Here is a 57,671-nt window from a genome sequence, read left to right as displayed (position 1 = left end):
TCGCCGGCGCGCCGTGAGCAGGGCCCTGGTGCACTGCTCCTGAGCAACCATCTCGGAGCCCGATCGCTCGTGGACATTTTCAGAACTCGGTACTGCCGCCGAAGCTGTCGCCGAATCCACGTCAGCACGTTCGATCGTCCCAGCCCGGCCGCGATTGCGAGGCCGGCGTAGACGGAGAGTGGATAGATCCGAACCCGTCGCATCGGGTCGTCAGGTGCGAATAGGGGGGTGAGCGGGGTCGCGATCACCGCGCAGAAACGAACGTGACGACGACGCGCTCGCCCCTGGACGGAGGTGCCGAACAGTCACCCAGATCACGTCTCACGAGGAGATAGATCGGCGCGGCGACGAGCGTCAGACCGACGCCCACGCTCCAGATTCATGCCCGGTCGTTACCGCGTGCACTCGCGCCCGTGTACGTCCAATACGCGACCGCGAGGAGGGCGGTGAACGGGACGGCGAACCAGACGAGGGATCCGGTCGTGTCGAGAGCTAGAGGTGTTTGCGTCGTTGGACACCCTCGGATATGAGGGGGTTCGTCCGTCGATGGTCAGTACGTCGCGCAAACCGGATACCGAATGCGCAAAGGGGGTTCTTCGGTGTGCATCCCGAACTGGTCCGTATGACTTTGACAGCAACCGAAGAGGATGGGGCCTCAGCAACCACCCAGTGGTTGCACGGATTCTGGGCGTATTACCGGGAATACACCCACACAGCGATGCACGCGGCTTCGGCGGCGGCACTCACCGCGTTCGGGCTGCTCGTCTTCATCGACCGCCTCTTCGTGCTGCTGGCGATCGCCACGTACCTCTTTCCCCCCCTCATCCTCTATCATCGCGACACACCCCTCGGGACGACTTCGGATCCGTCACCAGGGGCCACGCTTCAAGCCGAGTCGGAGTCGAACTCGGACGACGATTCCGATACCGACTCGGATAGCGACGACGGCGACAGTGACTCCGACAGTGATGATGGAGACACTGATTCGGATGGACCCAATAGTGACGCGGATGCTGACGGTGCGGATGCCGACGCCGACGCTAATGGATAACACACGTTCCCGTTACCGCGGCCGACCACCCAGACACCTCGATGGGCACACAGGGTCTTGCACTACCGTGCGGAGGTTGACGAACCGCTAGAGGCTCGGTGGCCGCCCGGTACAGCTGGTCCACCCGTCACCGGGCGGGAATGAGAGGAGTGATCGGTCGGTTCGGCTCAACGGCAATCACCAGGTCAGCCCCTCGTAGATGAGCTCATCAGTCGGCTCGACGATCCGTCGTCCGTCGACGACGACCGGAGAGGTCATCGCGTCGAACTCCGCGTCCAGCGCCCTGAACTCGTCCCAGCCGGTAACGACAGCAGCACCATCGGCGCCCGAGAGTGCCTCCGCCGCTGAGCCGGCGTACTCGATGTCCGGGAAACGCTCGCGCATGTTGTCGGTCGCGACCGGATCGTACGCGACGACGTCGGCTCCCCGGTCCAGGAGTCCCTCGATGACGGGAATGGCGCGTGAGTGCCGAACGTCGTCCGTGCCCGGTTTGAATGCCAATCCGAGGACCGCGATGCGCGCCCCCTCGAGGTCGACGTGGCTCGCGAGGATGTCCAGAAGCCTTTCCGGCTGCCGGTCGTTCACCTCGACCGCCGCAGTGAGCATCGCGGGGTCGTAGCCCGCCTCTTGGGCGGCCGCGATGAGTGCTGCCGTATCCTTGGGAAAACAGCTCCCGCCCCAGCCGAGTCCACTCCTGAGGAAGTGTTCGCTGATCCGGTGGTCGAGGCCGATCGCGTCGGCCACCTCGTACGCGTCGAGGCTGAACTCCTTGCAGACGTTCCCGAGGTCGTTGATGAGGCTGACCTTGGCTGCGAGGAAGGCGTTGTTCGCGTACTTGATCATCATCGCCGTCTCCGGGTCGGTTCGAACGACCGGTGCGTCGTGGCGTTCCAGAAGAGGTTCGAACACGGCCTCCAGGCGCTCGTGCGCCCAGTCGACGTCCGTGCCGACGACGAGCTTGTCCGGGTGGGTGAAGTCCTCGACCGCAGTTCCCTCTCGCAAGAACTCCGGGTTCGTCCCGAACGCGACGAGACCCGTGTCGTCGGTCGCGAGGTCCTCGCCGAGTCCACGTCGGAGCGCTGCGCGGACATCGGCGAGTGCCGGCGGAACGACGGTGCTCTTGGCGACGACGAGATGGTGGTCTCCGCTATTGGCGAGGGCCTCGCCGGTCATCTCAGCGGCGGCTTCCAGGACCCCCGTATCGATGCTGCCGTCCTCGCGGGCGGGCGTCTGGATCGCGAGGAAGGTGACGTCCGCGTCGGCGACGGAGTCGTAGGTCGTGGTCGCGCGGAGGGTCGTCCCTGCGTGTTCGGCGATTAATTCGTCGAGGCCGGGTTCGTGGATGGGTGCCCTGCCGTCGTTGATGGCCGCGACCACGTCCTCATCGATGTCGATCGCCGTCACGAGGTGGCCGAGATCCGCCAGCGACGCCGCCAGCGTCGACCCGACGTAGCCCGAGCCGATGACTTTGATCTCCATTGGCGGGTGACAGTGATGCGGCGCACATGAGGGTTCGCCTTCGAACGAGGATCGTCATGCGTCTCTCAAACTATTTACCCGAGGGATCGATGTGGTGGGGTATGCAGGCTGTCGTACTCGCCGCGGGGGAGGGAACGCGGCTCCGCCCGCTCACCGAGGACAAACCGAAGGGGATGGTCGAGGTGGCCGGCCAGCCGATCCTCACCCACTGTTTCGATCAACTTGTCGACCTCGGGGCGAGCGAGCTCATCGTCGTCGTGGGCTACCTGAAGGAGACGATCATCAGCCACTACGGCGACGAGTACGAGGGCATCCCGATCACGTACGCCCACCAGCGCGAGCAGAAGGGGCTCGCACACGCCCTGTTGACCGTCGAGGAGCACATCGACGACGATTTCATGCTCATCCTCGGCGACAACATCTTCCAGGCGAACCTCGAGGACGTCGTCCAGCGCCAGCAGGAGGACCGCGCCGACGCGGCGTTCCTTGTCGAGGAGGTCCCCTGGGAGGAGGCGGGTCGGTATGGGGTGTGTGATACGAACAAGTACGGCGAGATCGTCGACGTCATCGAGAAACCGGAGGACCCCCCCTCGAATCTCGTGATGACGGGGTTCTACACGTTCACGCCGGCCATCTTCCACGCCTGCCACCTGGTCCAGCCGTCGAACCGGAACGAGTACGAGATCTCCGACGCGGTCGGCCTGCTGATCGCGAGCGGGCGGACGATCGACGCGATCGCGCTCGACGGCTGGCGCATGGACATCGGCTATCCCGAGGACCGCGACGAGGCGGAGCGGCGGCTCACCGGTGAACTCGAGGACGCCGAAGCGAACGCGTAGCGTCCGTATCTTCGCTATTGGCGTGACGATATCGAAGCGCTTACCGACCGACTCATTCGGTATCGGGTATGAAGATTCTCGTGACCGGCGGCGCGGGGTTCATCGGCGGCCACCTGGCCGAGGCGTTCGTGGGAGACGGCCACGACGTCACCGTCCTCGACAACTTCGAACCGTTCTACGACGTCGGCATCAAGCGCCACACGGTCGAGCAGTGCCGCGATGTCGCGTCGGAGAGTGACGGAAGCTATCGACTGGTCGAGGGAGACGTTCGCGACGCCGACCTCGTCGACGAGGTCGTCTCGGGGATGGACGCTGTCGTGCAACAGGCCGCACAGGCCGGCGTCCGCACGAGCGTGGACGAACCGCGGAAGGTGACCGAGATCAACGTCGACGGGACGGTGAACGTCCTGCAGTCGAGCGTCGACGCCGACGTCAATCGGGTGATTATCGCGAGTTCCTCGTCGGTGTACGGCAAGCCGGAGTCCCTTCCGTACGACGAGGATCACCCGACACAGCCGGTGAGTCCGTACGGCGTCACGAAACTCACGTAAGAACACTACGCGCGGGTGTATCACGAACTCCACGACCCCTCGACGGTCTGTCTGCGGTACTTCACGGTCTACGGGCCGCGGATGCGCCCGAACATGGCAATCTCCAACTTCGTCTCGCGGAGTCTCAACGACGAGCCGCCGGTCATCTACGGCTATGGCGAGCAAACGCGGGACTTCACGTTCGTGGGCGACGTGGTCGACGCGAACCGGACGTTGCTGACCTCGGACGCGGTGGACGGCGAGGCAGTCAACATCGGAAGCACGGACACGATCACGATCACGGAGCTCGCGGAGGAGATCCGCGACCAACTCGCACCCGACCTGGACCTCGTCTATGAGGAGGCGCGGGAAGCCGATACCAGGCACACCACCGCCGACGCGAGCAAGGCGCGGGAGCGATTCGGGTACGAACCGTCGACCGACATCCGGAGCGGCGTCGAGCAGTTCATCGACTGGTATCGGGCGAACCGCGACTGGTACGAGCCGCTCGTCCGGTCATCCTGAGCCGTCGTCCGACCGAGAGTGTTCGTCGGTCCCGCGTTCGAAGGGTCCTCGTTTAGGGGCCGAACAAACTTAGTTTGGTTTTCAATTCTTGTTCCGCTTGTTGATAAGTAGTACGCAGGACTTAACCCCGCTCATGCAACACTAATTTGACGATGAATGCGGGCTGGCGGTACCGACTGCTGGGCGTCCTCGGCGTAGCCCTGCTCTCGGCGATCACGGTCTCGCTCGTCAACAACGCGAGCGTCCAGACTGCGGCGGCGGCAGTGCCCGTCCTCTCACGACTCTCGTCCGAGCCAGCGGGGACGGCCGAGTTCACGATCGAGGTGCTGGCCACGGTCGCGGTGTTCGTCGGGGCGTTCCTCCCGCTGTACAAGCCACGGCCGCGGCGCATCCTCGACACGGTCGCGCTCGCCCAGAAGCGCGTGCTCGTGGCGATGTTCGCGCTGGCGACGATCGGCTACTTCGACTGGACCTACCGGCTGCCGCGACTGACCGTGCTGCTGGTGACGCCGATGCTGTTCGTCGCGTTGCCGGCGTGGTTCGCCTGGATCCGACGGCGGCCGACCGAGGGGCACGAGCGGGCGATCGTGGTCGGGGACGACCCGGACCTGATCGGGGAGGTCGCACGCGAGGTGGAGATTCCGCTGCTGGGCTACCTCTGTCCGACGAGCGCGTTCCGGGTCGACGTCGGCGACGACGGGCGGATTCCGGCGATGGCCGACGGTGGGCACACGCATGTTGGCCTGGACCGGCTGGGTGGGCTGTCCCGCATCGAGGACATTCTGGTCGAGTACGACATCAACACGGTCATACTGGCGTTCGAGCACGCAGATAGAGCGGAGTTCTTCGGGGCGCTGGATGCCTGTTACGAGCACGGCGTCGCGGCGAAGGTGCACCGCGACCACGCTGACTCGGTGTTGACCTCGGGGGAGGGCGTGGGGACGCTGCTGGACGTGGAGGTCGAGCCGTGGGACGTGCAGGACTACATCGCGAAACGGGTGTTCGACGTGGTGTTCTCGGTGATTGGGTTGGTCGTGTTAGCTCCCGTTATCGTGGGGATTGCGGTGGCGATCAAGTTGGACGATGGGGGGTCCGTGTTGTACCAGCAGGAACGGACGGCCGTGTTCGGGGAGACGTTCGACGTGTACAAGTTCCGGTCGATGGTCGAGGACGCGGAAGGAGAGACGGGTGCGACGATCAGTGAAGAGGACGCCGGCGGTGTTGATCAACGTGTGACGTCGGTGGGACGAGTGCTGCGGCAGACACATCTGGACGAGATACCGCAACTGTTGTCGGTGCTAAAAGGCGACATGAGCGTCGTTGGGCCGCGTCCTGAGCGGCCGGAGCTAGATACGGACATTCGGACTGGAACTGTGAATTGGCAGAAGCGGTGGTTCGTGAAGCCGGGGTTGACGGGCCTGGCACAGGTGAACCACGTGACTGGGGCAGAGCCCAGTGAGAAGATTCGGTACGATCTTGAGTACGTGCGGCGCCAGTCGTTCTGGTTCGACGTGAAGATGGTCGTCCGGCAGTTGTGGAAGCTGTTCGCGAACGCGACCGACGCCGTGTTTGGTCGGCGTGGATGAGTCTTTCCCAGGATGCGCAGCCACCGGGCCCCCAGAAGCTGTATTCCGAGGTGACGGGTGGGGGGCGTACCACGTCCACGCGATGAGTCGGGACTAGGCGGCGATGGGGCACGACGTGACAGTGCTGACGTTACGGACGGAGGACGACCATCCGCACGTCGAGGAACGTGACGGATACACCGTCGCTCGCTATCAGACGACGGTGAGTGCCCTTGGGAACGAAATGTCGCTGGATGTGGCGTCGTACCTCCGAAGTGCGGACGACTTCGACGCGATCCACGCACACTCGCACCTGTACTCCTCGACGAACCTCGCCGCACTGAAGCAGGTATTCAGTGAGACGTTTGTGATAACAATACACGTGACAAATACAATTGTAATTTAAGGTAATTGCAAATTTACTTCAATTACTGTGACAATGAAACCAGGTGAGAATCGTTGTGTGGATCTTGTGACAGTTCTATTCGACTTGGAGGAAAGACTTTCGAACATGAAACGCTTATGGTCAACTTCGAAAAAGAATCCTATTTACGTTCGGTTGTTTTCGACGATTACGACTGCTTGCACCGTAATCTTTCTTTGGAACTTCGGCAAAAGCACAATATCGAAACTGCTGTGTTTCTCGTTGATGGCGCGAATTTCCTCCAAACTACACTTTCCCGAGCTGATTCTGATTTTCAGACGCGTCGCTACGGAAATTGGAACGCTGTCGAAAAGAGCCTTCAATAGCTAAAGCGCCGAACCTCGTTGTTCCCGAACGGCTTCAACCACACCGAACCGGAAGCCGCCGAAAACTGATTGCGGAGTTTCGCTCGCTGTTATATTGCTTCAAACTAAGTTCACTCGGTGTCGGATGTGTCTCTGTAAGAGAAGACCTCCGGAAAGGTAGAGGAGGATTCGTTAGGTCATACCGGAAATGGGCCGAGTTACACGTTTGGATACTCCGAACAGTAAATTGGAGCCCAGCCCTCGATATTTAATTGAGAACCGAGTCGTAGACTGCCGCCATCGAGTCCAGCATTGTCGCACGACTGAACTGCTCCTCAACCCGCTGCCGTGCGTTTTTCCCGTATTGGCGCCGTCTCTCCGGATTGTCGAGTAGTGTCTGTATGGCAGCAGCCAACGCTTTCGAATCCCTTGGCTGGACTGTCCGTCCCGTCTGTCCATCGACACTGACCCATGGAACACCGGTCGGGAGGTCGGTGTTGACGACCGGGAGTTCGTACGCCATCGCCTCCAGCTGGACGATGCCGAATGCCTCGCTTGCCTCGACGGATGGCAACACAAACATATCGGCGACAGAGTAACAGTAGTGGAGCAGTTCGTCGTCGACGTGCCCGAGAAACGTGACCGAGTCCTCAAGACCCAGTTCCGTCACCTGCCGTTCTAGGGCAGTTCGGCGATCCCCGTCACCGACGATGAGGAGGTTCGCATCTACGTCAGCCATCGCGTTCAGAAGGTGCGTCACTCCCTTGTAGTAGTTCAGACGTCCCACGAACAGGACGGTCTCAGTGTCTTTGTCAATCGGGATATCGTACGCCGATCCATCGTAGGTCCCGTATTCGTCGAGGGGGACAGAGAGAGGGACGACGTCACATTTCTCGGTGTGTGCCGAGAGCAATTCGGAATTGTCGCGAAGTCGCGGCGACGTAACGACGATACGGTCGGCCGCTGCCAGGAACCTCTTTAGAACGGGTTTGTACGCCTTGAGAGCGAGCTTCTGTCGGACGATGTCACTGTGGTATGTCACGACCGTTTGGGCGTCCCCCGTCGAGACGAACAGATCCGAGACCGGTCCCAGTGGATTCGGGAGATGATGGTGAAGAATGTCTGCCGTTCGAGCGGCGTCCCGGAGCTGCTTCGGGAACCCTGGCGCTATCGGGACAGATTTCACGACGCCGAAACTTCCGGTCTTGCGAACCGTGACGCCATTGTGTCGCTCTCGGTTCCCCCAACCACGCGGAACAGAGGCGACCACGTTCACACGATGCCCTCGGTCGGCCATTCCCTCACTAATCGCGCGGACGACGCTCTCGACACCGCCGATTTGCGGATAGTAGAGTTTGTTGACACTGACAATGTTCCAATCTACCGTCGTTTCATTGGTCGACTTGGAGTTGTGGCCCGTCATACTAGCTCTCTCGCCTGTGTCGTCCCCTCACGTAGCCGTACCAGCCCATTTGAGCCGGTTGAAGAGAACCAACAAACCGGACACGTTGCTCTCTCATAGAGCAAGTACGTCGTGATATACCGCCTGTTCCTGTTCCGTAATCGTCGCAGCATCGAACCGTTCGAGCGACTCCTCCCGCCCCCGTTGTCCGAATTCGGTCATCCTCGAGGGATTGTCGAGTAGCCGTGTTACTGAATCGGCGATTACCCGCGGTTCCTCAGGTGGGACGAGGTAGCCCGTTTCTCCGTGCGTGACGATCTCCGGAATCCCACCGTCAGCTGTGCCAACGACCGGCGTCTCCATAAGAAGTGACTCGACCACGACTCGGCCAAACGGCTCTTTTAGCGACGGTAAGACGGAGACATCGAACGCAGCCAAGTAGCGGTGTACATCGTCGACATATCCAGTAAAAGTGATACAGTCTTCGACGCCAAGTTCGCGCATCGTCGCCGCTATCTCGCGTTCGTGTGCAGTTCCGAGTCCTTTGTAGCTCCCACCGACAAACAGAACCTGAACGTCTGGATGTGACTTCTGTATTTCGGGGAGCGCTCGCACAAGGTCTATCTGTCGTTTTCTAGGAGTCAGTCGTCCGACAGTCCCGATAACGGGCTGGTCGTTTCGTAAATCGTGCTCGGCTATGATATCTCTAGGAGTGACCTCTGCCGGGTCGAACACATCGGTATTCACGCCGTTGTAGATTACGGTCGTCTTTTCGCTCCACGGCGAGTACGTGCTCGCGGTGAACTCGGAATTGGCGATAATACGGTCCGCACTCTCACACACATACCTGTCGAGGATACCGTGGTCGGAGTATGCACGGCTCGACCGTGCGTGAAAGAGGAGTGGAGTTCCTGTGATACGCGCCGGGAATGAGACGAGCACAGCGCTCTTGAAACTGTTCGTGTGGACGATATCGATGTTTCTGTCGCGGATTAATTCATACAGCGACCGAGTTGCATCGACAACGGTCGGTATATTCGCGGCAATCTCTGCCGGCCGTGTCAGTATTCCCTTTTCGTTTTTATTTCGGATGTCGCCGCGGTTGTACGGGACAGTAACGACATCCACGTCTCGCCTCGCGAGCTCGTCACGCATGTCGCCATCCGAGGTGGAAACGGCGACGATTGGGTGCCAGGTGGACGTATCGAGTTGGTCGAGGCGCGTTAGGAGACTGACTTGTCCACCGCCAATTTCTGGGAAGTGATCAACATAGAGGATTCGCCGCCGTCGATTAGTTTTATCCCTCACCGGTGGACCGGTCATGGGCAGCGTATATCAGCCCGAAATAAGTAAACAGCGGTCCCAGGACCCGCCAGCGCGCGTAGAATTCCTGGAAGAATCCCCAAACGAGGAAGGCTGTAAAGGCACCTATCATGCCGAGTGCGAGCCCGCTCATCTCGAACGTTGACTCTCTGTACGCTTCGAAAAGACGCCAGTACACTAGTCGAACCCACATGCAAAAGATCATGAATCCGACAATTCCCGTCTCTACGAGGAGTGCAACGTACTGGTTGTCAGGGCTGATATGATTACTGAACAGTTGCGCCATTCGTTCCTGACTCAAAGAGAACCCGATACCGAAGAGAGGATTGTGTACAAACACGGTACTCAATTTGACCCAACCGTTCACCCGTTTCCAGAGTGTCCCGATCGGAATCTTAATGCCAAGTGCAGGGACCTCCCGCCAGAAGAACGTTGAACGCGTGAACCGAATGAGAAGCCATTCGGGTGCTATAATTATTCCAACTGGAACAGTTATCGCAACTACGAACAGCGTTTTCCACCGATATTCAAGCAACACGACGATGAATATACCGATGACGAGTCCAAGAATCGCAGACCGCGCGAGTGTGGCTAATGTGAGGAATCCACACAGCGCAGACAGGGTAAAGAGCGAACCAGTGACTCGCTCACGAGGATGTTTTATGGCGATGCTGAACGACACGATTGATGTCAGAGATGTAAACATTCCAACAGCGAGCTGACTTTGCTGCCAGAATGCGACAAGTGGTCGATGCCCAGCAATGCGAATGGTGGTCTCAGTGGGGCGGATATCCAAAAGGAACAATGCGAACAGATACAGAGCCATTACAGCAGAAACAACTAATAAGAAGGACATCACATTTATTTGTTGCTTCGTATTCTTTCTAAGATACACTGTCATCAAAGCTGGAAATGTGAGGTACAAAGACCACTGGGCCAGATACAGTGCGCCCATCACGACTGTCGGGACATCAAAGTACAGGAGCGCTTTGAGGAGTGAAAGGATACCGGCTATGCTGAACAAGATCACAACGGTTATGTACTTTGGATCAGGTAGCGTCCACGTCCCCGAGAGCGCCATCCGTCCGATGATAGCTAAGCACAACCCGGACAACAAAAATACGTTCAGACTGACGCCAGGACCTACGGGTAACTCCGGAGCGAAAAGCGTCAAGGCGGCCAGAAAATAAATTAAGGCCACCGGACGGTAGAAAGAAATCAAAAGCGAAAGCAACGTAATCGCGAAAACTACAGAAATATGAGCTCGATGGAGCGCGACCAGCAAGATAGCTAAGACAGCAAATAGGGCAGCACTTGCCAACTTTTCCTGAGCTGTATGAATTTGAGGAGGCATTTTAAAACGATCGCGCTGATGCGTATCGACAACCACAATGAGCAGGCTTATTGGTTAGATTTGCCAATTGTCTTATGATTGACTGTCTGACAAACAGCCCGTTCATTCCGTCAGGTAACGCTAGGCATAGTTCTGAATCGCAGAGTTTGTTAAGGCCCGTCGATTCAACGGCATCCTTGCGCCTGTGAGCGTGGGAGTATATGAATCTAATACAGCCAATTGTTAGTCCATATTCGACAGTAGCATCAATAGCAGGCGACGTCTCCCGGTCGTAGCCATACGAACTCAGGTGATCTGGGCGGAGACTGTCAAAGACATAGAAGAGAACGTTCATTCGTGCGTGAGATGCTGTTCTAGACCTGAAGTAAGTATTGAATGGAGTTGCGACCCCACGTCGTCCCACGTGTACGAATCCATAACACGCTCACGGCCAGCCTCGCCGAGTGACCGTCGCAGGTCGTCGTCAGTGAGCAACCGGCCGATAGCGTCGGCGACCGCATCCGGATCGGTCGGGTCAACGAGATATCCCGTCTCGCCGTCTACGATGGCGTCAGTCACGCCGCCGTGTCGTCCCCCGACGACGGGGGTGCCCGTCGCGTTCGCTTCGAGGAAGACGATACCGAACCCCTCAACGCTCGTCCGCTCGCGTCGGTTCGGCATCGCGAACACGTCAGCGGCGTTGTATAGAGAGGGCAGGTCATCGTCCGGGACGTACCCGAGAAACTCAACCGCGTCGTCGACGCCGATGGTCGCTGCGAGCGATTCGAGGTCCGTGCGCTGCTGACCGTCACCGGCGACAACGTACGTCAAGGATGGATAGCTGTCGAGTAGCGACGGGAGTGCCTCCAGTATCGTATCGTGGCCCTTCCGCGGGTCGAGGCGGGCGACGGTGAGGAGGATGGGGCCGTCAGTTCGCACTGCAACCGGATGCGTGTCCGTCGTCTCGAAGCGCTCAGGGTTCACCCCGTTGTTGACGACCCGGACGTGATTCGGGTCGACGCCTATGTCGACGACTCGTGCTTTCGTGTACGAACTGACCGCTATCACGACAGACGCCATCTCCAGGAGAGTGGCCTGGACGTGTCGGAGGCGTGACCCAAGTCGCTTCCGAACGGTCGTCTTCTCGTAGACCACTTCGTGCGCATGAACGGCGATGGCCGTCTTTACACCGAGAACGTAGCTCGACAGCACCGCAATCGCCCCCGTTGGGAACCACATCGGACAGTACACCCAGTCGATACCGTGTTTCCAGACGGCGTAGAGCAGCATCGCAAACAGCAGCAGGTGGCCGACGACTGGATACGACGGAACCCGGTAGACCGGAAACGGCTGCTCCGAATCGAACGCATCGCTGCCGTCCATCGCCGGTGCAACGACGATGACGTCGTCGCCCGACCGGTCGAAGTAGCTCGCTAACTGGTGGGTGTGTTCGGCGATACCACCCGACAAGGGCTTATAGTCGACGGTGTAAAACAGGACGTTCATCGGTGCTGTCCCCGCTTGACGGCGGCCGTCGGTGTCCACGAAGCAGTCATAGATACCCCAAGTCTTTCAGATGCTCCTGCACGTCGCTGTCCTGCTGCCCGGGCCCGACGCCCCCGTTGCTGGCCGGCGACCCAAGCGCGTCGTCCCACGCCGCAAGCGCGTCCTTCAGGCGCTCGTCGGGCGTGTCGCTTCCTCGAACGTCGCGTTGTTCGCCGGGGTCCGCGACGAGGTCGTACAGTTCTTCCCTCCCGCGGGAGCAGTAATGGACGAGTTTCTGTGTCCTGGAGCGTGCCATCCGCAGGTCGACCTCGTACTGGGACCAGTCGAACGATGGCGCGTGCTCACTGAGCGACGCAATCTGCGGTGGTGGCGTGCGGTACTCCGACAGCGCGATCCGGTCGGGGTCGGGCTCGCAGAGCGACTGGGCGCTCATCCCCCCCGTCAGGTCGACAGCCGGGTCCTCGATCAAATCCGAGAGTGTCGGTGGGAGGTCCGTCAACTGGACCGGTGCGTCGACGGTGTCGGCCTTGAACACGCCCGGAAGCCGGGCCATCATCGGGATCCGAACGATGCTGTCGTAAAGCGCGAAGTGGTGGTCGACAATCTGGTGTCCCAGCGGCTCGTGTTCACAGAACTCTTCGCCGTGGTCCCCGACGACGAGTATGAACGTATCTTCGTACAGGCCCTCGGATTGCATCCACTCGAACAGCTCACCGAGTTTGGCGTCAAGATACGACAATTCCCCGTCGTACAGCGCTTCCATCGAGTCGACCTCCTCGGAGGTCAGTTCCCGCTCGCCCGAGAATATCTTCCCGCGGTCCCGGTGGATATTCCGGTTCTTGAAAACTTCCCGGTACGGCGTCAGCGGGCCGCCGTCCAGATATTTCCGGTGGTACGGTCGCCGTGGCGTGTATACCTGATGGGGCTCCATGTAGTTCAGGAAGGCGAAAAACGGCGTTTCGTCGTCGCCCGCCTTGAGCCACGTCTGCAGTTCGCGGTTCGTTGACGCAGCACCGGTGTCAGAGAGCAGGAGGGCCTTCTTCAGCTTGGTCAGCATCTGCCCGACACCCGATTTGTACTTGTGGACGTGCTCGCGGTAGACGTCGACGAAATGGTCGATGCCTCTGTCGAACCCGTAGCTCGCGGATACCCACGGGTTGTTCGAGAATGCGGCCGTCCGGTAGCCCGCCTCCGAGAGTTGTTCGGGAAACATCGTCACACCGTCCCGCTGAGAGTATTCGCCATGGAGGACGCCGTGCTCGCTCGGTAACAGCCCCGAGAAGAGAGACATATGAGCCGGAAGCGTCCACGCAGCCGGCGAGATGGCGTTCTCGAACCGCGTTCCCTCGTCGGCGAACCTGTCGAGGTTTGGCGTCGTCTCCCGACCGTAGCCGTAACAGGAGAGGTGGTCGGCCCTCGTCGTGTCCATGACGACGACGAGGATGTTCGGCTTCCTCATTGGTCGTAGTGGGTTTGTAGGAACCGATTAATCTGTCGGCTTCGCAAACGTATGGCAGGACGGCGCTAAGCGGTTTAGACGACTGTCTCGTAGACGTCCTCCAGCCGCTCGGAAACGACAGCGATATCGAACTCAGAGCGGAGCTGGTCGTGTCCGGCCGTCGCTAGCGTCTCCGCGAATGCTTCGTCGGCAAGCAACCGCTCGATGGCGGTGGCGAGACCAGTGCCGTCGTCGTCCGGGTTGACAAGCAGCCCCGTCCGTTCGTCCGCGACCAGTTCCGGAATCCCACCGGAGCGGGATGCCACGACCGGGACTTTCCAGGCGAGTGCCTCTTGGATAACCTTCGGGAGGTTCTCATCGTGGGAAGGAACGACAACGACGTCAGCCAGTGCGTAGACGTCGACGACTTTCTCCCAGAATCCGGTGAATGTCACCCGGTCGCTGACCCCGAGGCCTTCGACCAGCGACTCAAGCTCGGACCGGGCTGTGTCATCGCCACTGCCCACCACGAGGAAGTTCGCATCCACCTCTGTCGCGGTCCGAATGAACGGCTTGTGGCCCTTGTTCGGGGCGAGGCGACCGATTAGCGCGACGGTCGGTCGACCGTGGCGGACGTAGGTTTCGGCCAGTGCGTCGGGGTCGGCCGAACGGCTCCGGAAGTCGGTGACGTCGATTGGGCTTCGAACGACCACGTGGTCGGCGTCGCCGTCGGCCAGCTCGCGCCGGGTGTACTCCGAGACGTGTATCGTCGTGTCGGCCGCCCGGAACAGACACTGTCGGAGCCACGGATGGTTGCGATGGGACGCCGTGTGGTGGACATGCTGAACAAACGGGCATCCGATCAGTATCGCCACGATGCTGGCGACGACACCGGCTCTGAAATCATTCGCGTGAAGCAGGTCCACGTCGTATCGCTTGCAGAGTCCATAGAGTCGGCGGACACCGCCAGCCCGTGGCAGCGCCGCCGCCAGGTCGCCGGGCGATACCGGGCCGGCTCCGAACCCGACTATCGGCTCGATGGGGGCGGAGAGACGCTCGCGAGCGCGGTCGACACAGGCGGGTGCCGAGTCCAGTAGCGCGACGACGTTGGTGGCGTCAGGGGAAAACGACTCACGCCCCTCGACTCTGGTCACTAAGTCGACGAAGCCACCGCCGGGCTGGGGATGGTGACCGACGTGGAGGACGGTGGGGGGGCCTGGGCTCATCGCCGCGCGTAGACCTGATGGAGTTCGTTCTGGACTTCTTCGGGGTCGTGCTCGAACGACCCACCCAGGGGCGCGCAGTCTATCTCGAACCCGTACGCATCGAAACAGTTGTAGAGTTCCTGCAGGGTCTCGTCAGGGATGATGGATGGATGGACCTCACACAGCACCTGCAGGGTGTGTGATTCGTCCCGAACCCCCGTCAATCCCTTGAGTGCCGTCAGTTCCACACCCTCGACATTGATGACGGCGAAGTCGACTTCGTCACAGTAGTCGTCCACCGACGTGTCCCCGTCTAGGCGCGTCTGGATGATACACACATTACTGAAGCCATTGCGCTGAATGTTTCGCTTTAGGCTCCGGACGTGGGCTGGGTCCGCTTCGAACGCTGTGACCGACCCCGTCGATCGCATCCGACCGCATGCGTACAGCGTGAACCACCCACTGCCAGCGCCCAAAACCGCGACGGTCATCCCCGTCTCGACGTCCTCGATAAACGTCGAGAACGCTGGCTCTTCGTGCCACACACCAGGGAGATGAGTGCACGGACGGGGCCAGTGACCGGATGTCTCCATCAACTGGCCGTTGATTTCAACAATATCTCCAAACGCAGTCTGATAATCAATGATCATAAACTCGACGTTTTGTGCCCAGAATGAACGCCCCGTTTCGGTACGCGGCAACTACACCCCGTAGTAGATTCACCGTGCCTTTATCGATAGGAAGCGTGTAAAAACATTTTACATTGTATAACAAACCGACCTCGAGTCTATTCAAGAGTTCGTTAGCCAGCCTGAATACGATGTAAAAACCCGAACACGGAGAATCCAATCCGAAATTTCCTTTACACCCAAAAGTATACGTGCAGTAGTGGCTACGAATGTCGTCCTCATTGTTGTTGACGCTCTTCGATATGATCGTGTGGGGGTATCATCTGTAAGGACTCCCACTCTGGATCATTTTGCTCGTAAAAATACTACATTCACCGACGCAATCGCGAACAGTAATACAACAGATATTTGTGTTACGACTATTCAAACTGGGCAATATCCAATTGAGCATGGTGTTCTCCATCATGGAACGGACGTCACTGAGCGAGAACGACAATTTGGGCATGGTGCGCCTTCGCTGGCCGAACGGCTGAAAAGTGAAGGATATCAGACTATCGCTGTTGAACCGGTGCTCAAACGCTGGCACCGAGACGGATTCGATCGATTTGTCGATGGTGTAGACAACGATGACGTGAAGAAAACAGGAATGAGCGGTTTGATTCCAGACTGGGCCATTTCAATGGGGGGGAGCATCTTAGACTATTTCCCGACCTATGTCCAGAATAATATCCGAGAGGCCGTACTCAATGTGGTCACCGATACCACCGATGGTAAAGGTGTCACGAAATCAGCACTAGAATTACTTGACGATGTTGACGAGGATCCGTTCTTTTGTTTTCTTCACTACTGGGACGTGCATACACCATATAATCCACCCGAAAACTACGTAGAAGCGGTCAAGGAACGGAACGACTACGACGAGACACCGCTCCAAGATGTCTTCGAAGAGTACGGGCTTGAGGGTACCATCACAGGCGAAGGTCTCCGCAAACGAAAGCTCCACGGGCGGCGTCCAGAGACAATCGGCGAAATACAAGCACACTACGATGCGGCGGTGGAGTACGTAGACGACTGTATTGGCGACCTATTCGAGGGCCTCGAACAGCGTGGTCTGGATGACGACACGCTGCTCGTCGTCACCGCGGACCACGGCGAGAGTATGACAGAGAAAGGTGTGTTTTTTGACCATCATGGGTTGCACGACCCAGTTGTACATGTCCCGCTACTATTCGGTGGTACTGATATCCCCAACTCAACCGTATCAGCTACCGTCCAGCACGTAGACGTCGCCCCAACAATATGCGAACTGATTGGCATCCAAGAACTGCCTGGAGTGGGAGAGTCACTCGTTCCACTGATGCGAGGGAACACTACTGAGCCCCCCCGAAACGGCGTCGCGTTCGCCGAAGAACGACACACACGTTCCGCGAGGATGATTCGGCAGAACTCGTTGAAACTAATAAACACGTTGGAGGGGGATGGCAGCTGTAGGTACTGTCAGCGTAAGCACGAACCATCGAAAGCCCTCTACGATCTCGACAGCGACCCTAGTGAAAAGGCGAATCTACTGAACGGAGACGAATATTGTTCCCAAGTGCGTGCCCTACTTGAACAGTTTGAGGAGTTCGAAATGGGGCTGATAGAACCGACGCCCGATGATAGTATTAGCGAGTATGACGAAGCGGAGTTAGAGAATCGATTAGAACACCTCGGTTACAGGTAGGTCGTGTTTAGTTAGTCTCATTGAGCCAGGTAGCGAGCGCTTGAAGCCTGTTTCAGCGATTTCAGGGAAATGTGACTGAAGCAGTTCGAGAATGACGCTGTTCGGCGTTTCAGCTCGCAGAAGATGCGCTTAACGCTATTCCGATTTTTATGTCGTTCATGATCAAATCGGAGCCCAGCTATCGAAAGTGCAGTTTGGAGGTGCTGAGCGCCATCGACCAGAAACGCAGTAGATTTGACCGAGTGTTTCTCGCACAGTTAGGCGAGGAAAATTTGTGTAGCCGAGGTCGTCGTGGTCGGAAAGAGTCGACCATGAAGCAGGGTGTTTGTTTCGGAGTTGCAGGCAGCGTACAGCCAGTATTGCTGGGAATTGTCCGAATCGCCGTCTCGTTGAGCGCGACGTGATTCGGGGGTCGACCTTCGGCAGGCTGTAAATTAGCCTTCTGAACCCATTCATGGACCGCTTTTCGAGAGCGCTCGACACCCAGATCAGCGAGCAAAGTGACGGAATTCGACAGCGAGAGCCCCGCTAATTGGGATTGAATACTGAGCTTCATCGCTGGCTCGGGTGTCCGCTCTCGTTCCACAAACTCCATGTCGATCCAGTCGCTAAGACCGCCGAGGCGGGCAATTTCTGCCATAGATCAGCAAGAAACCCTCCCGCCTCACTTTTCACGCTTAACTAAATACAACCCGACAGAGGCCAAGTCGCCGTTCGTCTCGTACTACACGGATCGAAGCAGACATATTTTCGCCCGCAAGCACGTCGCCATCCACAGCTGTTGCCGTTCAGACTGTACTACGCGTATTTCGTGCTGTGGCGGGTCGCCAGCCATCTGCGCTACGGCCATCGAAAGATATTCAAAGCGGTACTACTTGGCGTCTACCACGGACTGCGTGGGCAAGCAGGCGTGTACGAGCCGATTGCGGAATGGTAACTCAGCTTCGAATAGGCTCATCCGAACGCGACTGAGAACCGGGTCGACGACTAGTCATACATTCAATTATGAAGCCCACTGGGTCACTTTCCCATGGACCTGTGAGAGGTTAATGTCCGCTTCACGTAGCGTCAACACTCCGAACGAGACGGATAACGGCATAACAGCAGCAAATAAAACCACCGCTGTCCAGACAGTGTCGAGCGAAATCGCCGAGTCCCTGACAGCCACGTAGTCGGAGACGAGCAGCGCGTACCCGAGCGCGAAGAGTGCGGGGACAAGTAACTGGACGGTCACTCGACCGAACAGGCGAACAGAGCCATCGAAAAACGCGATAACGACGCCAAAGAGGAGGAGGAAGAAGACGAAATACGTCCCGGCCGTCGCGATCCCGATACCTATCAACTCACCGCCGAGCTGAATGGCGGCGTAGTTCAACGCAGCGTTGACGGTGATGCCAATCGCAATGACGAGGATGTAGAGTCGCTGTTTCTTGAAGCTATTGAGGACGCTCCCAACGACCGTCGCACCGGCGAAGAAGATGTATCCAAACGCCAGTGCCCTGGCGACCGGCACACTAGCTGGGTACTCGGGTAGCACTATCTGGATGACGAGCGGAACGAAGACATAGATGTTGACGAACACGATTGGGAAAAAGTACGAAATGACTTTTACCGTACCGAGAAGCTCCGATTTGAACTGCTCGGAGGAGAGGTCGGCACCGTACTTCTCGGAGAACGACGTGTACAGGACGTTGGTCACGACACTGGAAACAGTCAAGAGGAGCGTCGCGAAAGTGTCTCCGGTCCCATAAAAGCCCAGGCTCTTCGAAGGGAAATACCAGATAATCATGAGCCTGTCGACTGTCTTGAACACCTGCGACGAGAACGAAACCAGCATTATGAGGAAGCCAATTCGGAGAAGACGTCGGAGTCGCCCGGTGTCGAGTGAGAAGGATGGGATATAGCCGATACGGTAAAATCCGATTCCGAACTGGGCAACCTCCCGTAGAACGCGCCCGAATAGGAAACCGACCAATGAGAACTGTATCGTGAGACCAATCGTCACCACGCTCGACGCCGCTCCAACGAGCTTCAACAGGGCGTTCTCCTCGAAGTTCCCGAGGCCGTTGTTGAACGGATGCACGAATGACTTCGCAGTTTGGCTGGCGATGATGACGATGCCAAAGAGGGCGATGACTCGAATTTCCGAAGAAAACCCCGGCCAAATTGCCATGCCGCCTACAATAGCCACCTGAACGATGATGACGACAACGAGGAATGTCGCGACGACATCTGCGAGTTCACCGATTTGAGACTCGTTTTTGGCACCCCGGTCGACCGATAGCTGTCGTCGGAACGCATTTGGAACTCCAAAGTGGAGACGACCGCCGTACCGGAGTACGATTTGGAAGGTGAACCAAGCGCCTAACACCGCAGGTCCCAGAACTCTCGCAGCGATAACTCCTTCGAGCATCGTCATGGCTGTCGCGAGTAGCGTAGCGCCTCCGAGCTGCGTGATATTTCGGAACTTGTCGGCCCAGTTCATCGGTTGAATTTTCCGGGTCGCCACCAATCTGAGGAACAGACTGAACTGAAACGTTCCACTACGAGCAGGGCACGGGACTGGTATACATTTTGATTCCGATTTCGGGGTCGCGTTAAGTTAGTGGATGAGGCATCGAGTTCGAAGTGTCTATGGCTGAATCCGAACGCCTCGTCTCCACCGTGCTGTCAGGGTCGGGGCTGCGCGCGCAGCGAAGCGAGCACGGAGCGGTGGGTGGGGAGGTGGGGTGGCGTGGTGGTCATGAAAAAACCGGGAAGCTGCCCTGCTCAGGCCGGCCCGACTAGCCCTCCCGTCGCATCCGACAGCTGTGGGCGTCGCCCCACCTCGTCGTACAGCGCCTGCGAGTAGCTCGCGATCTTCGACTGCGACGTAGGGAGGACCGTCTCCACCGCGTCCACGACCTCCGCTTGCTTTACCGTCTTTCCATCCGTCAACCGATCCGCCGAATACACTGCGGCACCGGCCACCGTCATCCGCGTCGTCCCTGGCCCGACTGGCACCGCATCGGCTATTTCCAGCAACCGCACTGCGAGGCGCCGCAGCTCCAGCCCGGTCGCCACGTCCACGCCGACCGTTCCTAACTCGCCGATGATCCGGTCGACCACTCGCTCACGCACCGGTGGTGCCTCCACCTCGGTCTGCATTCGAATCTTCCGCGCGGCCGCACACGCCCGCTCCTCGTCCGTCTTCGCGTATCGCGCTACGTCCGCCGGCTCGCGTTCGATGCCAGCCTGCCGCATCGCCAGCAATACTGCTCCGGCCGCCAGCGACTCCCAGGCCATCCGCCCGCCCGGTAATCGTGCACGCTTCGCCGCCTTGAGCATCCGTGACGCGTCCGTCTGGACGTACCTCGGGAGCGCCAGATTCGCCCCGAGCATCCCGATATCCCGAAAGCCCTCGTTCAGGCGCTTGTCCCGCTTCGACGGCATGGTGAACCGCTTGTGATGACGCCGCAGCCGCTCCATCTTGTCCATCCGTTCGGAATTCAGCTTGTTGCCCTTCCCGTCCGTCTGAAGGAAGAACGTCGTGTGCAGGCCCTTGTCGACCCGCAGGTCCGTCGTGGGTTCGATCGCCCACTCGCCCGTCCGATCAGCCGTATCCGGCCCACGCGCCTTCAGTCCCGGCTCACGCTCCAGATTATCGACCGACACGACCAGACCACACTCGGTGCACACCGCTTCGACTGCCTCCGATACCACACGACCCGCACACTCGGGACACGTCGGCTGCCACCCGACGTTCCGCTCGTCAATCCGTTCGTTCGATTTCGATTCATCCGAAGCTTCTTGGCCGATAATTGCTCTAGAACTCATTGCAGTGCCTGAAGGCGCTCACTCGGCGCCTTTTCCCGACCACCACGACTCTCCAGCCGTGGCTCTCTCACCGACCGACGACTTCAGCGCGCGCCGCTCGCGCCTTCGCGAGCGCCCCCTGGGGCGCGAGCGGCGCGCGCCTCAGGAAGAACAATACAACCAGCATCGCGCGGCGACCCGCCCGGCGCGAGCGACCAGCGGAGTAGGCGTGCTCGCGTTTCGAGCACCGACCGGAGCGCAGAAACCGACACGCGTACCCGCTGGCGTCAAACCAGACGCCCGGAACGGCGAGCGACGCAGGAGCGAGCCGCACGCCCGGACTGGTCGGTGACGAGCGACGCGCCGGGCGGAAGCGGCGAGCGGGGCGGGCCGGAGCAAAGGAGGTAGCTACCCGGCCATCACGTTCGGTGACAGTTCAATCGAACACAACCTTCTAAACCAATATACTGTTCCGTACATTATTATACTGACCAGCCGTAGGTCAGCGTACCATGACCAAGGACACACCACACTCCCGGCGCGGCCGGTCGGACGGCGGCACCGACCGCTACGACGTAAACGACCGCGTGGTCGAGGAGTGGGTCGAGGAGACGACGCCGTTCGAACGTGTGTACGAGATCGTCCGCCAGACGTACGATCCCGAATCCACGGCACAGCTCGCCGAACGGGCCCGCGTGTCGCCGACCACGGCGCGAAAGCACCTGCGGACGCTCGTGGACGCCGGTGACGTCACGACTACCCAAGACGGTCAGACCACACGCTACCGCCGGTCGGAGACGGCCATCGTCACCGAGCACGCACAGTCGCTTCTCGCAGAGCGGACGCCCGAGGAGATCGCATCCCGGATCGCCGAGATGAAAGCAGCACTCCAGGAGTGGCGCGAGGAGTACGGCGTCGAGTCACCCGAGGAGTTCGCCCGTGAGCTGGACGTCGCTGATGCCGATAGCGACCACGGCACGGTCCTCACCGAGTGGCAAACGACCCGCCGCAACGTGGCGCTCGCACAAGCGGCGCTCGCGATCGGCGAAGCGACCCGCTCGGGCCACCTCACCGGGTCGGACACGGACGAGGACGGCACCGACGGGGCGTCCATCGTCGGATGACCGACGAGGAGGAGGGACAGCCCACGCCACAGGACCATGCCGAGGTGTTCGGCCCCATCGACGCCAGGGCGTTGCGCGAGATTCGGGACTTAGTCGTGGAGCTGGAACCACTGGTCGGGACGGCGTCGCTTGACGACCCGGTGAACCCACAGACGCTCTCGATCGACCTCTCCGATGGGGTCGGAGACGCATCGACAGCCCGGGTGGACGTGCGGTGGAGCCTGACTAGCAACTACGCCATCCACTACACGGACGAACGAAACAGGAATTTTCGATTTGACCGTCACCCAAAACCCGACGCACCGGCACGGCACTTCCATCCGCCGCCGGACGCCCCCAGCCGCCCGGTCGAGCCATCGTGCATCACCGTGTCCGAGGTATCGCTCGTCACACGAGCGGTTCTCCACCGATGGCGATATGCCTACACCCACGGAACGTTCGAGGGGATCAACGACGCGGAGAACCCACCATAGGTGAGCCGCCACCGAGCGACGTTGTCCGTGGCCTACGGGAAGTTCTACTGAGTCGTGGATTGATAGCCGTCCCGTGCCGATGGCCGAGATGACCTCCTCGAGTCTCCCGAAACGCCGCAGTCAACGCGACGCCGACTGTGGTCGCGAACTGGGCGATCCATTCGATCTGTGCATCGGGTCGAACACCGCATGAGTGGGCGACACAGGAGATCCGGGTGGGACTGAAAGGGGCCGGCGTCTGCGCGACGCCCGGTCCCGCAAGCACCGCAGCGGAGCGAGGAGCGCAGCGCGGGTCGCGCGAGCGCAGACGCCGGGGGCTTTCGAGACCTGCTCCGGGCTGCGGATGCCACACCACAACATAGTCACCAATTTGGCGAATCTCTTTTCCAGCGAGTAGCGCGACGATCCACGGCGCCCCGCACGAATCCCTGTGTCGATCCGACGTCAATTCGCACACGGGGGCGTTCGCCTGTCCATCGTCTCTGAATACCTGTTCGCCATCGCATTCAACCGGCCGATCGAAACGATTCGTACGAGGCGCTCCTCCTTCTGCCCTTCCGGAGCAACAACGGCTACGCTGGATGAGCGTCTCCAGATCTCCTCGTTCCCGCGTCCAGTGGTAACAATGACTTCGTGAGAAACGACGGAAACGTGGGGGTGTGGGTTGCCGACTCGTCTCGATCCACTGTTAATCCGAATTACTCACGAGAGGACCTCGGCACACTCGACGAGGTCGTCCTCGGTCGCCCACCGACAGAGACGGCCAGCATCGTCGAGCATCTCGAAGATTGCCGTCTGCATTCCGCTATACGGGTTGTCGATATCGATGGCCGTGTCGATCGCGTCCGCATCCACCGTGTCGTATTCGCGTTTGAACACGTGGGTCTTCGCGAAATACGTCTCGAGGGCGGTGAAGTAGCCTTGCTCGACGAGGAAGCCGCCCTGACCGTGTTCGGCAACACCCACGATGACGTCCGTGTAGTCGGCGAGCAGCCGGAACTTGAGGTAGGTGTTCGTCCACTCGCTCCGAATGTCGACCATCAGAAACGCGTACGCGTCGGGCTGCCGGTTGAGGCGGTCTTTTACGAGTTGGAGACGGCGGATTTCGGGTCGCCCGTAGCTGCCGAGGACGAAGTACGAACGCTCAGCCGAGAAAATCGGCGCGAGCTCCGCGACACTCTGTTTGAGCGCTTCGTACTCCGCTGGCGTGAGTGAGGCCTCGTGGAGATACTCGTGCGCTCTCTCCGCGAGTTCGTCGACGGTGACCGACTCCTCACTCATTCGGCCGGAATTCTCCCGTCCCCTGCTTCAATGTGGCGACCACATCGTCGACCGTATCGCCCTACACCGATTCGTATTTGAGCGAAACGCTTTTGCACACACTACCCGAATAGAGCGATAATGAGTACGTCCGATCACCCGCCAAGCGACCTGGAGTCCGTTCGCGAGCGGCTCAACGTCGTCACCCAGGAGACGCGGTTCTCGCTCCTCCAGGACATCCTCGGGCACCCGTCGGAACTACCGACGTTGAAGGAACTCGACTACGTCAACCCGAGCAAGAGCCAGACGACGATTCGCCAGCACCTCCAGCGGCTCGTCGACGCCGGCATCGTCGAGGAAGTGCTCCTCCCCGAAGACCGGCGGCAGAACGATCTGCCGTACAAGTTCTACGGGATCAGTGCGAGTGGTCGGCAGTTCCTCGGGGAGCACAAGCTCCTCCGGGCACGAGACACGCTCCGACAGATCTACGACCGAGTGGAGAAGACGGGGGACATCAACCGATACGAGACTGCCCCGCGACCCGAGCGCTGACAGCCACATTCGTTCACTTGGCAGACGGGTGTCACCCAGCCCACCGGCAACACGACTAGGGAGCTAGTACGTCTACTCGTCGGGGTTGACGGGACCGGTAGATTGAGGATCGGATGTTGTCGGCGCTCTGCACCGACCCGCCACGGCCCGTGCAGGTCGCCTCGCTCCCCTTCCCACCGGGCCATCCGGACGGGTCGGAGCCATTTCCGACCGCACAGCGTGCCACCCTGGCGGCCGCCCAGACGCGCGTCGGCGAGCGCTCGATTTCCGCGTGTCGCATTGCCAGCAACACCGCCCCGGCCGCCACCGACTCTCAGGCGATCGTCCACCAGGTACCCACGCGGTGTTCGTACTAGTACATGCGGAAACCCATCAGGCCAGTGACCCGCGAGAAGGTGCGATGCCATGGGAGGGTTTCCGGTATCCATTGGAATCTGGATGAACTCACCCAATCGAGGAACTCAACACGAGAAGATCCAAACTCGGATTAGTACTACGAGAATGGTGTAGAACAGCTCTCAGCAACACAGCGCCGCTAATGGGGTGTCCATAATCGGTCGAACGCCCCGCAAGTAGCAACGTTCCCAGGGATGAGGACCGAGCTAGGAACAGTAGCCGAGTGTAATTACACCAGCAACCCCCACGGAGAGCACACAACACCCGACTGGGCGACGAAAATCACAAGACTGTTCGCCAGACGATGCAAGCGACACGTCCGATCGAGATGTCCGTTCCGTGTGACCAAAATCGCATGCAGGCAACCGTGTTTGGAAAACTAACGAGGTAACTGGACCGACCTGCGCTGAGCACATATCAGCCAAACAGGTCGGAGAACGCTTGTCGGATCAAGATTACCGGGATAGTCAACAGGCCACTGGTAGGCACTGTTGAGCGAAACCCTCCTAGTTCGTCCCCTCACGACGGGAGGGGTGTTCCCTTGCGGAGGATTTGGCCGATTATGGATAGCAAGTGATGGATTGAGAACGCTGGAGATCGCTTTTTGCCGGATCTCCAGCCTCAAATGCGAGTATGGATCCAGTCGTGGCCAGGAATTCACACGCGCCGAGATTAGAGAGAGCCCACGAGCACAAAGAGCCCCCATTTGACAACAGTCTGTGCTGGCGAGTGAGTAACGGACCAGACCCATTCACAAGTCGCAACCCCTTTGTCATGCCCCGAGGTCGTTCCGAAAGATGACCGAACCGGGTGGAACACCATGCCCCTCATAGACGACGAGGGCAACCTCTTCGGCCTCGTCAACGTCGTCGACGCCCTCGCCGTCCTCCTCGTCCTCGCCGTCGTCACGGCGGGCGCCGCCTTCGTCCTCCAACCGGACGCCGAACCGACCGAACCGGACTTCGCCACCACCCACGCGACGCTCGATCTGGGCACCCAGCCGGACTACCTCGTCGCCCAGCTGAACGAGGGCGACACCTACTCGCCCGATGGAACCGCCGAACTCACCGTCACCGACGTCCACATCCAACCACAACAGGGAGCCAACGGCACCAACGCCCTCCTCAGAGTCGAACTCCGGGGGGAGACCGCGGACACCGATGACACCCAGTCTAACGCCATCTCCTACGACGGCGCACCCCCACGTCTCGGCCGCACGCTCGAACTAGTCACCGACACGTACGAGGTGAGCGGCACCATCACGGCCCTGGGCGACGGGCAGGCCATCCCGACCGCGGAACGCCAGGTGCTGCTCTCGACCACCGTCGACGCCGAGACCGCCTCGAGCATCCAGGCGGGCGACGCCTTCACCCTCCGCGAGCGCACCCTCGGAACGGTCGAGTCGGTCCACGTCTACGGGACCGCCAACCCCGACCGGAAGCGCGTCCTCCTCGGGCTCACCCTCCAGGCCCGCGAGACCGGCGACGGTGCGACGTTCGCGGGCACGATCCTCCGACCCAACGCCTCCATTCCCTTCCGGACGAGCGACTACGCGCTCACTGGCGAGCTCGAACGCGTCGGCGCGACGGAACCCCGCGGCGAGGAGGCCACCCGGACTGTCACCCTCCGGCTCACCGACGTCCCGCAGGAACTCGCCACCTCCATCCAGTCGGGCATGACCGAGACGGCGAGCGGGGAGACGCTCGCCCGCCTCACGAACGTCGAGCGCGAGAGCGCGACGGTCGTGCTCACCAGCGACGACGGGAACATCTACGAGCGCGAGCACCCGACGAAGCAGGACCTCACGGTCACGGCCGACCTCTCGGTCCGCGAGACGTCGACCGGGCTCACGTTCAAGGGCCGGACCATCCAGCAGGGGAACACCGTAGTCCTCGACCTCGGGAGCATCACCGTCGAGGCGACCGTCGTCTCTACGTGATCAAACCATGACCGACACCTCGTCGACGCACGACCACGGCGACGGCATCCTCACACGGGTACTCGAGGGCTCACGAGTCGTTCGGACGCTCCGTGCCCCCTTGCGGGACGACTCGCGGACGAGCAGGGCGACGCGGTGGCTCTCGACGGTCGTCAGGAACTCCTCCGGCTATCGGTGGCTGACGAAGGAACCCGAACCGGAGGTCGTCGTCATCGACCTCCGGGAGACGTGGACGGTCGGCCCGATCGTCCGACTGCTCGATCGGCTCGTCGACCGGGTGACGCCGTACTGGCGTGAATCGGCACTCAAGCGCGGACTCGACGGTTCTGTCACGCTCGGTGAACGAGCCGCTGGCACGAGGTTCGGTCGACTCCTCGTGAAGCTCCTCGAACCGCCCGAACTGCCTGCCGATGCGACCGACTCGGATGAGCAAGCTGACTCCCGGTCAGCCGGGGGTCGTGACGAGAAGGAGGAGTAGCGACCCGCGAGAATTGGTCGTGACGATCGACGAAACCATTATCCCGAATTCCCACCAAGGTGGGAATATGAGCACCGACCGCCGGATCGACGAGAAGGGGCGAATCACGCTCCCCAAGGAACTCCGTGACCGTCTCGGACTCGAACCCGGGGAAGAGGTGATCGTCGAACTCGAGGACGGGAGCATTCGCGTTCGTCCGCACGTCGTCCGAGAGGAAGCTCGAAATCGCCTCCGCGGCTGCGTCAACGCGGACACGCGCAAGCGACCAGTAGAGCGGATCGACCCCGCGGATCTCAAGCGTGTCTGGACGAGCGACCTCCCCGGGTGATGTTCTGTCTCGATGCAAACGTCTGGGTGTACTACCTCGACGCTGACCTCCCGGAACACGAAGACGTGGCGCCACAGGTCGACGCGCTCCTCGCGACGGAACCACTGTTCACGACGACCGTGCTCCAGATGGAGGTCGTCCACTACCTGGCGAACACGCTTGCTGAGAGCGGGAGCACGGTAGGCGAGTTCCTCTCGCTGCGCGATACGACGGTCGCCGATCTGACCACGGCGGACGTCGAGATGGGAGCGGATCTCCTCCACGAGTACCCGAACGCCGGCATCGGCGGCCGGGACGCGACCGTACTCGCCGCGATGGAACGCTACGGAATCGAACGGTTGTGGACACACGACGGGGCGTTCGCCGAGGTCGCGAAGGAGGAAGGGTACATCGTGCATGACCCAACCAAGGGCTCGGTACCAGACGACCTCGACACCCTCGACGATGGTGATTCCCCCAATGATGGATGATCCGAAAGCCGCGATCTGCTTGCCGAATTCGTACAACTGAATAAAACTAGATATTTAGCTTTCGAGTTAACCTATGGAGGGACCGACGCGCCTGTCCACAAGGAATACATAGCAAAAGCATGGAGACGATCTCAGTTTGGATTCCCGACGATCTCGAGGCAGAACTCAAGGCGTACCTTAAAGGCGAGAAGCTCGACCGGAGCACGGGTGTCCGGAAGAGTGATGATCCAAATGACGAAAGTAAACGATATCAGGCGATTTCTCGCGTCCGAAGTCGCATTCGGGAGGAATTGCCGGAGGACATCGCCGTGCTTTCAGAACATCATCCAGAGTTGTTTAACGAATTTCGGAAGACGGCATGTGACAACGAATAGACGGTATTGGTGAGAAGTGAACTTATTCGTCGCCTAGCAATCCTCCGCAGTCACTTTATCCACCCGTTCGACGTACTCACTGACCACGTCCTTGACCCACGGTGGGTCGAATGGCGTCGCGACCTGCTTGACGCGACCATCCTGACCACGGGACTCGATCCAAGTATCTACGAGTCCCATCATCTCCAGATCAGCGAGCGTTCCAGCGGAACTACGAGTGTCTATGTGCCAGCGATCGGTCGGTGGACATCAACCTTCGGCTGAACTTGCCGGGTCTGGTCCGAGATACCACTAGCGATTGCGAGAAGTCGAGAAGGTGGAGATCTGTCGAGATGAACCCTGTGAGCGCTGAACGTGCTACGAGATGGTTACAAACGTCCTCCAAGAACCGTCACGGCTAATTGGACTGAGATGATTTAATATCGGGCTCACGACGGATCGAGCAGCTTCGACTCCGCCTTCCGCAGGTGTTCGAGCACCGTCGCCTTCGAGACGCCGAGCTCCGCTGCGAGGTCTGCAGCCGAAACCCCCCTCGGTCGCTCGTAGTAGCCCCGCTCGCGGGCGACCTCGAACACCTCCCGCTGGCGATCCGAGAGGGAGTCCTCGGGGAACAGCGGCGTCGCCCCCGCCTCGGGCGACGTTATGCGGACCACGTCCACCTCGGCGTCGGCCTCCGCCCGCACCTCGTCGAGCAGGGCGCGGACCGCGTCGCGACGCTCGTCCGTCAGCACCGCCCACCGCTCGCAGCCGTCGCGGATGCGCACCGGGGCGTCGGGGATGAGCCCGCGGGAGACTAGCGACGTCGTGATGCTGTTGGCCTCCTCGTAGGCGACCAGCAGGCCGCGTGTGGCGTTTCCGGGGGCGACGTCGGCGCCGGTTCCGCCCGACGAGGAGCGGTGTCCGCTCGGGACCGTCCGGACGGAGGTCGTGAGCGGCGAGGCGTCGACGGCGTCGATCAACTCTGCGACCGCGGCGGTCGTGTCGCCGAACGCGGTGAACCGCCCGGTCGCGAGCCCGTCGACCTCGTACACGCCGTGGCCGAGCAGTCCCGCGTCCGTCCGCTCGGTGACCTCGAGCGTCCAGCAGTCGGGGTGCCAGATGTCTAGGACCAGCCGGAGACACGTCGCCTCCCTCGCGATGTCGGTCGACGGCTGAGCCATGACGTGCTAATACGTCTCACCCAGATAAAACAGTTCGTCCGGAAATTCCGTCCGAGAACCACGTTTAACGAGGAACGCGGAGCCGAAAACGGAGGTGCTCGCCCCTACGCGCGACTCCAGAACTCGCGCTTCCAGTCCGGGTCGAACAGGCGGACGAGGCCGACCGTGAGCGTCGGCACCGCGAACAGCGCGATGAAGAAGTACGCCATGATGGTGTACCCCTCCGCGACGAGCGCGATGATGCCGAACTGGGAGAGCAGCGTCGCCGTGACGAGGATGCCGACGCCGATCGCCCCGCTCTGGAGCGGCGTGAGGCCGTCGACCTTCTCGAACCGCCCGGCGTCGATCTCCTCGAGGTCGCTGTCGACGCGGTGGATGATGGCGTGGATGGCCCCGACGGCCGTCTCGACGAGCGTCCAGCCGATGACGACGCCGTAGAAGCCGATCAGCAGGGGGCCGCCGACGCTCCCCAGCATCGGGAGCCACGGCACCTCCGCGCCCATCACCGACTCGTTCGGGTAGAAGCCCATCAGGCAGAGGTAGGTGAGCAGGAACGGGAGCGTCATCATGGTGCCGGCGAGCAAACCGGAGACGATCGTCTCCTTGCGCGTCTCCTGGCGGTGGAGGACGAAGAACACCGCCGGGAAGATCGCCAGGTTGTAGCCGACGTAGAGGGCACCCGACTGGAGCACCGCGCCGGTGCTCGCGTCGTCGACGTAGGACGTGTTCCCGGCCGCCAGCACGTTCGTCACGTCACCCCAGACGGTCGAGAGGACGACGACGCCGAAGATCACATAGGCGAGATAGAGAAAGCCCGTCCCGACGGTCTTGAACCGCTCGATGAGGCTCGCGCCGAAGTAGGTGAGCACGCCGACGACAGCGATGATGGCGACGATGCCGGCCATGTAGGGGATGCCGAGCGTCTGTTCCATGATCGACCCCGCGGCGGAGGCCATCACCGCGATGACGACGGTCGCCATCACGATGAACAGCACGTCGAACAGGGGCCAGCCCTTCCAGATGATCGCCTGCATGTAGCTCTTGTAGTCGTACGTGCGGAACGTCCGGGCCAGGTCGAACACGACGATCGACATGACGGTGAACCCGAGGAAGATGGCCAGGACGGCGAGCAGGCCGGCCGAGCCGAACTTGGCGCCGTAGGCGACGACCTCGCGACCGCTGGCGTAGCCGCCCCCGATCAGCAGCGACTGCAGGATGATCGCCGGGAGGACGATCGACCCGAACCGCCCCCGCAACAGGCGGGCGAAGATGCTGATCGTGCGCTGGTCGCGGTCGTCGGCCGAGTCGGTCGTGCGTGCCATGTGATACCATCACCCCGTGATACCGTGAATAGGTACCACCTCTCATGAGAGGGAGTGGGACTTTGCCCCGCTCCCCGGATTGTGAGGCCATGGACCTGCGAAGCGCGTTCGACACGCCGACGCCGGCCGTCGTCCTCGCGGAGGGGGCGTTCGGGGGGATGGCCGGCAAGACCGCCAACGGCGTCGTGATGCACAGCGAACTATTTGAGGTCGGCGCCGTCGTCGACTCCGATCAAGCCGGCCGGTCGGCCGCGGACGTGCTCGACCGGCCCGAGGTCGGCGACGTGCCGGTCGTCGAGTCGATGACGGCCGCGCTGGAGGCGACCCCCGACGCGGAGGCGCTCGTCATCGGCGTCGCACCCGCCGGAGGTGCGCTCCCCGAGGAGTGGGTCGACGACATCCGCGAGGCGATGCGCGCCGGGTGCGACGTCGTCTCCGGCCTCCACGTCTTCCTGAGCGAGCGGGACGACTGGGTCGACCTCGCCGACGAGTGCGGCGTCCGCCTGTTCGACGTCCGCAAACCGCCCGCGGACGACGACCTCCGGGTCGCGGACGGACGGGTCGACGACATCGACGCCGACGTCGTCCTCACGGTCGGCACCGACTGCGCGGTCGGGAAGCGCACGACGACGTTCGAACTGTACCGGGCGGCCCAGCGGGCCGGCATCGACGCCGGCTGGGTCGCGACCGGCCAGACGGGCATCATGGTCGGCGCCCACCGGGGGACCGTCGTCGACCGCGTGCCCGCGGACTTCACGGCCGGCGTCGTCGAGGACAACGTCGCCGCGGTCGGGGCGGACCACGACCTCGTCTTCGTCGAGGGGCAGGGGGCGCTCACCCACCGCGCCTACTCGGGCGTGACCCTCGCGCTGCTCCACGGCGCCTGGCCCGACGCCGTGGTGCTCGTCGACGACCCCGACCGGGAGGGCCGCACCCACTTCGACCGGTTCCCCATCCGCGGCGTCGACGTCGAGCGCGACCTCGTCGAAGGGCTCTCGGAGGCACAGGTGGCCGCCCTCTCGACGTGGGGCGACCCGGCGACCGAAGGGGAGCAGCACGGCCTGCCGACGGCGAACGTCTACCACGACGACGGCCCCGAGGCGCTGCTGGACGCCGTCATGGAGGCGCTGTGACGGACGAGCGGATCGTCGCCGTCGACGTCGAGTCGCTGGACCTCCCACTGGCCGAGCCGTTCGAGATCGCGCTCGGCACGCAGGAGCACGCCGAGAACGTCCTCATCCGGGTGGAGACCGAGTCCGGGGCCGTCGGCTGGGGCGAGGGATCGCCCATCCCCCACGTGACCGGCGAGACCCAGGCCGCGGCGATCGAATCCGCGCGGGCGGCCGTGACCCTACTGGAGGACGAACCGGTGACGGCGTACCGTCGGCTCGTCGGGGCGGTCCGGGCCGCGATCCCCGGCATGGTGTCGGCGTCGTTCGCGGTCGAGACCGCCCTGCTCGACGCGTATTGCCGGACGCGGGGTATCCCGATGAGCGAACTGTTCGGCGGCCCCCCGACGACAGTCGAGACCGACCTCACGATCCCGATCGTCCCGCCGCGGGACGCCGGCGACGCCGCCGCGGCCGCCGCGGACGACGGGTTCGAGCACCTGAAGGTGAAGACCGGCGGCGACGTGGCGGACGACGTCGCGCGCGTCGTCGCGGTGGCAGAATCGGCGCCCGACGCCGCGGTGAAGGTCGACGCCAACCAGGGGTGGACGGTCCCGAAGTCGGTCCGGTTCGCCCGTGAGGTTCGCGACCGGGGCGTCGACCTCGCGCTCCTCGAACAGCCGGTGCGCGCGGACGACGTGACGGGGCTGGCTCGCGTCCGCGACGCCGTCACGGTCCCGGTCGCCGCCGACGAGGCGGTGTTCACGCCGGCGGACGCGCTGGCGGTCGTCCGGGCGGACGCAGCGGACGTGCTCAACGTCAAGCTCGGCAAGTCGGGCCCGCTCGACGCCGCGGGGATCGCCGCCATCGCCGAGGCAGCGAACCTGGAGCTGATGGTCGGCTGCATGCTGGAGTCGGCGATCGGCATCCACGCGAGCGCGCACCTCGTCGCCGGGTCGGGCGCGTTCTCGTACGTCGACCTCGACGGGAACCTCCTGCTCGCCGAGGACGTCGCCGACGTCGAGTACGGGCCGGAGATCACGATCGAGGGGCCGGGCCACGGGGTCACGCCGCGAACGTAGTCACCGAACGGGGAGCGGGTGTGGCGGATTGACGGCATAGTATTGAAGGAGCATTCCGCTCGTCGGGCGGAACGGCTCGCTCGAACCACCCTCTACGGCGTAGCGCGATCCGTCCCGTGCCAGCCCGCGACGTCGATGACATCGGACGCCACCGAGTGCTCACCGACCAAGTCCTCATACTGCAGCGTCACCTACGGTATCGAATGTACGATCGGATCCTCGTCGGGACGGACGGCAGTCGCGACGCCGAGGCGGCCGTGACCCACGCGATCGACCTCGCTCGACAGGTGGGGGCGACACTCCACGCGGTGTACGTCGTCGACACCAGGACGGAGTACGATAACGACATCGTGGACCCGGAGACCGTCCGGCGGACCCTGACCGAGGAGGGCAAGGCCGCGCTGGCCGCGATCGAACGCCAGAGCGGTCCCGAGACGCCCGTCGTGACCGAGATCCGGGAAGGCGCTCCATCCGAGGAACTGCTCGAGTACGTCGACACGAACGGGATCGACCTCGTGGTACTCGGGGCGCAAGGCCGTTCGGCGTTCAAGACGATCCTGCTCGGGAGTACGACCGAAGCCCTCCTCCGAGCGGACGAAGTTCCCGTCCTGGTCGTCGGGGACCGCGACGAGTGAAAACGACTGCATCACGCGGTACGACGCGCCAACGGATACGACGTCGCCGTCCGCCGGAAGTGAACGCGCATCCGGGAAGGTCTCGGTGGGAGTGGTCGGCCCTCACGATCGATCGGGCGGCCCCCCTGCGCGTTACTCGCCTGCGTCCCGCGCGTGCTCCCGGATGCCGTCGGTGATGACGTCGAGGCCGTTGTCGGCCTGTTCCTCGGTCATCACGAGCGGCGGCAGCAGCCTGAGCACGTTCTTCTCGCGGCCGGCGTTCCACACGAGCACGCCCCGGCCGTAGCAGTACTGCTGGATCCACTCGACGGCGTCGGAGTCGGGCGCGCCGTCGTCGTCGACGAACTCGGCGCCGATGAACAGCCCCCGACCGCGCACCTCGGCGACGAACGGGGAGTCCTCGGCGGCCTCGCGGAGCCGACCTCGGATGTGCTCGCCGAGGTCGGTCGCGTGCGAGAGCAGGTCGTGGGCCTGGATGTACTCGATGGCCCGGATGCCGCCGCGCATGGCGGGGACGTTGCCGCGGAACGTCCCGATGTGACCGCCGGGCCCCCACGTGTCGAGCTCCTCGCGGTACATGAGCGCCCCCAGCGGGAGGCCGATGCCGCCGATCCCCTTCGCCATCGGCATCGCGTCGGGGGTCACGCCGGACCACTCGGAGGCGAACCACTTCCCGGTCCGACCGAACCCGGACTGGATCTCGTCGACGATGAGCGGGATGTCGTTCGCCTCGGCGAGCTCCTTCAGCCCAGGGAGGAACTGTTCTGGCGGTTCGACGACGCCGCCCTCGCCCTGGATCGGTTCGACCCAGATGCCGGCCGGGTTCGTCAGCCCGCCGTACGGGTCCTCGAGGGTCTCGCGCACGCCCGAGAGAATGTCCTTCGTCGCCTCGTCGGGGTCGTCGCTCCGGAGCGGGTACGGGTACGGGACGTGGACGACGTCCGAGAGCAGCGGCGTGTAGTCCTTCTTGTACTTCCGGCCGCTGGTCAGCGAGAGCGCCCCCGACGTCGAGCCGTGGTAGGCGCCCTTGAACGAGATGAGGCCGTGGCCGCCGGTGTTGTACTTCGCGAGCTTGATCGACCCCTCGATCGCGTCGCTCCCGCTCGGCCCGCCGAAGATCACCCGGTTGTTGTCCGCCAGGTCGCCCGGCGCGATCTCGTTCAGCTTCTCGATGAACTCGATCCGGGTCTCAGTCGGGAAGTCGATCGTGTGGACGAGCCGCTCGGTCTGCTCGTTGACCCCCTCGACGACGTACGGGTTCGAGTGGCCGACGTTGAGCACGCCGATCCCCGCGAAGAAGTCCAGGTAGACGTTCCCGTCGACGTCCCGCACCGTCGCGCCCCGGGCCTCGTCGAGCGCGATGGGGACCGACCGGGGATACGCGACGGCGCTGGAGTCGATCTCGCGCTGCCGTTCGAGGAGCGACCGCGACTCCGGCCCCGGGACGTCGGTCGTCATCCGGGGCTCCTGGGCGAGGTGTACGTCCTGGATCGGTGGACCTGTCATCGGTTCCCGAATGGACCACGGAACCAAATAGCTTGCCCAAAATCCCACTCAGTTCTCTGAGATTAGACGCTGTCCGAGTTTCAAGATTGTATATGTACAGTGTACGGAGAGGGTGGCCGAGCGGCTTCATTGTGCTTCTGCAGGAGCCGCTCGCCGAGCTTCCCTTCCAGTCCGACAGCGACCAGGAAAACGAAGGGCTACGGCGCGTTTCGCTTCACCGACGCGAACCGACGCTACGTCTTCGGGGAGAGATCGAGTTCGAGGAGCGTCTCGATATCGTAGTTGCGCAGCGGGTTCGGCTCCTGCTTGATCGTCGAGATGACGAACTTCGAGCTCGTGCGTTCGACGCCGTCGACCGCCTCGTACGACTCGACGAGGTCCTGGACGAACGAGCTGTTTGGGAGGTGAGCGGTGACGATGAAGTCCGTGTCGCCCATGGTGAAGAAGACGTTCGAGACGCCGTCGATCGCGCTCAGCTGTTCGCCGACGGTCTCGTGGTACCCCTCCTTGTACTCGGCCATGACCTCGGTGATGACGGTGACGGAGAGCCCGATGGCCTCGGGCTCGATCTCGAACAGGTCGTTCTTGATGACCCCGTCGTCGCGCAGGTTCTGGAGGCGGTAGTGTACGGTGGACTTCGGCGTGCCCGTCTCGTCGGCGATCCGCTTCGGGCTGGCCTCACCGATCTCGGCGATGGTCTTCAGGATCTCGAGGTCCTGCTCGTCCAGGCTCATTGCCAGCCCCCGTCGGCGCGTTCGGTCATGTATCTGCTGGCTTCCGGCGGGACGGCGATTCCGGCTGGGCGACCGAAGCACTCCGCCGTCGGCCGTCGGATCCGCTGGGTCACGGGTTCCCCCCGTCCGCACCGTCGGCCGACGCGAGCCGGCGGGTCGTCCGGGCGAACACCTCGGCGCCCGCGACGACGTCGTTCCACTCGGTGAACTCCCGCTCGTTGTGGGTCTGCCCGTCGACGCTCGGAACGAAGATCATCGCGGCGTCGGTCAGCTCCGCGAGGTAGGACGCGTCGTGACCGGCGCCGCTGATCATCCGCATCGAGGGGTGGTCGCTCCCGTCGGCCGCGGCCTCGATCGCGTCGGCGACCGACGGCGCGAACTCCGTGTGGGGGATGCGCCACAGTTCGGTGAGGTCGTACTCCGTTCCCTCCCGGTCGCAGGCCGCCCGGAGTTCGTCGTCGACCCTGTCGACGGCGTCTAGGACCACCTCGTCGTCGTACGAGCGCACGTCCACCGTGAACGTCGTCTCGGCGGGGATGACGTTCACGGAGTCGGGTTCGACCGACAGTTCGCCCACGGTCGTGACGACGTCGTCGTCCAGTCGGCCGGCCATGCGGCGGACGGCGGTGACGACGTCCGCGGCGGCCACCAGCGCGTCCGACCGCGTGTGCATGGGGGAGGGACCGGCGTGGTCCGCGTTCCCGCGGATCGTCGCTTCCAGCCACGCCATCCCCAGCACCCCCTCGACGACGCCGATCGTGTGTCCCGCCTCCTCGAGGCGGGGGCCCTGTTCGATATGCAGTTCGAGCGCAGCGTTCGGGACCTCGTCCGGACCGACCGGGTCCGTTCCCCGGTAGCCGATCTCCTCGAGCGCCTCGGCGACCGTGGTCCCCTCGTCGTCCGTCTCCGCGAGGACGGTGTCGAGGTCGTGGGTCCCCACGTAGGTGCCGCTCCCGGTCAGCGCCGGCTTGAAGCGGGCGCCCTCCTCGTTCGTCCAGTTGACGATCTCGATCGGCCGCGCGGTCTCGATCCCCTCGTCCTCCAGGATCCGGAGCGTCTCCAGCGCCGAGAGCACGCCGAGCTGGCCGTCGTAGCGACCGCCCTTCGGCTGGGAGTCGAGGTGCGAGCCGATCAGCACCGGCGCGAGGTCCTCTGTCCCCGGCCGGCGCCCGAAGACGTTCCCGAGTTCGTCGATCCGAACCGAGAGCCCCAGCTCCTGCAGGTCGTCGACGAACCGGTCGCGCACGCGGCCGTCCGCCTCCGAGAGCGCCAGCCGATGCAGCCCGTCACGGTCGGTCGCGCCGATGGAGGAGTACTCCTCGAACGAGACGCGGAGCCTATCGGGGTCGATGAGTCCCATGGGGATGGATACGGAGCAGCCTAAATATACCTTGTTCAAGATTCAGTGGTGGAACCCAAATACTGTCCCCAACATTAATTCTGAATGGGACGCCAGCTAGTTTTCCCGTTAACTATATCCGTCCGCTATCGATTGACATTGGCATGGTAGATAGAAACAGGCCAGACGTACCGAACCAGAGGTCCGATCCGGCTTCGCTGGGGGAGAACACGACGGCAGACGGGATGGGGATCCCGTCCCCGAGCCGTCGGGGGTTCATCCGCGCGACCGGCGCGGGAGTCGGACTCGCCTCGATGGCCGGCTGTCTCGGCGGTGGCGGCGGCGCCAGCGGCGGGCTCACCATCGGGTTCTACGGCCCGTTCTCCGGGCCGACCTCGAACATCGGCCAGCAGAAGCGGATGGCCGCCGAGCTCTCCCGCGACCTGATCAACGAGGACGGGGGCGTCCACGGCGAGGATATCGAACTCGTCTTCGGGGACTCCGAGTCGGAACCCTCGGCGGGCCGAAACGAGGTCAACCGGCTCATCTCCCAGGAGAACGTGGACGTCGTCGGCGGCGGCTTCCACAGCGACGTCGCGCTGGCGACCATCGAGGTGACGTCCCAGAACGACACCCCGCAGATCCTCGACGAACCGGTCTCGAGCGAGATCGTCTCCAAGATCAACGAGCAGGAGCTGTGGAACGTCTTCAAGACGACGCCCCCCTCGGAGGCGTACGCGGTCGGCTGGCGGAAACTGATCACCCAGTTCCAGGAGAACGAGATCGGCTACTTCCCCTACCAGGACAAGACAGTCGCGATGATCGGCGAGGACACCTCCTACGGCCTCTCGATCATGGACCTCATGAAGGGAGAACTCGACAAGATCGGCTGGGAGATCATCTCCGAGGACGAGGTGAGCCTCGACGAGACCGACTTCACCTCGCTGCTGGCCCGGATCCAGGAGAACGACCCCGACATCGTCTGGGCGGTTCAGACCTCCTCGTCCGGCGCCGGCAACCTGGCGCGACAGTTCGCCGAGACCGGGTTCGAACAGACGCACCTGTTCCACAACTACGGCCTCACCATCTCGGACGCCCGCGAGACGGCCGGGGACGCGGCGGACGGCGCGATGACGCTGCTGAACGCCGGCCGGGTCGACCCGCTGCTCGAGGAGCAGGGTGTCCTCAGCGCGTGGGACGACGCGTACGACGCCGACATGACGGGGAGCGCCGCCCTCTCGTACCAGAACGTCAAGGTCATCGCCGAGTACGTCCGGGCGTTCGACGGCATGGACGCGTTCCGGTCGGCCAGCGTCGACGAGTGGGCGGAGACCGTCATCTCCCACGATCCGATCCCCGGCGGCACCGGCTACATCGACTTCAAGGACAACCACGAGGCCGCGTGGGGCAGCACCGACAACCAGCCGGCGCTCGGCTACCAGGTCCTCGGCGGCGAACTCAACCTCGTCTGGCCGAGCGAGGTCGCGACGTCGGAGATCGACGGGAGCGTGTACTGACGTGCGCGTCGACACACAGCCACGCCGCACCCCGTCGCGGGCGGCAACCCACACGAACGACACATGAACGTCAGGGAAGTCGAGACGGACGCCGAGCGCGCCGAAGTGTTCCCGGTGCTGACGGAGCTCCGCTCCCACCTCGACCGGGAGGAGTTCGAGGCGCTCTACGAGGAGATGGCCGCGGAGGGCTACCGGCTCTTCGCCGGCTACGACGACGACGACCCCGTCGCGGTCGCCGGCGTCACCGTCTCGACGAATTTCTACCTCGGCAAGCACGCCTACGTGTACGACCTCGTGACGACGGCCGACCGTCGGTCTGAGGGCCACGGGAGGCGGCTCCTGGAGTTCGTCCACGAGTGGGCGGCCGACAGAGGATGCCAGGCCGTCGAACTCGAGTCGGGGCTGTGGCGCGAGGACGCCCACCGGTTCTACGAGGAGCTGGGATACGAGAAGTACTGCTACTCGTTCAAGTATGACCTCCAGTAAGACGGAACGACGTCGGAGTACAGCGCGCTCGGGGCGGTCGGTCGGTCGCCGCGTACCGGCCGCACGCCGCCGGCCCACGAGTCGAGACGACGGGGAACGTCGACGCCCCGGGGGACGATGACGACGGAAGTCCCGTACGAGTCGGCGCGGTCCATCGCCGACGGGGTTCGCTCCGGGGAGCTCTCGCCCGTCGACGTTGTGGAGACGTACCTCGACCGCATCGAGCGGTTCAACCCCGACCTGAACGCGCTCGTCACCGTCACCGCCGAGTCGGCGCGCGAGGCCGCGGCGGAGGCGGAGCGCGCCGTCGAACGCGGCGACGACCTCGGCCCGCTCCACGGCGTGCCGGTCGCCATCAAGGACCTCAACCGCACCCGCGGCGTCCGGACGACGTACGGCTCGGCCGCGTTCGCCGACAACGTCCCCGACGTCGACGACACCGCCGTCGCCCGACTCCGCGAGGCGGGGGCGATCGTCGTCGGGAAGACGAACACGCCGGAGTTCGGCCGCAAGACCGTCACCGACAACCCCCTGTTCGGCGCGTCGGCAAACCCGTGGGACCTCGACCGGACCACGGGCGGGTCCTCGGGCGGGAGCGCAGCGGCGGTCGCGGCAGGGCTCGTCCCCATCGCACTCGGGTCGGACGCCGCGGGCTCAATCCGGATCCCGTCCAGCGCCTGCGGCGTGTTCGGGCTCCTCCCCGACTTCGGCCGCGTCCCCGACGGCCCGGACCGGCCGGACGCCTTCGAGAACGTCCTCCCGTACACGTTCCTGGGACCCATCGCGCGGACGGTCGGCGACGCGGCGCTCATGCTCGACGCGATGGCCGGCCCGGACGTGGGAGAACCGTACAGCCTCCCGGCGCCGGAGGGGTCGTACCTCGACGCGCTGGACGCGTCGGTCTCGAGCCTGACGATCGGCTACTCGCCCACGTTCGGCGGGTTCCGGGTTGACCCCGTGGTCCGCGAGGCGGTCGAGTCCGCGCTCGACACCCTCTCGGCCGCCGGCGCGACCATCAGACAACTCGACCTCTCCTTCGGGGACTCGTGGGACGAGCGCCACGACGCGCTGGAGTGGATCCTCCAGGAGCGGTACGTGGGGCTGTACGAAAACCTCAAACGGACGGCGGGCGTCGACCTCCTCGAGACGGACCGGGAGATCACGCCAGAGGTCGTCTCGCGCATCCGTGCGGGGCTCGAACTCGACGCCAGCACGATGGCCGCGGCGAGACGGCGCCGGACCGCCGTCTACGACGAGATCCAGCGCGGGCTCGACGGCGTCGACGTCCTCGCGACGCCGACGCTCTCCCGGACGGCGCCCGAACTGGAAACGACCGACCCGACCGTCGACGGGGAGCCGGTCCACCCGATGCACGGCTGGACGCTCACCTGGCCGCTCAACCTGAGCGGCAACCCGGCGGGGTCAGTCCCCGTCGGCTTTGACGACGGGCTCCCCGTCGGGATGCAGCTCGTCGGGCATCGGCTCGACGACCGGGGGGTCGTCGCCGCCTGCGCGGCCGTCGAACGTGAGCTCCCGTGGGTCGGGTCGTACCCGCCGACGGGGCTCGGGGGGACGGCGTGACCGACGACGTGCTCGTCACCGAGGGGCTGACGAAGTCCTTCGGCGGCATCGTGGCCGTCGACGAGCTCGACATGCGCGTCGAGCCGGGCGAACTCGTCGGGCTCATTGGCCCGAACGGGGCCGGCAAGACGACGACGCTCAACCTCGTCACGGGCTTTCTCAAGCCGACGAGCGGGCGGATCACCTTCGACGGCGAGGACGTGACGGGCGAGGACCCGAACCAGCTCTCGCGGCGCGGCATCGGCCGCACCTTCCAGATCGCGAAGCCGTTCGGGCGGCTGTCCGTCTACGAGAACATGCTCGTCCCCAACGTCCCGTACGGGCCGGACGAGCGGGACGAGCGCATCCGGACGCTGCTCGAGGAGCTCCACCTCGATCACGTCGCGGAGAACCGCGCGGACGAGATCAGCGGCGGCCAGAAGAAGCTGCTGGAGCTGGCGCGCGTGCTCATGCTCGACCCGGAGCTCGTGCTGCTCGACGAACCCGCCGCGGGGGTCAACCCGGCACTCATGGACGAGATCATCGAGGACATCAAACGGATCAACGCGGGCGGAACCGCCATCCTCGTCATCGAACACGACATGTCGGTGATACGCGAACTGTGCGAGCGCGTCGTCGTGATGAACGCCGGCCGGAACATCATGACGGGCACGTTCGAGGAGGTTCAGAGCGACGAGCGCGTCCGGGACGCGTACCTCGGGGGGACCTGAGATGAGCCTGATCGAACTGCACGAGGTCGACACCGGCTACGAGGAGAACCAGGTCCTGTACGACCTGTCGATGCGGATCGAACCCGACCGGGTGAACTGCATCATCGGGCCGAACGGCTCCGGGAAGTCGACCACCCTCAAGGCGATCTACGGGCTGATCGACGTCTGGGACGGGACGATCAGCATCCGCGACGAGGACGTCACGAACTGCCACCCGCGCGACGTGCTCGAACGGGGGGTCGTGATGTTGCCACAGGACGGCAACGTGTTCCCGGAGATGACCGTGAAGGAGAACCTCCGGATCGGCGGCTACCTCATCGACGACGACGAGGTGCTCGAGCGACGGTACGAGCAGGTGTACGACATGTTCCCTGTGCTCGAGGAGAAGCGGGGCCAGCGGGCGGACCAGTTGAGCGGCGGCCAGCAGATGATGGTCGCGTTCGGGCGGGCGATGATGCCCGACCCGGACATCCTCCTGCTGGACGAGCCGAGCGCCGGCCTCGCGCCGGACCTGGTCGCGGACGTGTTCGAACAGGTGGAGCTGTTGAAGGACCAAGGTGAAGACATGATCATCGTCGAACAGAACGTCCGCGCCATGCTCGAGATCGCGGACTACGTGTACGTCCTCGACCAGGGCCGGCTCGAGTTCGAGGGCGAGACCGAACAGCTCCGGGACGAGAGCGACATCATGGAGATGTACATCGGGGAGCGGCACGGATGACCCGGACCGTTCGCCCGCGGGTCGACGCAGGCCGGTCCCGGCACGAAGCAGGGGGGTCCGGAACCGATTCGACCACACGGCGCACGCGCGCCGAAGGGGTCGTGACGCGTCACCCGGTCGTCGGCCGGGAGGAGGGTCCGGATGGTTAGCGGCGGGCTGCTCGTCCAGCAGGTGGTCAACGGGCTGTTCTTCGGCGGCCAGCTCGCGCTCATCGCGGTCGGCCTCACGCTCATCTGGGGGGTCGCGCGCGTCCTCAACTTCGCGCACGGCGCGATGTTCATGGTCGGCGGCTTCGTCGGCTTCTACACGCTCGGCGCGACCGGGAGCATCCTCCTCGCGTCGGTGCTGGCCGTGATCGTCGTGTTCGTGCTCGGCTACGTCGTCGAGCACTCGTTGCTGGAGCCGATGCGCGACCGCGAGGAGTTCGACATCGCGTCGATGGTCGTGACGCTCGGGCTCGCGATCTTCCTGGAGAACGCCATCCTCGTCGGCGTCGGCTCCCAGCGGAAGTCGTTCCCGACGTTCACCGACGTCATCTGGAACGTCGCGGGGGTGACGATCAGCGTCCAGCGGCTCGTCATCTTCCTGATCTCCCTCGTCGCGCTGGCCGCGCTCTTCCTGATCATCACCCGGACCAAGCTCGGGCTCGCCATCCGGGCGGTCTCACAGGACAGCGACACCGCGCTCCTCATGGGCGTGCGACCCAAGCGCATCTACTCGATCACGTTCGGCGCCAGCGCCGCGCTCGCGGGACTCGCGGGCGTGCTGCTGGCGCCCATGTTCTCCGTCTACCCCTCCGTGGGGTGGTACCCGTTCCTGCTCGCGTTCATCGTCGTGATGGTCGGCGGGCTGGGGAGCGTCAGGGGGACGCTCGTGGCCGCGCTGGGACTGGCGATCGTCAGGAGTATCAGCATGATCTGGATCGCAAGCGAGACGGCGATGATAGTACTGTTCGCGATCATGGTGGCGGTCCTGATCGTCAATCCCGACGGCATCGGGGGGTGGCTCGACGGATGACCGCCTCGACGTTCCGGACGGCGCTCGGGCGGGCCCGCCAGCGCCTCGCCGAGGACGCGCGGAGCAGGAACGGCCGCGCCATCGCGGTCGGAACCGCCCTCGCGTTGCTCGCGCCGCTCGCGCTGACGGCGTACACCCTCGACATCGTGATGCAGCTGTTCATCGCCATCCTCGCCGTCAGCAGCTGGATCTTCATCGCCGGCTACTTCGGGATGTTCACGTTCGCCCACGCCGCGCTGTACGGCATCGGCGCATACGCCGCGGTGCTGCTCGTCGGCGAGGCGGGCGTCCACCCCGTGGCGTCGATCCTGCTCGGCGGGATCGTCGCGGGGCTGTTCAGCCTCCCGATCGCCTACCCGGTGTTGCGGCTCACCGGCGCGTACGTCGGCATGGTCACGCTCGCGTACGCGGAGATCATCTACCGGGGGACCATCCTCCTGCGCGACGTCACCGGCGGGCCGACGGGGTACACCGGATTCCCCTACCTGTTCGGCGGGGACAGCGTCGTGATGTACTACTTCGTGCTCTCCCTCGTAGGGGTGCTGCTGCTGGTGATGTACGTGCTCCTCGTGAACCGGTTCGGGCTCGTCGCCAGGGCCATCCGCGAGTCGCCCGACGCCGCGCGGATGCTCGGGAACAACGTCCCGCGCCACAAGCTCATGGGGTTCCTGATCGGCTCGTCGATCGCCGGCGTCGCGGGGGCGCTCCAGGCGTACAGCATCCTCATCATCTCGCCGCCGATGCTCGAGATCGAGCGGATGATCGAGTTCATGGCGATGGGCATCATCGGCGGGCTCCGCACCCTGAGCGGCGGCATCTTCGGCGCCGTCATCGTCTTCGGGCTCTCGGAGGTCCTGCGCGACTACGGCGAGATCAGGCTCGTCGTCTGGGGGGGAATGCTCGTCATCGTGACGCTGTTCTTCCCCAACGGCATCGCCGACAGCGACTTCGGCCTCCGGGAACGCTTCGGCGGCGACGTCCCCATCGGCGATCGGATCAGGGAGGTGATCGGGCGGTGACCCGCTCCGTCGACGCGACGGCCCGCTCGCCGCGGGGTCGTCGACCCCGGACCACCTCGAACCGACCTCGGTCGCCCTCCGACCGCACCGTACCGACCACGATAGACGCACACACTACAGCAATCAATGGACGCAACTGAGACCGTCGAGAACGCGATCGAATCGAAGCAGGACGAACTCGTCGACCTCGTCACCGACCTCGTCGAGGCCCGGACGGTGACCGGGACCGAGGAGCCGGGACAGGCGGTGGTGATCGACAAGCTCGACTCGCTCGGGCTCGATCCGGACGTCTGGGAGCCCTCGGCGGAGTCACTGGCCGACCACGAGGGCTACTTCGAGACGTCGTCGTACACGGAGTACGGCTACGAGAACCGCCCGAATGTCGTCGCGCGCCGCGAGGGCGGCGACGGGCCGACGCTCACCGTCGGCGGCCACATCGACGTGGTCGACGTCACCGACGCCGAGTGGGAGCGGGAGCCGTGGACGGTGACCCGCGAGGACGACACCCTGTACGGGCGCGGCGTCGCCGACATGAAGGGCGGCCTCGCCGCGGTCCTGATCGCCATGGAGGCGCTGGACGAGGCGGGGATCGACCTCGGGGGCGACCTCATCTTCCAGAGCACCATCGAGGAGGAGGACGGCGGCGTCGGCGGGGCGCTATCGGTCCTCGAACGCGGCTACGTCCCCGACGCGGCGGTCATCGCCGAGCCGTTCGAACTCCCGAACGTCGGCGTCGCCAGCGCCGGCGTGATGTACTTCCGGATCCGCGTCCCGGGCAAGAGCGTCCACGCGGCGTGGGGCCACCAGGGCGTCAACGCCATCGGCAACGCGGCGACCGTGTACCAGGCGCTCGAACGGCTCGACGAGGAGCGGAAGGCCCGCATCGACTACCCGCCCGCCTACCGTGGGGAACCCGACCTGGAGGGGAACGTGACGAACCTCAACATCGGCACCATCGAGGCGGGCGACTGGCCCTCGACGCTGCCGAGCGAGGCGTTCATGGAGGGACGCATCGGCTGGCCGCCCGGCGAGAGCCGCGCGGAGGTGCGGGCACAGATCGAGGAGGCCGTGGCCGACGCGGCGGCCGAGGACGAGTGGCTGGCCGACCACCCGCCCGAGGTAGATTGGTTCGGCTGGCAGGCCGAGCCCCACGAGGTCGACCCCGACTCCGAGATCGCGACGGTCGCCTCGCGCGTCTCCGAGGAGGTCACCGGGCGGACGGGGTCGTTCGTCGGCGGGAACGCCGGGCTCGACGAGCGGTTCTTCGAGCTCTACTACGACGTCCCCGCCGTGTCGGTCGGCCCGACCGGGACGGGCCTGCACGGCGCCGACGAGCACACCACGCTCACGTCGCTGCTGGAGACGTCGAAGGCCATCGCCGGCATCGCCATCGAGTACTGCGGCATCGACGACTGAACGGCGTCCCCCACCGGGGCGAACTCCCCAGGGGCGAACCTTGACACGAGAGGGGGACCACTGGACTCACGGATACGACGAATACGACGACGCGGAACTGGACTCACGGATACGACGACGCGGAGCGACACGACCCATGATCGACGACACCATCACCGTCTTCTGGCACGACCGGATGCTCGACCACGAACCGCCCGCGGGGACGTACAAGTACCCCTCATCGCCGATGATCGCCGACGACGAGCGACATCCCGACCGGCGGGAGCGCGTCAAGAACATCAAAGCGATGCTCGACCACGCGCTCCCGGAGGCCACCGAGTACGAGTCGCCCGAGCGCGCCACGCGCGACGAGATCGAACGGGTCCACGACTCGGAGTACGTCGACTGGCTGGAGTCGTTCTGCGCCGACGGCGGCGGGCGCATCGAGGACACGACGACGGGGGCGAACGAAGCCACGTTCGACGCCGCCCGAATGGCCGCGGGGGCCGCGATGGCCGCCGCCCGGACGGCGCTCGACGACGATGGATCAGTCCCGTACGCGCTGTGTCGCCCCAGCGGCCACCACGCCCAGCCGACCTGCGCCGACGGGTTCTGCTTCCTCAACAACGTCGCCATCGCCGCCGAGGAGGCGCTCGCGCAGGGGGCCGACAGCGTCGCCATCGTCGACTGGGACGTCCACCACGGCAACGGCACGCAGGAGGCGTTCTACGACCGCGACGACGTGCTCTTCGTGAGCGCCCACGCGGACCACGGCTCCTGGCACCCCGAGTACCACCCACAGGAGGGATCGCTCGAGGAGGTCGGAACGGGCGCCGGCGAGGGCTACACCGTGAACGTCCCGCTCCCGCCCGGCACGGGCGACCGCGGCTACGACGTGCTCTTCGAGCGCGTCGTGAACCCCATCGTCCGCGAGTACGACCCCGACCTCGTCCTCGTGAGCGCCGGGCAGGACGCCGGCGCCGCGGACCCGAACGCGCGCAACCTCGCCACCCGCGATGGCTTCCTACGCCTCGGCGAGCACGTGCGCCACCTCGCCGACGAGACCGCGGACGGCCGCCTCGCGCTCGTCCAGGAGGGCGGCTACCAGCAGTCCCACCTGTCGTTCGCGACGCTCGGCGTGTTCGAGGGACTCCTCGACCGCCGCGTCGAGCTGGAGCAGTACGGGACCGACGACCCGTTCGCCTGGCTAGAGGAGCCGACGGAGCTTGTGGATTCGTGGCTGGACAAGGCGGTGGAGCATCACCAGGAGTACTGGGATCTGGAGTAACCTGAACGGGCAAGGAGGATAGTGGTGACTCGATTACTGAAACGCCCCGTTCTGGAGCCCATTACTGGCCACCTGATTAACTAGCCATTTTATCGGAAATGTCAATAGTGAGTCCATAGTCCAACTACCATTTTGTGCTGAAAAAGGAATTCCGCCAGCGACTGAGCGATTAGCTCGGAGTCTTGCCCTCAGCGAGGCTCTGAGAGTTGCCGCCGTCGTGAGCGGTCCAGATTACACGGACCGTGGTACTAGCTGGAACGGAATTGTCGGTTCCCCCCAGGTTATTGAGAGATGCAGTCGTGCCCGAACTCACGGTTGAAGGGAATTCAACAGATTGTCCACTCTCTGCGACCAGTTCAAGCGAGTCAGCGTTGTCCTCGTCAATGGTCGCGCCACCTTCATGGGTCGCGTCCACCCTGTAGGGGTTCGTTGGAGAGTTCCCTGCCGACGAGTAGTCGAAGTCGAAGTTCGCATTGGGTGCGGTCTGCTGTAGGTTGTTCCCGAGACCGAGCACGAACGTCCCGATGACGGCCGCGAGGATCACAGTGATTGCCACCATCAGAATAACCCCGATGACCGGACTGACAGCACGTTCGTCTTTGAACAGTTGCTTGAATTGCATGGGTATAGTTCTCTGTGACCCGGAGCCCCGGCCTGGAAACCGCGTTCCCGTGGCGGGGCGTTGAGTCGTGAATTCCTAGACCTGAATCTGGGAAATAAAGGTACGTCCCAAATTATCAGTCGTGAATCGCTCACGGGAATCGGACGCGGGACGGAGTCCGTCCGAGAGGGTGCCCGACCGAGACCACACCTCGCATCCGGAGACGGAGCCTTTATCGGCCGACTCTGACAGACACGGCGTATGGTTACCGCCCGGGCCGTCCGCGACCTCCTCGACGAGCGGCCGGACCTCGAACCGGCCGTGGAGACCGTCCTCGAACCCGAGGACCCCTGGGCGTTCGAGGACGTCGACGTCGACTCGGGAGCGTTCGGCGAACTCGTCTCGCACGGCGTCGTCGAACGCGACGGCGAGGAGTACCGCGTCGCCGACCGGGCGGCCGTACGAACTGCGCTCGACGGTGAAGCGCCGGCACCGGCCGCCGACGAGCGATCCACGTCGGACCTCGACGTCTCGCTCCCGCAGATCGACCGTTTCGAACTCGCCCTCCTCCTCGGCGCGTTGCTGCTCGTCGTCGCGTTCCGCATGTTCCCGTTCCCGACGGTGTACCGCGGCGAGCACGTCGTCCTCTCCGCGAACGACCCGTACTTCTACCGCTACTGGGTGGAGACGATGCTCGCGGACCCCGGGACGACGCTCTCGACGATCCCCGGCGGCATCGCGAAGGGGGAACCGCTCCTCGTCGCCGCACTCTGGCTCGTCACGGTCGTGCTCGGCGGCACCACGGAGGTCGCCGGCCACGTCCTCGCCTGGTACCCCGTCGTCTCGGCTGTCATCACAGCGGTCCTCGTGTACGTCCTCACGAAGACGGTCACTGACGACCGCCGGATAGCGCTCGCCGCCGTCGCCATGCTCGCAGTCATCCCGGCGCACGCATATCGGACGAGCCTAGGTTTCGCCGACCACCACGCATTCGATTACCCGTGGCTGGCGCTGACGGTCCTCGGCATCGCTGTCATTGCCGCAGAAGCACGCCGAACCGCCCCCGGCAGGACGATCACCCGCCGACCCATTCCCACGCTCACGTGGAAGACGATCGCCGCGACGCTCGCCATCGGTATCGGCACCGGCGCGCAGACGCTCGCATGGGACGCGAGCCCACTGCTGCTCGTACCACTCGGCCTCTATCTCGCGACCGACGCCCTCCGGGCGGTTCACGCCGGCGACTCGCCGCTCCCGACAAGCGGGCCGGTCCTGCTTGGGACGGGGATCGGCGCCACTATCGCGTGGGCTGGCCACTCCGTGTTCGGATGGCATTCGACGCTCGTCGCCACTGCGCCCGCGCTCGTACTCATCGGCGGTGTCGGCGTCCTCCTCGTCGGCGAACTGGCGCATCGGTTCGACCAGCCCGCCACGGTACTCGCCGGTGTCGAAGGAGGAGGGCTCGTCGTCGGCGCCGTCCTGCTCGCCACGGTCCGGCCGGAGTACTGGACACGACTCACCACGAGCCTGTCCGATCGTTTGTTCGCCGATCGTGCGATCGCCGAAATGCAGGGCCTGTTCGGACAGTCGTTCGGCTGGTTACTGCTGATCGGGTTGATCCTTGTTCTCGCGCTCCCGTACATGGCGTGGGGCGTTCGACTAGCACTCGACGATGAACGCTGGCTGGTTCCGACGGTGTACGCCTGGTACTTCCTCGTGCTCGCCGCCATCCAGGTCCGATTCGTCGGTGAGCTCTCACCGACGGTCGTCGTCTTCGCTGCGACCGGGTTCGTTCATCTCACGGAGAAGTTCGACTGTGCTCGCTCACCAGCACCCTTCAGTGACGACCCCGTTCCGGACGTGCGGATTCCAGATCGGGAGCCGCTCATGGCGGTCGTTATCCTCTTTCTGTTCGTGACGAGCGTGAGTATCTTCCAGGTGCCGGTGAAGACGAGCCAACTGACCGTCCCCGACGGTCAGTACGAAACGGCGACCTGGATGGCCGAGCACAGCGACGACCGCGAGATGGAGTACCCGGAGAACTACGTGTTCAGCTTCTGGCCGGAGAACAGAATGTACAACTACTTCGTGAACGGCGAGTCGCGCTCGTACGGCTATGCGCAAAGTAATTACGTCCAGTTCATCAGCTCGCAAGATGCGCAGGCGTGGTACGACCGACTGAGTGGCCGTGCTGGATTCGTCGTCACAACGCCGATCGTCGTTGGCGGAAACGAATCGAACCTCGGCACCAGACTCCACCGGCACAACGGCAACCGGACCGCCGACTCGCCCGCGCTCGCCCACTACCGGCTCGTCCACGCGACGGCCGACGGCGAGTACAAGACCTTCGCGCTCGTCCCCGGCGCGGTCGTCGAGGGGCAGGCGGAGCCGAACGCGACCGTCACACTGGGGACGGAGGTCGACGTCGAGGGCGCTTCGTTCACCTACGTCCGGGAGACGACCGCCGGCGCGGACGGCGCGTACAGCGTCCGCGTCGCCCACCCGGGGGAGTACCAGGTCGCGGGGAGTAACGGGAGCGACGGGACCACGATCACCGTCCCCGAATCCGCGGTCCGGAACGGGGCGAACGTGACCGCTACGGGGTCGGCGTGAGGATGGACCGGGTCAGGTTCCCCCTCCTCCCCCGGTCACTTCGCTGGCTCGGCGTCTTGGGAGTCGCCGGCGTCATCTGCTACTTCTCGCTCGTCACCGTCCCCCCGGAGCCGCCGTCACCGACGCCGTTCTGGGACAAGCGCCTCCACTTCGCGGCCTACGCGGGGTTCGCGCTCGTGCTGGCCTATGCGACGGCGAACCTGCGGGAGCACCCGTCTCGACGCGTCGCCCTCGTCATCGGCGGTGCTCTCGCGTTCGGTGCGGGTATCGAACTCCTCCAGGGAGCAACGCCCCACCGCTACTTTGGCTGGGGCGACCTGCTCGCGAACGCGCTCGGGGCGGCGCTGGGGAGCCTCTGGTTCCCCGTCGAGCGCCGGATTCGCTACGTGGGCGCCCGGACGCTGGCCGCCGAACTTGCCGCCAGGTAGGACGACGTGGGACGGCCACCCCCCGGGAGTCCGGGTCGGCGGCCGACGGTCGCCCGTCCCCGTCGACTACTCCTCGTCCGCGTCGACCAGTTCGAACAGCGGGTCGAAGTCCTCGGGGAGCTGGCCCCGGACCTGTTCCAGTTCGCCCGCCGGCGCGACCTCGCTCACGAGGTCGACGACGACCTTCGCGTGGTAGGCTGCGTCGGACCGGTCGACGCGCCCCCGCTCGGCGACGCGGTCGACAAACTCGTCGAAGGGGAAGCGCTGACCCGAGTCGGCCTCGAGCAGGAACCGGTCGATCTCCATCGGAAGTGGACTGGCCAGGTCCTCCGCCTCGCCCTCGACGATCCGTTCGCCCAGCGTGGTGAGCGTGGCGCGGGCCGCGCGGACCGCGTGTCCCTCGTCGGGGAGTTCCAGCCGGTGCTGGAGCTGTCCCACGAACTCGCTGAAGTCCATGGAATCAGGACGAGTCGTGGACGGGGAACGCGATCTCGACGGTCGCCTTGTACTCCGTGATGGCGTCGTCGGTGACGTTCGCCGTCCAGTCCTCGATCTCGATGCCGCTGATGTCGTCAACCGACTTGCTCGCCTCCATCACGGCCTGTTCGGCGGCGTCCTCCCACGATTCCTCGGAGGTGCCGAGCACCTTGATGATCTTGACTGCCGTCATGGGAGAGTGCAGGGTCGTCGGCGTATTTGGTATACGCCCCGTACTCGGCAGGGTGGTTCGGTAGGTGACCCCACGGCGATTCGGGCCCCGTAAGGTCGGCCTACAAGTGCTCCCCTCTCCGATGATATCGGGCCCACGACGAAGCGAACCGGGAGACGCGAGGGTCACCAGACCGACGGCCGGGGTTCGGAGGCGCCAGTTCCCCGATTTTCAGAACGTGTCAATCGAACCTATTAATTCATATAGGATAGCTAACTAATACGTTCTATCAATGAGTCGCGTCCGTGACGGAGCACGCCCGGACGACGCGGACGCGGTCCTCCATGTAGATGCGGGCGAGCGAGCGCCTGACCCCGCCACCGCGGCGCTCTCGGCGCGTCCTGGCGTGGCCATCGAGTCCCTGCGGTCGGCGAACGCTGCGGTCGACCGGCTCGCGGCCGGCGACGTCGATTGTCTCGTCTGCGACCCGGACGACCTCGGCGGGACCGCGTTCCTGTGCAGGGTCCGGGGCCGGCACCCCGGTCTTCCGGTCGTCGTGTACACCCGCGACACCGCCGACGCGGTGCTCGACTGGGTCGCGGAGAACGGCCCCGCGGCGTACCTCCGGAAAGGGGACGGCCGGGGCGAGGAACGAAGCGAGGCGCTGTGGAACCGCGTCGAACGGGTCCTCCCGGGCGCGTCGCTCGAACGGGACGAGGCGCTCGTCGAGACCATCCACGACCCGGTGTACGTCCTCGGCGCGACGGGCGAGTTCACCTTCGTCAACGACGCGTTCTGTGCCGCCACGGGCTACGACCGCGAGACGCTCGTCGGGCGCGATGGCGGGGTCGTCGAGCGGACCGAACTCGACGGCGACGACGGGCGGGCCTTCCAGCGACGCCTGTTCGAGCGCGGTGCGCGGGCGGGTCAGGTCGAGGTGATGCTCGGAACCGCCGACGGCGGGACGCTGTACTGCGAGGACCACGTCAGTCTGTTGCCGGCACCGGACGCCGAGTTCGCGGGGTCTGTCGGCGTCCTTCGCGACATCTCCGCGCGCAAGCGGCGCGAGCGCGAACTGGAACGCTACGAGGACGTCATCGAGCTCGCGGCCGACGGAATGTACATGCTCGACAGATCCGGCGCGTTCGACGAGGTGAACAGCCGGATGGAGACGCTGACCGGCTACGACGAGTCCGAACTCCTCGAGTTCGGCCCGGCCACCTGTCTCACGGAGGAGACGTACGACCGGTTCGAGTCCGAGATCGGGGCCCTCCTGTCCGCGGCGAGACCGTGGGGGTCGGTCGAGGGCGACCTCGAGACCGCGGACGGCGACCTGGTCCCGATCGAGGCGCGGATCACCCTCGTCTACCGGGACGGGGAGTTCGACGGCACCGTCGGAATCGTCCGCGACATCACCGAGCGACGCGAGCGCAAGCGCGAACTCGAACGGCAGAACGACCGGCTCGAGGAGTTCGCCGGCATCGTCAGCCACGACCTGCGGAACCCGCTGAACGTCGCGGAGGGGCGTCTCGAACTCCTCGACGACGAGGTCGACAGCGTTCATCTCGCGCCGGCCCGGCGGGCGCTCTCCCGGATGGACGACATCATCGAGGACGTCCTCACGCTCACGCGGCACGGAACCACCGACGTCAGCCCGCACGCGCTCGAGTTCGAGCCGCTGGTCTGGGAGACCTGGCGGACCGTCGACGGCCCGGAGGCCACGTTGACGGTCGCGGGCGCCCTCGGAACCATCCCGGCCGACGAGTCGCGACTCAGGCGAATCCTCGAGAACCTCTTCAGGAACGCGGTCGAGCACGCCGGCCCCGACGTCACGGTTCGCGTGGGACGCCTCGACGGGGAGTCCGGGTTCTACGTCGAGGACGACGGCCCGGGTGTGCCCCCTGGCGACCGCGAGACGGTGTTCCGGACCGGATACACGTCGAGCGCGGACGGCACCGGCTACGGGCTCGAGATCGTCAGGGAGCTCGTCGCCGCCCACGGCTGGGCGGTCGAGGTTCGGACCGGGAACGAGGGCGGGGCGCGGTTCGTGGTCACCGGCGTCTCCGAGGCGTGAGACGGCGCCTCAGGGGGTGTCGGTCTCTTGGCGCAGAATGTGCTGTGCCCGATCCACCCCTACCGCGCGAGCATCCGGTGGAACACGGTACTCCCGAGCGTCCAGGTGTGATAGGCGGCCGACGCCGCGAGGAGCACGAAGAAGAGTCCGGCGAGGACGCCGGGGGGGATCGCCGACAGCCCGGGCACGCCCGTCGCGTTCGCGAGGAGGACGAACAGGCCGAGCATCCCGAGGCCGAGGTAGTACTCGCTCCAGGCGATTTCGCACCCCGAGACGACCTCGAGGTACACCGTCACGTCGCCCGCGCGGTCGCTGAGCCGGACGGTGTGGTCGTCCTCGGCGTACTCGATGATGCCGAGTCGGACGAGCTTCGGGACGTGGGTCTGCTGGAGCGAGACGTACACGCTCTGCCGGACGTCCCGGGGGGCAGGCGTCGTCCCCGACTCGCGTTCCGCGATCCGCTCCGAGAGCTCTCGAAGCGTGTAGTCCTCCCCCTCGTCCGCGAGCAACGAGAGCAGCGACCGCCGACGCTCGTTGCTCAACACGTCGTGGATCGTCGTCTCCTCGAGCCTTGAGGAAGGGGCGGCAGTCGCTGGGGGAAGTCGGGTTGCCACAGTCGATACCACCTACGTACACCTTACTAATCAAACTATTCTATAATGTCATGAGAGCCGAGATGGAATTTGCGACGGCCGGGGGCGGAACCATCCGGCGATTAAGCCCGCGGTTTAGACGTGCAGGCTCGTGTTAAACCGGGCATTAAGCGGTACATAATCGGTCCAATACTATGCCGTCTCCGTTCTGTGAGTTCGTTGATAGCAACCAGCCGGTCCAGCAGTTGCAGACCGGGGCTCGCGTGAGTTCTCGGGGTGGGTGCGCTCCGCCGGCGTCGGACGTCGGTGGAGGGCGCTGGGTGCTGCCGGGCTATCTAACGAAATCATGACACGGAATACGACACGCACGATACGCGCGATCATCCTCGCGACGCTGATGATTACATCAGTCGTTGCGATGAACGTCTCGTTAGTCGGGACGGTACTGGCGGATCAAGGAACAGCGGTCGGCAATGCCGAGGAACTGACGGGCTTCGACGCGACCGCAAACGGTGAGCCCGTCAGCGCCTGACGACGCCCGGCTTCTCGGTGTTCGCGGTCGGCTCCGCGGACGGGAGCGGGGCGGCCACGCCGACCGACGAACCGGCCGACCAGTCCACCGACGAACCCGCGGACGAGGGCACCGACGAGCCGACCAATGACCCGGTGGAGGAACTCGGCGGCTTCAACGTCGGGCTCCTGCTCGGCGTCCTGCTGCTGGTCGCCATCGTTGGCGCCATCGCTTACGTCAGGATCGGACAGGAGTAAGTCGTCCCGTCGGCGGGTCGACTCCGGACGCGGGGCTGACGCCCCGTCGAATCGGTTTTTCGCTTCGTTGAAACCTCGATCAAAGATGTGTTTCAATGGGTGTCCTGCAGAGATAGCGCGTATCAGGCACGAGTGCTGGCCGATGTGGCTTTCTATTGTATCGCTAAGTACAGGTGAGCCACCTATCGTCCAGTCGAGTACGGACTCTAACAGGGCGACACAGTGGTGCCGTTGATACGTTGCGCATCGTCGGGGGTGACGAGGTAACAGGCATCCGACTCCACGTCCGCCTCATCCTGTTCCGTTGAGCAACTGTACTGGTGTTTGACTGCAACGTGATATTCAGCAGGCGACGTTTGGCAGATTCCGGAGGAATCGGTAGTTGCTCCGGTAACCGCTTCACCCGCACGTAGCGTCACATAAATCCGCTGTACTGGGGTCACTTCCGAGGAGAACTAATTCCCGGCAGATCTTCCACGGGAATCCGGCAGGTCACTCACAGAGACCACGCGCTCGTCCTGATAGATTCAACTGGCTGTGACCGAATCAACTGCGAAGGAGGATTGCTAACTGATCACTCGATTTCTAACTGGCCCCTCCCGCCGTCCCCTTCACTGCCGTTCTCGTCCCATTCGAGTTCGAACTCGATACTCAGCTCACCTGGCCCGTCCGTTGGTCCCTCGCGTTCGGCTTTGACCTCGAACGTCGGACGAGCTGGCGGCTCCATTGTCACGGACTCGGACCCGGATTTTAGCGTGACCGCACCGCCTTGATCGAGCTTGTCAGCGACACTGCGAAGATACGATGCGATTTCTTCGCGGGTCTGAACGCTCTCCGAGCTGAACAGGACTTCCTCAGGCATATAGTGACAATACACCCCCTGCACCGATAAGTGCATGCTCTGTATCTAGAGAGATCACCCCATCAATCGGTGTGAGGAACGTACTGTATTCGCGCTCTGTATTCAGTGAGCAATTTTCACGGCTGAGTTGGCGCTTCTGTAAGGATTGTGTGGGCGATACCACCAACTATGACAGAAAAAATGGAGGTGTAGAGAATCCCAAGGCCCCACGAGGTTAGAATACAAGAGTAGGGTCCGCACCCAAAGAAAAAAGTCGTTCGTCGTCCCAATCCAGTGAACGGCCAAAGATCTGGATTACCCATTCCGAAGAATGCAATGTACATCCCCCCCGTTGATACAATGGATGTGAATACGACTTCACGGTTGAGGAGGAGTTGTCTCACTCTTTGGTAATTCATAATATTTCTCCCACATTGGGTCTACAAGTACTTTGTCTCGCCAGTAGGGGGAATCGACTAATGTCCTAAATTTGCTCCTGTCGAGTCCCAATCTATTGACCGACTAGCGCTGTGTATGCAGCAGAGATCGAGGACCCTGCCTTATTCCTGTCAAAAGCGGCGTGCTGACTACGGAGGATGTATTCAGTAGACGGTCATCGTTCGTTTCAGGCCATCAGCGACGAAACAGCCGCTAAGAATAACCTACTTTGTGGGTATGGACTCCATTGTCACTCAGTTCGTCACACAACCACCCTCAGTGAAAATCAAGGGAGTACATCGGTGTTCGCCCCGGTAGGTTCGGTTGAGTCCATGAAACGAGGATTCGAATCACCGAAACGCAACAAGCCGGACGCAGCCGAAGAACATGAGCCAACGACAGGTGGAGATCCCGATGGGCTTGGGATGTGCGTGGACTGTGGGGAGATATACCCGGTTCAGAAGACAGATCATGGAGGAATTCGCCCGATTGGGGTAGGCGATAGGTGCAAGTGTGGAAATACAGAGTTTCTCCCATGCACCGATATGTAGAATCCTACAGCAAGCCAATCTTGACAAGATGTGAGGGGGATAGGTGCATCCCCGATAGGTGTCTTACCTGTTCTTAGCGATTCCGTCGACCGTCACGTTGTCTCGTTCTCGTGCCCGAGACGCGCCCTGTAGTTAGCACATTCTCGACAATCTACTCAATTCCTGTCAACAGGAGCGTGCTGACTACAGAGGATGTCTTCAGCAACGGAACTGCCCTCTCTATAACGTCCCGAGTGAACCGTCTGTTAGACGCCTACTGTGTGTGTATTAACCATGCCAGATGTCAGTGTCGAACTGATTCTTCGCCGATAGGGGACTCCCACAGGAGGATGGTCGCCGCCCCGACGACGAGTGCAACGCCACCGACGCCCAGTGCGAACAGCGGAGAGACAGCATCGGAGATGACGCCACTCCCGAGTTGGAACGGGACGACGGCGAGACCGCTGACCATCGCCATCGCACTCAGCACGGTGGCTCGACCAAGCGTCTCCACGCGATCGTTGATGTACTGTCCGGCGAACGAGCGTGTGACATCCGAGACCCCCCGTATCAGGAGGAACGTCGGAAGCGCCAGCAGCGGCAGGAAGTACATCCCGATCAACGCGCCACCAACGGCGAACGGGAGGACGAGAAACCACGTTCGCAGTCCGATGGTCTCCCGGATCGTCCCCGTGTAGTAGTTGAGTATCGCGCCGACGAGACTGTACGCTGCGTAGAACCATCCAAGTAGGGCCTCGACCTGCGACTGGGCCACGCCGAGGTCGAGAGCCACCGTCTCGAAAATCGGCTGGAGGAAGACGAACACGAGGTACGTGACCGCGGCGTACAGAACGTAGTAGTAGAGCAAGAACGCCCGGAGACGACGGCGAGCGAGGACCTCCCTGACGATACCAACCGTTCGGCGGAGACTCAGTTCATCGGTCGCTGTGTCCTTGTACGTCTCCGGTTCGTCGAGCGTGAGCAGTACCACAACCCCGAGACTCGTCACGCCCGCGGCGACGAACCACGGATACGAGAGGTCGATGCTT

General features: G+C 63.4%; 53 protein-coding genes and 3 pseudogenes (2 of these 56 cut by a window edge). 33 read left to right on the top strand and 23 right to left on the bottom strand.

The window, feature by feature from the left end; translation table 11 throughout:
- Together HUG10_RS14585 and HUG10_RS14580 are read left to right on the top strand one after the other, a co-directional pair.
- A protein-coding gene (locus HUG10_RS14585; RefSeq protein ID WP_179170266.1) for a cupin domain-containing protein crosses the window boundary here: on the top strand, window positions 1-17 show its end. The gene continues 301 nt to the left of window position 1, outside the view; 17 of the gene's 318 nt are visible here — the last part of the coding sequence; the start codon falls outside the window, past its left edge; it ends in the stop codon at window positions 15-17.
- A gap of 605 nt (window positions 18-622) precedes the next feature.
- Window positions 623-1,051 (top strand): hypothetical protein, encoded by a 429-nt coding sequence (locus tag HUG10_RS14580; protein ID WP_179170265.1) that lies wholly within the window; start codon window positions 623-625, stop codon window positions 1,049-1,051.
- 177 nt (window positions 1,052-1,228) lie between these two features.
- Here HUG10_RS14580 and aglM read toward each other — a convergent pair whose 3' ends face one another.
- Window positions 1,229-2,530, bottom strand: a complete 1,302-nt coding sequence (aglM, locus tag HUG10_RS14575; RefSeq protein WP_179170264.1) for a UDP-glucose 6-dehydrogenase AglM — start codon at window positions 2,528-2,530, stop codon at window positions 1,229-1,231.
- Between the two features lie 101 nt (window positions 2,531-2,631).
- Between aglM and aglF the strand changes: the two genes are divergently transcribed.
- The 5 genes and pseudogenes from aglF to HUG10_RS21825 form a co-directional block, all read left to right on the top strand.
- The gene (gene aglF / locus HUG10_RS14570) at window positions 2,632-3,369 is read left to right on the top strand and encodes a UTP--glucose-1-phosphate uridylyltransferase AglF (RefSeq protein WP_179170263.1); all 738 of its coding nucleotides are present in this window, start codon (window positions 2,632-2,634) and stop codon (window positions 3,367-3,369) included.
- A gap of 68 nt (window positions 3,370-3,437) precedes the next feature.
- Window positions 3,438-4,424 (top strand): annotated as a pseudogene (locus HUG10_RS14565) (GDP-mannose 4,6-dehydratase).
- A gap of 152 nt (window positions 4,425-4,576) precedes the next feature.
- Window positions 4,577-6,010, top strand: coding sequence for a sugar transferase (locus tag HUG10_RS14560; protein WP_179170262.1), 1,434 nt, complete (start codon window positions 4,577-4,579; stop codon window positions 6,008-6,010).
- 103 nt (window positions 6,011-6,113) lie between these two features.
- On the top strand, window positions 6,114-6,395 hold the full coding sequence (locus HUG10_RS14555; RefSeq protein WP_246310153.1) for a glycosyltransferase: 282 nt from the start codon (window positions 6,114-6,116) through the stop codon (window positions 6,393-6,395).
- 144 nt (window positions 6,396-6,539) lie between these two features.
- Window positions 6,540-6,808 (top strand): annotated as a pseudogene (locus tag HUG10_RS21825) (IS6 family transposase); the annotation flags it as partial.
- A gap of 178 nt (window positions 6,809-6,986) precedes the next feature.
- Here the strand turns inward: HUG10_RS21825 and HUG10_RS14550 are convergent.
- From HUG10_RS14550 to HUG10_RS14520, 7 genes are all read right to left on the bottom strand, one after another.
- The gene (locus tag HUG10_RS14550) at window positions 6,987-8,141 is read right to left on the bottom strand and encodes a glycosyltransferase (RefSeq protein ID WP_179170261.1); all 1,155 of its coding nucleotides are present in this window, start codon (window positions 8,139-8,141) and stop codon (window positions 6,987-6,989) included.
- A gap of 93 nt (window positions 8,142-8,234) precedes the next feature.
- Complete coding sequence (locus HUG10_RS14545) at window positions 8,235-9,275, bottom strand: glycosyltransferase family 4 protein (RefSeq protein WP_179170260.1); 1,041 nt, start codon at window positions 9,273-9,275, stop codon at window positions 8,235-8,237.
- A gap of 142 nt (window positions 9,276-9,417) precedes the next feature.
- On the bottom strand, window positions 9,418-10,833 hold the full coding sequence (locus HUG10_RS14540; RefSeq protein WP_179170259.1) for an O-antigen ligase family protein: 1,416 nt from the start codon (window positions 10,831-10,833) through the stop codon (window positions 9,418-9,420).
- A gap of 294 nt (window positions 10,834-11,127) precedes the next feature.
- Entirely contained in the window at window positions 11,128-12,321 is a 1,194-nt protein-coding gene (locus tag HUG10_RS14535) for a glycosyltransferase family 4 protein (protein WP_179170258.1), read from the bottom strand.
- Between the two features lie 7 nt (window positions 12,322-12,328).
- Complete coding sequence (locus HUG10_RS14530) at window positions 12,329-13,741, bottom strand: sulfatase (protein ID WP_179170257.1); 1,413 nt, start codon at window positions 13,739-13,741, stop codon at window positions 12,329-12,331.
- 74 nt (window positions 13,742-13,815) lie between these two features.
- Window positions 13,816-14,946 carry a glycosyltransferase family 4 protein gene (locus tag HUG10_RS14525; RefSeq protein ID WP_179170256.1) on the bottom strand — a complete coding sequence of 377 codons (1,131 nt, stop codon included), beginning with the start codon at window positions 14,944-14,946 and terminating at the stop codon, window positions 13,816-13,818.
- Complete coding sequence (locus HUG10_RS14520) at window positions 14,943-15,470, bottom strand: class I SAM-dependent methyltransferase (protein WP_179170255.1); 528 nt, start codon at window positions 15,468-15,470, stop codon at window positions 14,943-14,945. The genes HUG10_RS14525 and HUG10_RS14520 overlap by 4 nt, the downstream gene beginning before the upstream one ends.
- Before the next feature lie 343 nt (window positions 15,471-15,813).
- On the opposite strand from HUG10_RS14520, the gene HUG10_RS14515 reads away from it, so the two are divergent.
- Window positions 15,814-17,277: a sulfatase family protein gene (locus HUG10_RS14515; protein WP_179170254.1), complete on the top strand. Its 1,464-nt coding sequence runs from the start codon at window positions 15,814-15,816 to the stop codon at window positions 17,275-17,277.
- Between the two features lie 7 nt (window positions 17,278-17,284).
- Here the strand turns inward: HUG10_RS14515 and HUG10_RS14510 are convergent.
- The 3 genes and pseudogenes from HUG10_RS14510 to HUG10_RS14500 form a co-directional block, all read right to left on the bottom strand.
- Window positions 17,285-17,917: pseudogene (locus HUG10_RS14510) on the bottom strand (IS6 family transposase).
- A gap of 363 nt (window positions 17,918-18,280) precedes the next feature.
- Window positions 18,281-19,762 carry an oligosaccharide flippase family protein gene (locus tag HUG10_RS14505; RefSeq protein WP_179170253.1) on the bottom strand — a complete coding sequence of 494 codons (1,482 nt, stop codon included), beginning with the start codon at window positions 19,760-19,762 and terminating at the stop codon, window positions 18,281-18,283.
- A gap of 284 nt (window positions 19,763-20,046) precedes the next feature.
- Window positions 20,047-20,979 carry a transcription initiation factor IIB gene (locus tag HUG10_RS14500; RefSeq protein ID WP_179170252.1) on the bottom strand — a complete coding sequence of 311 codons (933 nt, stop codon included), beginning with the start codon at window positions 20,977-20,979 and terminating at the stop codon, window positions 20,047-20,049.
- 605 nt (window positions 20,980-21,584) lie between these two features.
- Here HUG10_RS14500 and HUG10_RS14495 point away from each other — a divergent pair.
- Window positions 21,585-22,196 (top strand): winged helix-turn-helix domain-containing protein, encoded by a 612-nt coding sequence (locus HUG10_RS14495; protein WP_246310152.1) that lies wholly within the window; start codon window positions 21,585-21,587, stop codon window positions 22,194-22,196.
- Complete coding sequence (locus HUG10_RS14490) at window positions 22,193-22,669, top strand: hypothetical protein (protein WP_179170251.1); 477 nt, start codon at window positions 22,193-22,195, stop codon at window positions 22,667-22,669. The genes HUG10_RS14495 and HUG10_RS14490 overlap by 4 nt, the downstream gene beginning before the upstream one ends.
- A gap of 702 nt (window positions 22,670-23,371) precedes the next feature.
- On the opposite strand, the gene HUG10_RS14485 is transcribed toward HUG10_RS14490, so the two are convergent.
- Complete coding sequence (locus HUG10_RS14485; protein ID WP_179170250.1) at window positions 23,372-23,950, bottom strand: hypothetical protein; 579 nt, start codon at window positions 23,948-23,950, stop codon at window positions 23,372-23,374.
- 120 nt (window positions 23,951-24,070) lie between these two features.
- Here HUG10_RS14485 and HUG10_RS14480 point away from each other — a divergent pair, with 120 nt between their 5' ends.
- From HUG10_RS14480 to HUG10_RS14455, 6 genes are all read left to right on the top strand, one after another.
- The gene (locus HUG10_RS14480; RefSeq protein WP_179170249.1) at window positions 24,071-24,481 is read left to right on the top strand and encodes a helix-turn-helix transcriptional regulator; all 411 of its coding nucleotides are present in this window, start codon (window positions 24,071-24,073) and stop codon (window positions 24,479-24,481) included.
- 1,216 nt (window positions 24,482-25,697) lie between these two features.
- Window positions 25,698-26,816 (top strand): DUF4330 family protein, encoded by a 1,119-nt coding sequence (locus tag HUG10_RS14475; RefSeq protein WP_179170248.1) that lies wholly within the window; start codon window positions 25,698-25,700, stop codon window positions 26,814-26,816.
- 7 nt (window positions 26,817-26,823) lie between these two features.
- Window positions 26,824-27,294 (top strand): hypothetical protein, encoded by a 471-nt coding sequence (locus tag HUG10_RS14470; protein WP_218780600.1) that lies wholly within the window; start codon window positions 26,824-26,826, stop codon window positions 27,292-27,294.
- Between the two features lie 67 nt (window positions 27,295-27,361).
- Window positions 27,362-27,622 carry an AbrB/MazE/SpoVT family DNA-binding domain-containing protein gene (locus HUG10_RS14465; protein ID WP_179170247.1) on the top strand — a complete coding sequence of 87 codons (261 nt, stop codon included), beginning with the start codon at window positions 27,362-27,364 and terminating at the stop codon, window positions 27,620-27,622.
- A complete protein-coding gene (locus HUG10_RS14460; RefSeq protein WP_179170246.1) occupies window positions 27,622-28,092 on the top strand; it encodes a type II toxin-antitoxin system VapC family toxin in 471 nt (156 codons plus the stop codon). Before HUG10_RS14465 ends, HUG10_RS14460 begins: the two co-directional genes overlap by 1 nt.
- A 119-nt stretch (window positions 28,093-28,211) precedes the next feature.
- Window positions 28,212-28,466: a hypothetical protein gene (locus HUG10_RS14455; protein WP_218780599.1), complete on the top strand. Its 255-nt coding sequence runs from the start codon at window positions 28,212-28,214 to the stop codon at window positions 28,464-28,466.
- 428 nt (window positions 28,467-28,894) lie between these two features.
- Here the strand turns inward: HUG10_RS14455 and HUG10_RS14450 are convergent, their stop codons facing one another.
- Window positions 28,895-29,626: a helix-turn-helix domain-containing protein gene (locus tag HUG10_RS14450; RefSeq protein ID WP_179170245.1), complete on the bottom strand. Its 732-nt coding sequence runs from the start codon at window positions 29,624-29,626 to the stop codon at window positions 28,895-28,897.
- A 104-nt stretch (window positions 29,627-29,730) separates the two neighbouring features.
- A complete protein-coding gene (locus tag HUG10_RS14445; protein ID WP_179170244.1) occupies window positions 29,731-30,948 on the bottom strand; it encodes a YkvI family membrane protein in 1,218 nt (405 codons plus the stop codon).
- An 89-nt stretch (window positions 30,949-31,037) separates the two neighbouring features.
- On the opposite strand from HUG10_RS14445, the gene HUG10_RS14440 reads away from it, so the two are divergent.
- From HUG10_RS14440 to HUG10_RS14430, 3 genes are all read left to right on the top strand, one after another.
- On the top strand, window positions 31,038-32,081 hold the full coding sequence (locus HUG10_RS14440; RefSeq protein WP_179170243.1) for a DUF1611 domain-containing protein: 1,044 nt from the start codon (window positions 31,038-31,040) through the stop codon (window positions 32,079-32,081).
- Window positions 32,078-33,139 (top strand): dipeptide epimerase, encoded by a 1,062-nt coding sequence (locus tag HUG10_RS14435; RefSeq protein ID WP_179170242.1) that lies wholly within the window; start codon window positions 32,078-32,080, stop codon window positions 33,137-33,139. The genes HUG10_RS14440 and HUG10_RS14435 overlap by 4 nt, the downstream gene beginning before the upstream one ends.
- Before the next feature lie 203 nt (window positions 33,140-33,342).
- Complete coding sequence (locus tag HUG10_RS14430; protein WP_179170241.1) at window positions 33,343-33,774, top strand: universal stress protein; 432 nt, start codon at window positions 33,343-33,345, stop codon at window positions 33,772-33,774.
- A 132-nt stretch (window positions 33,775-33,906) separates the two neighbouring features.
- On the opposite strand, the gene HUG10_RS14425 is transcribed toward HUG10_RS14430, so the two are convergent.
- From HUG10_RS14425 to HUG10_RS14415, 3 genes are all read right to left on the bottom strand, one after another.
- Window positions 33,907-35,280 (bottom strand): aspartate aminotransferase family protein, encoded by a 1,374-nt coding sequence (locus tag HUG10_RS14425; RefSeq protein WP_179170240.1) that lies wholly within the window; start codon window positions 35,278-35,280, stop codon window positions 33,907-33,909.
- Window positions 35,281-35,513: 233 nt separating this feature from the next.
- Window positions 35,514-36,008 carry an Lrp/AsnC family transcriptional regulator gene (locus HUG10_RS14420; RefSeq protein ID WP_179171096.1) on the bottom strand — a complete coding sequence of 165 codons (495 nt, stop codon included), beginning with the start codon at window positions 36,006-36,008 and terminating at the stop codon, window positions 35,514-35,516.
- 115 nt (window positions 36,009-36,123) lie between these two features.
- The gene (locus HUG10_RS14415) at window positions 36,124-37,374 is read right to left on the bottom strand and encodes a Zn-dependent hydrolase (RefSeq protein ID WP_179170239.1); all 1,251 of its coding nucleotides are present in this window, start codon (window positions 37,372-37,374) and stop codon (window positions 36,124-36,126) included.
- Window positions 37,375-37,598: 224 nt separating this feature from the next.
- Here HUG10_RS14415 and HUG10_RS14410 point away from each other — a divergent pair, with 224 nt between their 5' ends.
- From HUG10_RS14410 to HUG10_RS14370, 9 genes are all read left to right on the top strand, one after another.
- Complete coding sequence (locus tag HUG10_RS14410; protein WP_179170238.1) at window positions 37,599-38,870, top strand: ABC transporter substrate-binding protein; 1,272 nt, start codon at window positions 37,599-37,601, stop codon at window positions 38,868-38,870.
- A 63-nt stretch (window positions 38,871-38,933) separates the two neighbouring features.
- Window positions 38,934-39,356, top strand: coding sequence for a GNAT family N-acetyltransferase (locus tag HUG10_RS14405; protein ID WP_179170237.1), 423 nt, complete (start codon window positions 38,934-38,936; stop codon window positions 39,354-39,356).
- A 117-nt stretch (window positions 39,357-39,473) separates the two neighbouring features.
- Window positions 39,474-40,937, top strand: a complete 1,464-nt coding sequence (locus HUG10_RS14400) for an amidase (RefSeq protein WP_179170236.1) — start codon at window positions 39,474-39,476, stop codon at window positions 40,935-40,937.
- On the top strand, window positions 40,934-41,647 hold the full coding sequence (locus HUG10_RS14395; RefSeq protein WP_246310151.1) for an ABC transporter ATP-binding protein: 714 nt from the start codon (window positions 40,934-40,936) through the stop codon (window positions 41,645-41,647). Before HUG10_RS14400 ends, HUG10_RS14395 begins: the two co-directional genes overlap by 4 nt.
- A 1-nt stretch (window position 41,648) precedes the next feature.
- Window positions 41,649-42,368, top strand: a complete 720-nt coding sequence (locus tag HUG10_RS14390) for an ABC transporter ATP-binding protein (RefSeq protein ID WP_179170235.1) — start codon at window positions 41,649-41,651, stop codon at window positions 42,366-42,368.
- Between the two features lie 141 nt (window positions 42,369-42,509).
- Window positions 42,510-43,385 carry a branched-chain amino acid ABC transporter permease gene (locus HUG10_RS14385; protein ID WP_179170234.1) on the top strand — a complete coding sequence of 292 codons (876 nt, stop codon included), beginning with the start codon at window positions 42,510-42,512 and terminating at the stop codon, window positions 43,383-43,385.
- Window positions 43,382-44,404, top strand: a complete 1,023-nt coding sequence (locus HUG10_RS14380) for a branched-chain amino acid ABC transporter permease (RefSeq protein WP_179170233.1) — start codon at window positions 43,382-43,384, stop codon at window positions 44,402-44,404. Before HUG10_RS14385 ends, HUG10_RS14380 begins: the two co-directional genes overlap by 4 nt.
- Window positions 44,405-44,530: 126 nt before the next feature.
- Window positions 44,531-45,820 (top strand): ArgE/DapE family deacylase, encoded by a 1,290-nt coding sequence (locus tag HUG10_RS14375; protein WP_179170232.1) that lies wholly within the window; start codon window positions 44,531-44,533, stop codon window positions 45,818-45,820.
- Between the two features lie 139 nt (window positions 45,821-45,959).
- Window positions 45,960-47,087: an arginase family protein gene (locus tag HUG10_RS14370; RefSeq protein WP_218780705.1), complete on the top strand. Its 1,128-nt coding sequence runs from the start codon at window positions 45,960-45,962 to the stop codon at window positions 47,085-47,087.
- 169 nt (window positions 47,088-47,256) lie between these two features.
- Here the strand turns inward: HUG10_RS14370 and HUG10_RS14365 are convergent, their stop codons facing one another.
- Entirely contained in the window at window positions 47,257-47,709 is a 453-nt protein-coding gene (locus HUG10_RS14365; RefSeq protein WP_179170230.1) for a type IV pilin, read from the bottom strand.
- Between the two features lie 240 nt (window positions 47,710-47,949).
- On the opposite strand from HUG10_RS14365, the gene HUG10_RS14360 reads away from it, so the two are divergent.
- Both HUG10_RS14360 and HUG10_RS14355 read left to right on the top strand, forming a co-directional pair.
- The gene (locus HUG10_RS14360; protein ID WP_179170229.1) at window positions 47,950-50,301 is read left to right on the top strand and encodes an STT3 domain-containing protein; all 2,352 of its coding nucleotides are present in this window, start codon (window positions 47,950-47,952) and stop codon (window positions 50,299-50,301) included.
- Window positions 50,302-50,303: 2 nt separating this feature from the next.
- The gene (locus HUG10_RS14355; RefSeq protein ID WP_179170228.1) at window positions 50,304-50,729 is read left to right on the top strand and encodes a VanZ family protein; all 426 of its coding nucleotides are present in this window, start codon (window positions 50,304-50,306) and stop codon (window positions 50,727-50,729) included.
- A gap of 66 nt (window positions 50,730-50,795) precedes the next feature.
- Here the strand turns inward: HUG10_RS14355 and HUG10_RS14350 are convergent, their stop codons facing one another.
- The gene (locus HUG10_RS14350; RefSeq protein ID WP_179170227.1) at window positions 50,796-51,185 is read right to left on the bottom strand and encodes a DUF2267 domain-containing protein; all 390 of its coding nucleotides are present in this window, start codon (window positions 51,183-51,185) and stop codon (window positions 50,796-50,798) included.
- A gap of 4 nt (window positions 51,186-51,189) precedes the next feature.
- Complete coding sequence (locus tag HUG10_RS14345; RefSeq protein ID WP_179170226.1) at window positions 51,190-51,399, bottom strand: dodecin family protein; 210 nt, start codon at window positions 51,397-51,399, stop codon at window positions 51,190-51,192.
- A gap of 271 nt (window positions 51,400-51,670) precedes the next feature.
- Between HUG10_RS14345 and HUG10_RS14340 the strand changes: the two genes are divergently transcribed.
- The gene (locus HUG10_RS14340) at window positions 51,671-53,452 is read left to right on the top strand and encodes a PAS domain S-box protein (RefSeq protein ID WP_179170225.1); all 1,782 of its coding nucleotides are present in this window, start codon (window positions 51,671-51,673) and stop codon (window positions 53,450-53,452) included.
- Between the two features lie 59 nt (window positions 53,453-53,511).
- Here HUG10_RS14340 and HUG10_RS14335 read toward each other — a convergent pair whose 3' ends face one another.
- Window positions 53,512-54,066, bottom strand: coding sequence for a DUF7344 domain-containing protein (locus HUG10_RS14335; RefSeq protein ID WP_179170224.1), 555 nt, complete (start codon window positions 54,064-54,066; stop codon window positions 53,512-53,514).
- A 325-nt stretch (window positions 54,067-54,391) separates the two neighbouring features.
- Here HUG10_RS14335 and HUG10_RS14330 point away from each other — a divergent pair, with 325 nt between their 5' ends.
- A complete protein-coding gene (locus HUG10_RS14330; RefSeq protein ID WP_179170223.1) occupies window positions 54,392-54,577 on the top strand; it encodes a surface glycoprotein in 186 nt (61 codons plus the stop codon).
- 17 nt (window positions 54,578-54,594) lie between these two features.
- Complete coding sequence (locus tag HUG10_RS14325; RefSeq protein ID WP_179170222.1) at window positions 54,595-54,813, top strand: hypothetical protein; 219 nt, start codon at window positions 54,595-54,597, stop codon at window positions 54,811-54,813.
- A 574-nt stretch (window positions 54,814-55,387) separates the two neighbouring features.
- Here the strand turns inward: HUG10_RS14325 and HUG10_RS14320 are convergent.
- Both HUG10_RS14320 and HUG10_RS14315 read right to left on the bottom strand, forming a co-directional pair.
- A complete protein-coding gene (locus HUG10_RS14320; RefSeq protein ID WP_179170221.1) occupies window positions 55,388-55,675 on the bottom strand; it encodes an amphi-Trp domain-containing protein in 288 nt (95 codons plus the stop codon).
- Window positions 55,676-56,926: 1,251 nt separating this feature from the next.
- A protein-coding gene (locus tag HUG10_RS14315; RefSeq protein WP_179170220.1) for an MFS transporter crosses the window boundary here: on the bottom strand, window positions 56,927-57,671 show its 3' portion. Its footprint extends 494 nt past the window's final position; 745 of the gene's 1,239 nt are visible here — the last part of the coding sequence; its start codon lies beyond the right edge, outside the window; its stop codon occupies window positions 56,927-56,929.

The sequence above is a fragment of the Halorarum halophilum genome (assembly GCF_013401515.1).
GTDB lineage: Archaea > Halobacteriota > Halobacteria > Halobacteriales > Haloferacaceae > Halorarum > Halorarum halophilum.
This window is presented reverse-complemented; position numbering and strand designations above follow the sequence as displayed.

Bases quoted from the DNA above. Each gene is read 5' to 3' on its own strand.
- HUG10_RS14580 (WP_179170265.1), top strand. From the start codon at position 623: ATGACTTTGACAGCAACCGAAGAGGATGGGGCCTCAGCAACCACCCAG.
- aglM (WP_179170264.1), bottom strand. From the start codon at position 2,530: ATGGAGATCAAAGTCATCGGCTCGGGCTACGTCGGGTCGACGCTGGCG.
- aglF (WP_179170263.1), top strand. From the start codon at position 2,632: ATGCAGGCTGTCGTACTCGCCGCGGGGGAGGGAACGCGGCTCCGCCCG.
- HUG10_RS14560 (WP_179170262.1), top strand. From the start codon at position 4,577: ATGAATGCGGGCTGGCGGTACCGACTGCTGGGCGTCCTCGGCGTAGCC.
- HUG10_RS14555 (WP_246310153.1), top strand. From the start codon at position 6,114: ATGGGGCACGACGTGACAGTGCTGACGTTACGGACGGAGGACGACCAT.
- HUG10_RS14550 (WP_179170261.1), bottom strand. From the start codon at position 8,141: ATGACGGGCCACAACTCCAAGTCGACCAATGAAACGACGGTAGATTGG.
- HUG10_RS14545 (WP_179170260.1), bottom strand. From the start codon at position 9,275: ATGCGTGACGAGCTCGCGAGGCGAGACGTGGATGTCGTTACTGTCCCG.
- HUG10_RS14530 (WP_179170257.1), bottom strand. From the start codon at position 13,741: ATGAGGAAGCCGAACATCCTCGTCGTCGTCATGGACACGACGAGGGCC.
- HUG10_RS14525 (WP_179170256.1), bottom strand. From the start codon at position 14,946: ATGAGCCCAGGCCCCCCCACCGTCCTCCACGTCGGTCACCATCCCCAG.
- HUG10_RS14505 (WP_179170253.1), bottom strand. From the start codon at position 19,762: ATGAACTGGGCCGACAAGTTCCGAAATATCACGCAGCTCGGAGGCGCT.
- HUG10_RS14495 (WP_246310152.1), top strand. From the start codon at position 21,585: ATGACCAAGGACACACCACACTCCCGGCGCGGCCGGTCGGACGGCGGC.
- HUG10_RS14490 (WP_179170251.1), top strand. From the start codon at position 22,193: ATGACCGACGAGGAGGAGGGACAGCCCACGCCACAGGACCATGCCGAG.
- HUG10_RS14485 (WP_179170250.1), bottom strand. From the start codon at position 23,950: ATGAGTGAGGAGTCGGTCACCGTCGACGAACTCGCGGAGAGAGCGCAC.
- HUG10_RS14480 (WP_179170249.1), top strand. From the start codon at position 24,071: ATGAGTACGTCCGATCACCCGCCAAGCGACCTGGAGTCCGTTCGCGAG.
- HUG10_RS14475 (WP_179170248.1), top strand. From the start codon at position 25,698: ATGCCCCTCATAGACGACGAGGGCAACCTCTTCGGCCTCGTCAACGTC.
- HUG10_RS14470 (WP_218780600.1), top strand. From the start codon at position 26,824: ATGACCGACACCTCGTCGACGCACGACCACGGCGACGGCATCCTCACA.
- HUG10_RS14465 (WP_179170247.1), top strand. From the start codon at position 27,362: ATGAGCACCGACCGCCGGATCGACGAGAAGGGGCGAATCACGCTCCCC.
- HUG10_RS14460 (WP_179170246.1), top strand. From the start codon at position 27,622: ATGTTCTGTCTCGATGCAAACGTCTGGGTGTACTACCTCGACGCTGAC.
- HUG10_RS14455 (WP_218780599.1), top strand. From the start codon at position 28,212: ATGGAGACGATCTCAGTTTGGATTCCCGACGATCTCGAGGCAGAACTC.
- HUG10_RS14450 (WP_179170245.1), bottom strand. From the start codon at position 29,626: ATGGCTCAGCCGTCGACCGACATCGCGAGGGAGGCGACGTGTCTCCGG.
- HUG10_RS14445 (WP_179170244.1), bottom strand. From the start codon at position 30,948: ATGGCACGCACGACCGACTCGGCCGACGACCGCGACCAGCGCACGATC.
- HUG10_RS14440 (WP_179170243.1), top strand. From the start codon at position 31,038: ATGGACCTGCGAAGCGCGTTCGACACGCCGACGCCGGCCGTCGTCCTC.
- HUG10_RS14430 (WP_179170241.1), top strand. From the start codon at position 33,343: ATGTACGATCGGATCCTCGTCGGGACGGACGGCAGTCGCGACGCCGAG.
- HUG10_RS14425 (WP_179170240.1), bottom strand. From the start codon at position 35,280: ATGACAGGTCCACCGATCCAGGACGTACACCTCGCCCAGGAGCCCCGG.
- HUG10_RS14415 (WP_179170239.1), bottom strand. From the start codon at position 37,374: ATGGGACTCATCGACCCCGATAGGCTCCGCGTCTCGTTCGAGGAGTAC.
- HUG10_RS14410 (WP_179170238.1), top strand. From the start codon at position 37,599: ATGGGGATCCCGTCCCCGAGCCGTCGGGGGTTCATCCGCGCGACCGGC.
- HUG10_RS14405 (WP_179170237.1), top strand. From the start codon at position 38,934: ATGAACGTCAGGGAAGTCGAGACGGACGCCGAGCGCGCCGAAGTGTTC.
- HUG10_RS14400 (WP_179170236.1), top strand. From the start codon at position 39,474: ATGACGACGGAAGTCCCGTACGAGTCGGCGCGGTCCATCGCCGACGGG.
- HUG10_RS14390 (WP_179170235.1), top strand. From the start codon at position 41,649: ATGAGCCTGATCGAACTGCACGAGGTCGACACCGGCTACGAGGAGAAC.
- HUG10_RS14385 (WP_179170234.1), top strand. From the start codon at position 42,510: ATGGTTAGCGGCGGGCTGCTCGTCCAGCAGGTGGTCAACGGGCTGTTC.
- HUG10_RS14380 (WP_179170233.1), top strand. From the start codon at position 43,382: ATGACCGCCTCGACGTTCCGGACGGCGCTCGGGCGGGCCCGCCAGCGC.
- HUG10_RS14375 (WP_179170232.1), top strand. From the start codon at position 44,531: ATGGACGCAACTGAGACCGTCGAGAACGCGATCGAATCGAAGCAGGAC.
- HUG10_RS14365 (WP_179170230.1), bottom strand. From the start codon at position 47,709: ATGCAATTCAAGCAACTGTTCAAAGACGAACGTGCTGTCAGTCCGGTC.
- HUG10_RS14360 (WP_179170229.1), top strand. From the start codon at position 47,950: ATGGTTACCGCCCGGGCCGTCCGCGACCTCCTCGACGAGCGGCCGGAC.
- HUG10_RS14355 (WP_179170228.1), top strand. From the start codon at position 50,304: ATGGACCGGGTCAGGTTCCCCCTCCTCCCCCGGTCACTTCGCTGGCTC.
- HUG10_RS14350 (WP_179170227.1), bottom strand. From the start codon at position 51,185: ATGGACTTCAGCGAGTTCGTGGGACAGCTCCAGCACCGGCTGGAACTC.
- HUG10_RS14345 (WP_179170226.1), bottom strand. From the start codon at position 51,399: ATGACGGCAGTCAAGATCATCAAGGTGCTCGGCACCTCCGAGGAATCG.
- HUG10_RS14340 (WP_179170225.1), top strand. From the start codon at position 51,671: ATGAGTCGCGTCCGTGACGGAGCACGCCCGGACGACGCGGACGCGGTC.
- HUG10_RS14330 (WP_179170223.1), top strand. From the start codon at position 54,392: ATGACACGGAATACGACACGCACGATACGCGCGATCATCCTCGCGACG.
- HUG10_RS14320 (WP_179170221.1), bottom strand. From the start codon at position 55,675: ATGCCTGAGGAAGTCCTGTTCAGCTCGGAGAGCGTTCAGACCCGCGAA.